The 57,671-nt window shown below is 33.5% G+C and carries 51 protein-coding genes (1 of these 51 running past the window's edge); 37 read left to right on the top strand and 14 right to left on the bottom strand.

Annotation, left to right across the window (positions count from 1 at the left end; all coding sequences use genetic code 11):
* From GQ47_RS18050 to GQ47_RS18140, 19 genes are all read left to right on the top strand, one after another.
* A partial coding sequence (locus GQ47_RS18050; RefSeq protein WP_035651470.1) for a T9SS type B sorting domain-containing protein occupies positions 1–2,856 on the top strand: 2,856 nt, incomplete at its 5' end.
* 51 nt (positions 2,857–2,907) lie between these two features.
* Positions 2,908–3,822 (top strand): PorP/SprF family type IX secretion system membrane protein, encoded by a 915-nt coding sequence (locus GQ47_RS18055; protein ID WP_035651474.1) that lies wholly within the window; start codon positions 2,908–2,910, stop codon positions 3,820–3,822.
* A gap of 13 nt (positions 3,823–3,835) precedes the next feature.
* Entirely contained in the window at positions 3,836–5,839 is a 2,004-nt protein-coding gene (locus GQ47_RS18060) for an OmpA family protein (protein WP_035651475.1), read from the top strand.
* 258 nt (positions 5,840–6,097) lie between these two features.
* Positions 6,098–6,523, top strand: a complete 426-nt coding sequence (locus tag GQ47_RS18065; protein WP_026730719.1) for a CBS domain-containing protein — start codon at positions 6,098–6,100, stop codon at positions 6,521–6,523.
* A gap of 159 nt (positions 6,524–6,682) precedes the next feature.
* Complete coding sequence (locus GQ47_RS18070; protein WP_035651478.1) at positions 6,683–8,974, top strand: NADP-dependent malic enzyme; 2,292 nt, start codon at positions 6,683–6,685, stop codon at positions 8,972–8,974.
* A 61-nt stretch (positions 8,975–9,035) separates the two neighbouring features.
* On the top strand, positions 9,036–9,617 hold the full coding sequence (gene ruvA / locus GQ47_RS18075) for a Holliday junction branch migration protein RuvA (RefSeq protein WP_035651481.1): 582 nt from the start codon (positions 9,036–9,038) through the stop codon (positions 9,615–9,617).
* Positions 9,618–9,640: 23 nt separating this feature from the next.
* A complete protein-coding gene (sprA, locus tag GQ47_RS18080; protein WP_035651483.1) occupies positions 9,641–16,888 on the top strand; it encodes a T9SS outer membrane translocon Sov/SprA in 7,248 nt (2,415 codons plus the stop codon).
* Positions 16,889–16,973: 85 nt separating this feature from the next.
* Entirely contained in the window at positions 16,974–17,354 is a 381-nt protein-coding gene (gene gcvH / locus GQ47_RS18085; RefSeq protein WP_035651485.1) for a glycine cleavage system protein GcvH, read from the top strand.
* Positions 17,347–17,739: a VanZ family protein gene (locus tag GQ47_RS18090; protein WP_035652048.1), complete on the top strand. Its 393-nt coding sequence runs from the start codon at positions 17,347–17,349 to the stop codon at positions 17,737–17,739. The genes gcvH and GQ47_RS18090 overlap by 8 nt, the downstream gene beginning before the upstream one ends.
* A gap of 109 nt (positions 17,740–17,848) precedes the next feature.
* The gene (deoC, locus tag GQ47_RS18095) at positions 17,849–18,592 is read left to right on the top strand and encodes a deoxyribose-phosphate aldolase (protein ID WP_035651487.1); all 744 of its coding nucleotides are present in this window, start codon (positions 17,849–17,851) and stop codon (positions 18,590–18,592) included.
* Positions 18,593–18,613: 21 nt separating this feature from the next.
* Entirely contained in the window at positions 18,614–20,737 is a 2,124-nt protein-coding gene (locus GQ47_RS18100; protein WP_035652049.1) for an energy transducer TonB, read from the top strand.
* A gap of 157 nt (positions 20,738–20,894) precedes the next feature.
* On the top strand, positions 20,895–21,797 hold the full coding sequence (cyoE, locus tag GQ47_RS18105) for a heme o synthase (RefSeq protein ID WP_035651489.1): 903 nt from the start codon (positions 20,895–20,897) through the stop codon (positions 21,795–21,797).
* Positions 21,798–21,799: 2 nt separating this feature from the next.
* Positions 21,800–22,387 (top strand): cytochrome c oxidase subunit 3, encoded by a 588-nt coding sequence (locus GQ47_RS18110; RefSeq protein ID WP_035651491.1) that lies wholly within the window; start codon positions 21,800–21,802, stop codon positions 22,385–22,387.
* Positions 22,388–22,429: 42 nt separating this feature from the next.
* Positions 22,430–23,425, top strand: a complete 996-nt coding sequence (locus GQ47_RS18115) for a cytochrome c oxidase subunit 3 (RefSeq protein WP_035651492.1) — start codon at positions 22,430–22,432, stop codon at positions 23,423–23,425.
* Between the two features lie 19 nt (positions 23,426–23,444).
* Positions 23,445–23,801 (top strand): cytochrome C oxidase subunit IV family protein, encoded by a 357-nt coding sequence (locus GQ47_RS18120; RefSeq protein WP_035651494.1) that lies wholly within the window; start codon positions 23,445–23,447, stop codon positions 23,799–23,801.
* A 79-nt stretch (positions 23,802–23,880) separates the two neighbouring features.
* Entirely contained in the window at positions 23,881–24,522 is a 642-nt protein-coding gene (locus GQ47_RS18125) for a hypothetical protein (protein WP_035651497.1), read from the top strand.
* Between the two features lie 11 nt (positions 24,523–24,533).
* Positions 24,534–25,223, top strand: coding sequence for an SCO family protein (locus tag GQ47_RS18130; RefSeq protein ID WP_035651499.1), 690 nt, complete (start codon positions 24,534–24,536; stop codon positions 25,221–25,223).
* A gap of 1 nt (position 25,224) precedes the next feature.
* Positions 25,225–25,767, top strand: coding sequence for a DUF420 domain-containing protein (locus GQ47_RS18135; RefSeq protein ID WP_035651502.1), 543 nt, complete (start codon positions 25,225–25,227; stop codon positions 25,765–25,767).
* On the top strand, positions 25,757–26,026 hold the full coding sequence (locus GQ47_RS18140; RefSeq protein WP_035651505.1) for a hypothetical protein: 270 nt from the start codon (positions 25,757–25,759) through the stop codon (positions 26,024–26,026). The genes GQ47_RS18135 and GQ47_RS18140 overlap by 11 nt, the downstream gene beginning before the upstream one ends.
* Before the next feature lie 18 nt (positions 26,027–26,044).
* On the opposite strand, the gene GQ47_RS18145 is transcribed toward GQ47_RS18140, so the two are convergent.
* On the bottom strand, positions 26,045–27,451 hold the full coding sequence (locus tag GQ47_RS18145; protein WP_035651508.1) for a DUF4403 family protein: 1,407 nt from the start codon (positions 27,449–27,451) through the stop codon (positions 26,045–26,047).
* A 178-nt stretch (positions 27,452–27,629) separates the two neighbouring features.
* Between GQ47_RS18145 and GQ47_RS18150 the strand changes: the two genes are divergently transcribed.
* From GQ47_RS18150 to tsaB, 8 genes are all read left to right on the top strand, one after another.
* Positions 27,630–28,331, top strand: coding sequence for an ABC transporter ATP-binding protein (locus GQ47_RS18150; protein ID WP_035651510.1), 702 nt, complete (start codon positions 27,630–27,632; stop codon positions 28,329–28,331).
* On the top strand, positions 28,324–29,568 hold the full coding sequence (locus GQ47_RS18155) for an ABC transporter permease (protein WP_035651512.1): 1,245 nt from the start codon (positions 28,324–28,326) through the stop codon (positions 29,566–29,568). Before GQ47_RS18150 ends, GQ47_RS18155 begins: the two co-directional genes overlap by 8 nt.
* A gap of 2 nt (positions 29,569–29,570) precedes the next feature.
* A complete protein-coding gene (locus GQ47_RS18160; protein WP_035651517.1) occupies positions 29,571–30,836 on the top strand; it encodes an ABC transporter permease in 1,266 nt (421 codons plus the stop codon).
* Positions 30,837–30,875: 39 nt separating this feature from the next.
* The gene (locus tag GQ47_RS18165; protein WP_035651520.1) at positions 30,876–31,997 is read left to right on the top strand and encodes an efflux RND transporter periplasmic adaptor subunit; all 1,122 of its coding nucleotides are present in this window, start codon (positions 30,876–30,878) and stop codon (positions 31,995–31,997) included.
* Between the two features lie 79 nt (positions 31,998–32,076).
* A complete protein-coding gene (locus tag GQ47_RS18170) occupies positions 32,077–33,459 on the top strand; it encodes a TolC family protein (RefSeq protein ID WP_035652051.1) in 1,383 nt (460 codons plus the stop codon).
* A 7-nt stretch (positions 33,460–33,466) separates the two neighbouring features.
* Positions 33,467–34,759, top strand: coding sequence for an efflux RND transporter periplasmic adaptor subunit (locus GQ47_RS18175; protein WP_035651523.1), 1,293 nt, complete (start codon positions 33,467–33,469; stop codon positions 34,757–34,759).
* 12 nt (positions 34,760–34,771) lie between these two features.
* Positions 34,772–35,023 carry a hypothetical protein gene (locus tag GQ47_RS23470; protein WP_152561054.1) on the top strand — a complete coding sequence of 84 codons (252 nt, stop codon included), beginning with the start codon at positions 34,772–34,774 and terminating at the stop codon, positions 35,021–35,023.
* Between the two features lie 29 nt (positions 35,024–35,052).
* Positions 35,053–35,727 carry a tRNA (adenosine(37)-N6)-threonylcarbamoyltransferase complex dimerization subunit type 1 TsaB gene (gene tsaB, locus GQ47_RS18180; RefSeq protein WP_035651525.1) on the top strand — a complete coding sequence of 225 codons (675 nt, stop codon included), beginning with the start codon at positions 35,053–35,055 and terminating at the stop codon, positions 35,725–35,727.
* A gap of 6 nt (positions 35,728–35,733) precedes the next feature.
* Here the strand turns inward: tsaB and GQ47_RS18185 are convergent, their stop codons facing one another.
* Together GQ47_RS18185 and GQ47_RS18190 are read right to left on the bottom strand one after the other, a co-directional pair.
* Complete coding sequence (locus GQ47_RS18185; protein WP_035651528.1) at positions 35,734–36,540, bottom strand: mechanosensitive ion channel family protein; 807 nt, start codon at positions 36,538–36,540, stop codon at positions 35,734–35,736.
* 99 nt (positions 36,541–36,639) lie between these two features.
* Positions 36,640–37,023, bottom strand: a complete 384-nt coding sequence (locus tag GQ47_RS18190) for a hypothetical protein (RefSeq protein ID WP_035651530.1) — start codon at positions 37,021–37,023, stop codon at positions 36,640–36,642.
* 220 nt (positions 37,024–37,243) lie between these two features.
* Between GQ47_RS18190 and GQ47_RS18195 the strand changes: the two genes are divergently transcribed.
* The 6 genes from GQ47_RS18195 to GQ47_RS18220 all read left to right on the top strand — a co-directional run bounded on the left by GQ47_RS18195 (position 37,244) and on the right by GQ47_RS18220 (position 42,363).
* Positions 37,244–39,052, top strand: a complete 1,809-nt coding sequence (locus tag GQ47_RS18195; protein ID WP_035651533.1) for a type VI secretion system Vgr family protein — start codon at positions 37,244–37,246, stop codon at positions 39,050–39,052.
* Between the two features lie 3 nt (positions 39,053–39,055).
* On the top strand, positions 39,056–39,949 hold the full coding sequence (locus tag GQ47_RS18200) for an RNA-dependent RNA polymerase family protein (protein ID WP_035651536.1): 894 nt from the start codon (positions 39,056–39,058) through the stop codon (positions 39,947–39,949).
* A gap of 16 nt (positions 39,950–39,965) precedes the next feature.
* Positions 39,966–40,442, top strand: coding sequence for a hypothetical protein (locus GQ47_RS18205; protein ID WP_035651541.1), 477 nt, complete (start codon positions 39,966–39,968; stop codon positions 40,440–40,442).
* A gap of 75 nt (positions 40,443–40,517) precedes the next feature.
* On the top strand, positions 40,518–40,796 hold the full coding sequence (locus tag GQ47_RS18210; protein ID WP_035651543.1) for a hypothetical protein: 279 nt from the start codon (positions 40,518–40,520) through the stop codon (positions 40,794–40,796).
* Between the two features lie 74 nt (positions 40,797–40,870).
* Positions 40,871–41,890, top strand: coding sequence for a DUF2931 family protein (locus GQ47_RS18215; RefSeq protein WP_238568011.1), 1,020 nt, complete (start codon positions 40,871–40,873; stop codon positions 41,888–41,890).
* A 56-nt stretch (positions 41,891–41,946) separates the two neighbouring features.
* The gene (locus GQ47_RS18220; RefSeq protein ID WP_035651547.1) at positions 41,947–42,363 is read left to right on the top strand and encodes a hypothetical protein; all 417 of its coding nucleotides are present in this window, start codon (positions 41,947–41,949) and stop codon (positions 42,361–42,363) included.
* Positions 42,364–42,456: 93 nt separating this feature from the next.
* On the opposite strand, the gene GQ47_RS18225 is transcribed toward GQ47_RS18220, so the two are convergent.
* Positions 42,457–43,356: a NifU family protein gene (locus tag GQ47_RS18225; RefSeq protein WP_035651548.1), complete on the bottom strand. Its 900-nt coding sequence runs from the start codon at positions 43,354–43,356 to the stop codon at positions 42,457–42,459.
* Positions 43,357–43,499: 143 nt separating this feature from the next.
* Here GQ47_RS18225 and GQ47_RS18230 point away from each other — a divergent pair, with 143 nt between their 5' ends.
* Both GQ47_RS18230 and GQ47_RS18235 read left to right on the top strand, forming a co-directional pair.
* Positions 43,500–44,489 carry a PorP/SprF family type IX secretion system membrane protein gene (locus GQ47_RS18230; RefSeq protein ID WP_035651549.1) on the top strand — a complete coding sequence of 330 codons (990 nt, stop codon included), beginning with the start codon at positions 43,500–43,502 and terminating at the stop codon, positions 44,487–44,489.
* Between the two features lie 6 nt (positions 44,490–44,495).
* Positions 44,496–45,014, top strand: coding sequence for a gamma carbonic anhydrase family protein (locus GQ47_RS18235; RefSeq protein ID WP_035651550.1), 519 nt, complete (start codon positions 44,496–44,498; stop codon positions 45,012–45,014).
* Positions 45,015–45,119: 105 nt separating this feature from the next.
* Here GQ47_RS18235 and GQ47_RS18240 read toward each other — a convergent pair whose 3' ends face one another.
* From GQ47_RS18240 to GQ47_RS18260, 5 genes are all read right to left on the bottom strand, one after another.
* The gene (locus GQ47_RS18240) at positions 45,120–45,836 is read right to left on the bottom strand and encodes a LytR/AlgR family response regulator transcription factor (RefSeq protein ID WP_035651556.1); all 717 of its coding nucleotides are present in this window, start codon (positions 45,834–45,836) and stop codon (positions 45,120–45,122) included.
* A gap of 143 nt (positions 45,837–45,979) precedes the next feature.
* The gene (locus GQ47_RS18245) at positions 45,980–47,086 is read right to left on the bottom strand and encodes a sensor histidine kinase (protein ID WP_035651559.1); all 1,107 of its coding nucleotides are present in this window, start codon (positions 47,084–47,086) and stop codon (positions 45,980–45,982) included.
* Complete coding sequence (locus GQ47_RS18250; protein WP_035651561.1) at positions 47,087–47,419, bottom strand: DUF4907 domain-containing protein; 333 nt, start codon at positions 47,417–47,419, stop codon at positions 47,087–47,089.
* Entirely contained in the window at positions 47,409–48,416 is a 1,008-nt protein-coding gene (locus GQ47_RS18255) for a Kelch repeat-containing protein (protein WP_035651564.1), read from the bottom strand. The genes GQ47_RS18250 and GQ47_RS18255 overlap by 11 nt, the downstream gene beginning before the upstream one ends.
* A gap of 16 nt (positions 48,417–48,432) precedes the next feature.
* Positions 48,433–49,215 carry a DUF6268 family outer membrane beta-barrel protein gene (locus GQ47_RS18260; RefSeq protein WP_238568012.1) on the bottom strand — a complete coding sequence of 261 codons (783 nt, stop codon included), beginning with the start codon at positions 49,213–49,215 and terminating at the stop codon, positions 48,433–48,435.
* Positions 49,216–49,496: 281 nt separating this feature from the next.
* On the opposite strand from GQ47_RS18260, the gene GQ47_RS18265 reads away from it, so the two are divergent.
* Together GQ47_RS18265 and GQ47_RS18270 are read left to right on the top strand one after the other, a co-directional pair.
* A complete protein-coding gene (locus GQ47_RS18265; RefSeq protein ID WP_035651569.1) occupies positions 49,497–50,828 on the top strand; it encodes a DUF4270 family protein in 1,332 nt (443 codons plus the stop codon).
* Entirely contained in the window at positions 50,829–52,064 is a 1,236-nt protein-coding gene (locus GQ47_RS18270; RefSeq protein ID WP_035651572.1) for a PorV/PorQ family protein, read from the top strand.
* A gap of 2 nt (positions 52,065–52,066) precedes the next feature.
* On the opposite strand, the gene murI is transcribed toward GQ47_RS18270, so the two are convergent.
* The 5 genes from murI to GQ47_RS18295 all read right to left on the bottom strand — a co-directional run.
* Complete coding sequence (gene murI, locus GQ47_RS18275; RefSeq protein WP_035651574.1) at positions 52,067–52,843, bottom strand: glutamate racemase; 777 nt, start codon at positions 52,841–52,843, stop codon at positions 52,067–52,069.
* Between the two features lie 150 nt (positions 52,844–52,993).
* A complete protein-coding gene (locus GQ47_RS18280) occupies positions 52,994–53,497 on the bottom strand; it encodes an OmpH/Skp family outer membrane protein (RefSeq protein ID WP_193745234.1) in 504 nt (167 codons plus the stop codon).
* Between the two features lie 14 nt (positions 53,498–53,511).
* The gene (locus GQ47_RS18285; RefSeq protein ID WP_035651576.1) at positions 53,512–54,537 is read right to left on the bottom strand and encodes an OmpH/Skp family outer membrane protein; all 1,026 of its coding nucleotides are present in this window, start codon (positions 54,535–54,537) and stop codon (positions 53,512–53,514) included.
* 41 nt (positions 54,538–54,578) lie between these two features.
* Positions 54,579–57,332 (bottom strand): BamA/OMP85 family outer membrane protein, encoded by a 2,754-nt coding sequence (locus tag GQ47_RS18290; RefSeq protein WP_035651578.1) that lies wholly within the window; start codon positions 57,330–57,332, stop codon positions 54,579–54,581.
* On the bottom strand, positions 57,265–57,671 hold the 3' portion of the coding sequence (locus GQ47_RS18295) for an isoprenyl transferase (RefSeq protein ID WP_035652056.1). The gene runs 334 nt beyond the window's last position; only the last 407 of its 741 coding nucleotides appear in the window; its start codon lies off the right edge, out of view; its stop codon occupies positions 57,265–57,267. Before GQ47_RS18295 ends, GQ47_RS18290 begins: the two co-directional genes overlap by 68 nt.

Below are 57,671 nucleotides of genomic sequence, written 5' to 3' on the forward strand. Positions count from 1 at the left end.
GCTGTGACGGAAACCACGACAGCGATCAACAGCAACAACGGAGGCACGACAATATCTTTGACAGCCAATGATACGCTGAACGGAACACCGGTTACGGTTGGGACAGGCGCAGGGAAGGTAACCTTCACACTGGTAAGCACGCTTCCGACAGGATTAACGCTGAATGCAGACAAAACCATCACAGTGGCTCCGGGCACCGCATCGGGAAGCTACGAAGTGGAATATACGATCTGCGACAACGACCATGCGCTTAACTGCGACACGGTTAAGAGTTATGTTCAGGTGACGGGCGATGTTTTGGTTGCCAATGCGGACAATCCTGCATCTGTAACAGAATCAAGCCAGGCACAGACGATTATTACAGTAATCAGCAACGATACCAGAAACGGACAGCCATTGACGGCATCCGAAGTAAAAATAACAACGACAGTTGCGGACCCTTCAGGCTACCTGACATTGGATCCGACGACAGGAGTTGCAACCCTTGGTGCTAATGCTCCTGCGGGAAGTTACAGCTTGACGTATTCGATCTGCGACAAGACCAATGCATCGAACTGCTCGACGGCGAGTGTAACCCTGACAGTAAATGCTCCGATAGTAATACCTGTAATCGATGCTGTGACGGAAACCACAACAGCGATCAACAGCAACAACGGAGGCACGACAATATCCTTGACTGCCAATGATACGCTGAACGGAACACCGGTAACGGTCGGGACAGGTGCAGGGAAGGTAACCTTCACACTGGTAAGCACGCTTCCAACAGGATTAACAATAAATGCAGACAAAACCATCACAGTGGCTCCTGGCACAGCATCGGGAACCTACGAAGTGGAATACACGATCTGCGACAACGACCATGCGCTTAACTGCGATACGGTCAAGAGTTATATCCAGGTAACGGGAGACTCATTGGTATTGAAAGATGACTTAGCAGGTCCAATTGCAGGAGTTAATCACCCAGTGACAGTTGTAAATGTTTTAGAAAATGACACTAAAAACGGATTGCCAATTACGGCTTCTGATGTAAACCTTTCAGTAACGATTGCTGATCCAGCTGGATATTTAACATTGAATCCTGATGGAACAATTATATTAAAAGAAAATGCACCGGCAGGAACTTATGGACTAACGTATCAGGTTTGTGAATTGAACACAACAAATTGCAAAACAGCCGATGTTAAAGTAACAGTTGTTCTTCCAACAATGACTGTAACTACGAATAGTTATTGCTCTAATAATGTTCCTTATGTATCATACAATGTAACGCCAGATAATTTTACAACCAATAATTTATTGACTGTAAAATGGATTGATAGTGATAATAATGTTGTAGCAACACAAACTAATTTGCCATTGAGCGGAAGCATTTTATGGCCGGGAGCAATTGTAGACAGCAACGGAATTGGAGTTGACTGGCCAGGATGGTTATTTGCAAATGGTCAGTGGACAGAAGGTGCTGATGGATTTGAAAAAACAAGAACTGGTGTTACAATGGAGTTTTCATTAAATCCTACTGTAAGTATGATAGTGAGTTATCCGCCAGCAACACCACAATGTAATGCAAGACCAACTTTTGAAATCAAAGCAAACAATGATGCTGCTGGACCAATTGATGCAAAAAAAGGTATCAGCACAGCATTGAATATATTTAGTAATGACCGTTTAAATGGAACAGCAGTAAACCAAACAGCAGTTGTTTTAAGCACAGTGGTTGCAAACCCTAATTTGATTTTAAATGCAGATGGTTCTGTTGATGTTAAAACGGGAACACCATCGGGAACTTATCAATTGACTTACCAAATTTGTGAAGCTTCAAACTCATCAAATTGCAGTCAGGCGGTTGTAAATGTTACAGTTGTCAACTCAGAAGATCCTGCACCTGCAGCACAGATTATTACAAAAGACGATTTGCAGGTAAATGTTGATGGAATTAATGGACAGCTTGAGTTTATAAATGTACTAGACAATGATTTAGTGAATGGCTTGCCAATTGATCCGGCAAATGTTGTGATATCTAATACACCAAAAAGTCCATATTTTGAATTTAATGCAGACGGAACCGTAAATGTGAAACCAAACACACCAGGTGGAAGTTATGCTTTAGTTTATCAAGTATGTGAAAAAGCAAATTCATCTAATTGCAGTTCATCGACCTTGAATGTTTTTGTTGAAGTGCCAAACATTGCGATTATCAAAACAGCGGTATTTAATGATGAAAATGGAAATGGATTTGCAAATGCAGGTGAAACAATCACTTATAAATTTAAAGTAACTAACACAGGAAATGTTCCATTGACAAATGTTAGCGTTTCAGATCCTCTGCCAGGTGTAGTTGTTTCTGGACAAACAATTAATCTTGGAGTTGGCGAATCAAATGACAATAATTTCACAGCGAAATATAAAATTACTCAAAGTGATATTATTTCAGGTACAGTAAGTAATCAGGCAATAGCTTTTGGAAAAAGTGCAAGAGGAGTTGAAGTTGAAGACAAATCTGATGATGAAAGCAATTCAGGAGATCGTCCTACAGTATTAAGCTTAGATGGATGTAAAATAAAAGTACTAAATGCTTTTTCTCCAAATGGAGATTCAAAAAATGCAAGATTCTATATTCAAGGGATAGAGTGTTATCCTGATAATACAGTTGAAATTTACAACCGATGGGGCGTTTTGGTATTTGATATTGATCATTACAATAATGAAGATCGAGTTTTTGTGGGAGTTTCAGCAGGACGCGCGACGATCAAAGAATCAGATGGATTGCCAGTAGGAACCTATTTCTATATTTTAAAATATAAAGATAGTGATTCAAATCAGCATGAGCAGTCAGGTTACTTGTATCTAAATAAATAAAAAATGATAAGCGGCTTGACCTTTAGCCAAGCCGTTTTAAAAGCTTACTAAATGAAAAAATTAATTTTAATTTTCATGTTTTTTTCAGTCGTGTGTTCGGCTCAGCAAGATGCGCAGTTCACACAATATATGTACAATACAATCTCGGTGAATCCTGCTTATGCTGGTTCTAGAGGTGTATTGAATGTATTTGGATTGTATCGTACACAATGGATCGGGCTTGATGGTGCTCCAGAGACAAGCACATTTTCATTAAACACACCTTTAAGCAATAATAGCAAATTAGGATTAGGTGTCTCTTTGGTCAACGATAAAATTGGGCCAACTGTTGAAAATACTTTATCGGCTGATTTGTCTTATAGTATTCCTACTTCTGAATCATTTAAACTTTCTTTTGGAATAAAAGCTACGGCCAATATGTTTAATCTTGATGTCAGCAAATTAAGTTTTGAAAATCAAGGAGATGAACAATTTCAGGATTTAGACAATAAATTTTCGCCAAATATTGGAGCAGGAGTTTATTGGCATTCTGATAGAGCATATTTAGGATTCTCTGTTCCAAATTTCATTGAGACAAATCGTTATGATGATAACAACACAGCTATTTTCAAAGAAAAAATAAATTATTATTTCATAGCAGGTTACGTATTCAATTTGGATAAATTAGAATATATCCGATTTAAACCTGCTTTATTAACTAAAATGGCTCAAGGAGCACCGTTGCAAGTTGATGTTTCGGGTAATTTCATGTTTTATGATAAATTCGTTGTTGGACTTGCTTATCGCTGGAGTGCATCAGTAAGTGCAATGGCAGGTTTTCAAGTATCAAAAGGTATGTATGTTGGATACGGATACGATCATGAAACTACCAATTTAAGACGATACAACTCTGGATCTCATGAGATTTTCCTTCGTTTCGAGTTTTTCAATAGTTATAAAAAAATGACATCTCCAAGATTTTTCTAATTTGATACCGATCATGAGAATTAAAATAGTAAGCTTTTCTGTTTTGTTTGTATTTCTTTTTTTCAAAGTAAATGCACAGACAACAAAAATAAGTTCCGCAGATAAAAAGTATGATGATTATGCCTTCGTAGATGCTATAAAAGCATATGAAAGTTTGATAGAAAAAGGAACAAAAGATGAAAAAATAGTACAAAGACTAGGTAATTCCTATTATTTTATAGGTGAATTACAGTCGGCTTTGCAATGGTACAATGAGTTGTTTATTATGAATGAAGAACAAGAACCAGAATATTTGTACCGATATGCACAATGTTTAAAAGCATCAGGAAATTATCGAAAAGCCGATGAAGTTTTAGAAAAATTCAATCAAAAAGCAAATTCACAACAAAGAGCTTCTTTGATTCGAAATGACAAAAACTATTTGGAACAAATCAAATTAAATTCGGGGCGTTATGAAATTGCAGATGCCGGAATTAATTCACCTTATTCTGATTATGGAAGTTTTATTTTGGATAAAAAAATTGTCTTCACTTCAGCGAGAGATACAGGCGGAATTGCAAAAACTAGTTTTAAATGGACAAACAAATCTTTTTCGAAATTATATATAGCTGATTTAATGCCAGACGGAAGCGTCAGCAAGCCGGAATTATTTCGTAAAAAACAGAAATCAAAATTTAATGAATCGACGCCAGTTTTCACAAAAGATGGCCGAACAATGTATTTTACCAGAAATAATTTCACCGACGGAAAAAGAGGCCAAAATGACAAGCAAGTAACGCTTTTAAAACTTTATAAAGCGGAATTTATTAATGATGAATGGGTGAATGAAAAAGAACTTCCGTTCAATAGCGATCAATATAGTACGGCACATCCTGCATTAAGCATGGACGAAAAAACATTATATTTTGCGTCAGATATGCCAGGAACTTTAGGACAGTCAGATTTGTTTAAAGTGGCAATAAATGCAGATGGGACTTTTGGTCAGCCTCAAAATTTAGGTCCAATAATTAATACCGAAGGAAGAGAAACTTTTCCTTTTATTTCAAATGAAAATGAACTTTATTTTGCTTCAGATGGACGCCCGGGGCTTGGAGGACTTGACATTTTCGTTACAAAAATAAACCCTGACAGCACAATTGAAGATGATGTGCAAAATGTAGGAGAACCAGTAAACGGCAAACAAGATGATTTCGGATTTACAATTGACAGTAAAAACAGAACCGGATATTTTTCTTCTAATAGAGATAATGGCCACGGTTTAGACGATGTTTATCGTTTTGCAGAAACCAAAAGATTGGTTTGCGAACAAGATTTAATGGGAACAGTTTCTGATGCTGAAACGAATGAGGTTTTATCGAATGTAAGTTTAAATTTATTCGATGAAAATTTTAATCCTCTTTCGACAATCGTAACAGATGATAAAGGGAATTATATTTTTCCAAAAATAAAATGTGGTAAAAAATATTCTATCCGAGCATCAAAAACTGATTATGGAATAAAAGACATTTCGACAGTGCTTAAAAAAGAAAATGGTAAAACAACTTTGGATTTTACAATGCAAAAATTGTTCAAACCTTTAGCAACTAAAGCAATCGAAATCAAAAAGACAATCGTAAAACCAGTTAAACTCGGACCAATAAAAATCGGAACAGATTTAGCCAAATTACTTCATATTCCAATGAACTTTTTTGATTTAGGAAAAGCAACAATCAAAAAAACATCGGAACCTGATTTAAATAAAGTTGTTGATGTTTTAAATCAGTATCCAAATATAAAATTAGATATTCGTTCGCATACAGACAGTCGTTCATCTGCAGAAAGCAATCAAATTTTATCAGATAAAAGAGCACAATCAACAAAAGATTGGTTAATAAGTAAAGGAATTGATGAAAGTCGATTGACAGCAAAAGGTTATGGTGAAACTCAATTGGTAAACAAATGTGCTGATGGCGTAAAATGTACAGAAAAAGAGCATCAGCAAAATAGACGAAGTGAATTTATCATCGTTGGTTTGTAAAAAAGAAACAATCAAAAAAGGGGCTCTTTTCTAATTATGAAAAGAGCTCTTTTTTTATGGAACCATAGAAAGCGTTAAAAAAACAAATTTTTCACAAAAAACTTCTTCAATTGATTTCATTCTTTATTGAATAATTTTGAAAAACTGAAATGTGTTGTATTTTATTTAAAATGAATGAATTAGCTTTTTAAAAAATAAATTTTAATAACAAGTTTTGTCATTTTTTATTTAACTTTATAAATCTAAATTTTTTCAGATATGACTGTAAATCAAATACTAAACGCAAAAGGAAGAAATGTTTATTCCGTACTTTCAACTACAACAGTTTATGAAGCATTGAAAGTAATGGGCGAAAAAAACATAGGGGCAATTCTTGTAATTGATGGAACTGACCTAAAAGGAATATTATCTGAAAGGGATTATGCTCGAAAAATTGTTTTGAAGGATAAATCGTCAAAAGAGACTTTTGTTCATGAAATTATGGAAAGCAATGTTATTACAGTAAATCTTTCAAATAATATTGAAGATTGCATGGAGCTGATGAGCACAAAAAGATTCAGACATTTGCCAGTTTTAGAAGATGGAACTGTAGTTGGAATTATCTCAATCAGCGATGTTGTAAAAGCAATTATCGAAATTCAAAAAGATACCATAAATCACTTGAATTCTTATATTTCGCAATAAAAAAAAGCCAAAATATATACTTGTAAAAATAGTCCTGATTTTGAAGGACTATTTTTTTTTGATGCCGTAAATTGTTATTTTAACAAAAGAAAGCACTAAAAACGCCCCATTTTAAACTAAGACTTATATCTTTGTAAGCTAGAATAAAAGCTAAAAATAATGAACAAAGAGAGTAAAAGAAGAGAAGCGCTGCTGTATCACTCAGAGCCGACTCCAGGAAAAATTCAGGTAGTTCCAACAAAAAAATACGCAACCCAGAGAGACTTATCGCTGGCTTATTCGCCAGGTGTTGCAGAGCCATGTTTAGATATTGCAGCAAACGTTGAAGACGTTTATAAATACACAGCAAAAGGAAATTTAGTAGCTGTAATTTCAAATGGTACAGCAGTTTTAGGACTTGGGGATATTGGTCCTGAAGCATCAAAACCTGTAATGGAAGGAAAAGGTTTATTATTTAAAATATTCTCTGATATTGATGTTTTTGATATCGAAGTTGATACAAAAAATGTAGAAGAGTTTATCCAGACTGTAAAAAATATCGCTCCAACTTTTGGAGGTATCAATCTTGAAGATATTAAAGCACCGGAATCTTTTGAAATTGAAAGAAGACTAATTGAAGAATTAGATATTCCGGTAATGCACGATGACCAGCACGGAACTGCAATTATTTCTGCAGCAGCTTTAATCAATGCATTAGAATTGGCTGGGAAAAAAGCCGAAGACGTTAAAGTTGTAGTTTCAGGAGCAGGTTCGGCTGCAATTGCTTGTACAGATTTATACGTATTATTAGGTGTAAAAGTTGAAAACGTTTTGATGTATAATAGTAAAGGACTTTTAACAAAAGACAATCCTTCACTATCTGATTTACAATTGAAATATGCTTTTGACGGCGCTAAAATTGAATTAGCAGAAGCTGTAAAAGGTGCTGATGTTTTTATCGGACTTTCTTCTGGAAATATTATGTCGCCAGAAATGTTATTGACAATGGCTGAAAATCCAATTGTTTTTGCAATGGCAAATCCAAATCCGGAAATCGATTATAATCTGGCTGTAGAAACTCGTAAAGATGTTATTATGGCTACAGGACGTTCTGATTTTCCTAATCAGGTTAATAACGTTCTTGGTTTTCCATACATTTTTAGAGGAGCACTTGACGTAAGAGCTACGAAAATTAACGAAGCGATGAAAATGGCGGCTGTAAAAGCTTTAGCTATTTTGGCAAAAGAGCCAGTTCCTGAACAGGTTAATGTTGCTTACGGCGCTACAAAATTAGGTTTTGGTCAAGAATATATCATTCCTAAACCTTTTGACCCTCGTTTGATTACAGTTGTAGCTCCTGCAGTTGCAAGAGCAGCGATGGAATCTGGAGTGGCAAAACATCCTATTACAGACTGGGCAGCTTATGAAGATGTGCTTCGCGAACGTATGGGTAATGACAACAAAATGGTGCGCTTAATTACTAATCGCGCTAAATTAAATCCAAAACGAATTGTTTTTGCTGAAGCGGATCACTTAAATGTTTTAAAAGCAGCTCAGATTGTTTATGAAGACGGAATCGGTTTCCCAATTTTATTAGGAAACAGAGAAATTATATTAGAATTGAAAGCTGAATTAGGTTTTGATGCTGATCTTGAAATCATCGATCCTAAAACAAACGAAGAAGAAGAAAGACGTAACAGATTTGCAAATTCATACTGGGAAACAAGAGAGCGCAGAGGCGTTTCGTTGCTTGATGCTCAGAAATTCATGCGCGAAAGAAACTATTTTGCAGCCATGATGGTAAATGAAGGCGAAGCTGATGCGGTTGTAACTGGTCATTCAAGAAGTTATCCAAGTGTTGTAAAACCAATGCTTCAATTAATTGAAAAAGCACCGGGAGCTTCACTTGTTGCAACTGCAAATATGATGCTTACAGCACGTGGCCCAATGTTTTTGTCTGATACTGCAATTAATATTAATCCATCTGCTCAAGATTTAGTTAATATTGCGTTGATGACTGCAAAAACTGCAAAAATGTTTGGTATTGAGCCAGTTATTGCAATGGTTTCTTATTCAAACTTTGGTTCATCAACACATCAAAATGCATCAAAAGTGAGAGAAGCGGTTGCTTATCTGCATAAAAATCATCCTGAATTGATTGTAGATGGAGAAATTCAGGCAGATTTCGCTTTAAATTCAGAAATGCTTAAAGAAAAATTCCCATTCTCTAAATTAGCAGGAAAAAAAGTAAATACATTGGTTTTCCCTAACTTAGAGTCGGCAAACATCACTTATAAGCTATTGAAAGAATTGAATAAAGCAGGTTCAATTGGCCCAATTATGATGGGACTTAACAAACCTGTACATATTTTCCAGTTAGGAGCAAGCGTTGAAGAAATGGTCAACATGGCTGCAATTGCAGTTATCGATGCTCAGGAAAAAGAAATTAAAAAAAATAAATTAGCACAATAGTCCAATATAGAAAAGAGAAAAATCTTATTTTTATGTATATTTGGTACTATAAATTATATTTATGATAGCACATTTGCAAGGGAAATTAGTTGAAAAGAATCCCACAGAAGTTGTAATTGATTGTGGTGGAGTGGGATACCATGTAAATATCTCTTTGCATACCTTTTCGTTAATTCCTAATGCTGATTTTATAAAATTGTATACGCATCTTCAAATTAAAGAAGATGCGCATACTTTATTTGGTTTTGTTGAAAAGTCAGAACGCGAAATATTCAGAATGTTATTATCTGTTTCTGGTATTGGAGCTAATATTGCAAGAACAATGTTGTCTTCGATTGAGCCAAAACAAATTATTAATGCGATTGCATCTGGAGACGTAGCAGTTATCCAGTCAATTAAGGGAATTGGAAGCAAAACAGCTCAAAGAGTTATACTTGATTTAAAAGAAAAAGTGTTAAAATTGTATGATTTGGATGAAGTTTCAGTAGTTCAAAACAATACAAACAGAGATGAAGCGTTATCTGCTTTGGAAGTTTTAGGATTTGTTCGAAAAGCTTCTGAAAAAGTAGTCGAAAAGATCGTAAAAGAAGATCCGGAAGCTACCGCAGAAACCATCATAAAAAGAGCATTAAAAAGCTTGTAACTCAACTAACATAAACCAATTGTATGCGTAAAATTTGTATTTTTTTACTGGTTTTATTTTGCGGTAATGTTTTGCAATCGCAAGTAAATCCGGCAGTTCAAGATACAACTAAAACTCAGTTTTCCAAAGGAAAGTTAGAGTTGAAAGATCCTCCAAGCATACTTTCGGCCTATAAATATGATCCAATATCAGATCGATATATTTATACTAATTCAGTTGATGGTTTTCCAGTAAACTATCCTATTATTTTAACTCCCAAAGAATATGAAGATTTAGTTCTGAAAGAGTCTCGTCGAGATTATTTCAGAAAAAAAGCTGATGCTATAGATGGAAAAAAAGCAGGAAGTGAGGCTGCAAAAAAGAATTTGTTACCAAGATATTATGTTAACTCAAGCTTTTTCGAAAGTATTTTCGGAAGCAATACAATTGACGTAAAACCCACAGGTTCTGTTGAAATGGACTTGGGAATACGATATACAAAGCAAGACAATCCATCATTTTCACCCCGAAACAGATCCAGCCTCACATTTGATTTTGATCAAAGAATCAGTATGAGTTTGATGGGAAAAGTAGGAACACGATTAGAAGTAAATGCTAATTATGATACTCAGTCCACATTTGCTTTTCAAAACTTATTTAAATTGGCTTACACCCCTTCTGAAGATGATATTATTCAGAAAGTCGAAGTAGGTAATGTCAGCATGCCTTTAAACAGTACTTTAATTCGTGGTGCACAGAGTTTATTTGGTGTAAAAACACAATTACAGTTTGGAAAAACAACGGTAACGGGTGTTTTCTCCGAGCAAAAATCACAAACAAAGAGTGTTGTAGCCGAAGGAGGTGGTACAGTGCAAAATTTTGATTTGTATGCATTAGATTATGATAATGACCGTCACTTTTTCTTATCTCAGTTCTTTAGAGACAGGTATGATGCTTCGTTAAAAAGTTATCCTGTTATTAATAGCCGTGTTCAGGTCACAAGAATAGAGGTTTGGGTAACCAATAAGCAAAATAGGGTAAGCACAACAAGTAATAACCTTCGTAATGTTATTGCGCTTCAGGATTTAGGTGAAGGACCTCTTAGCGATGTTCCTGATAACGAAGTTGTTGTTATCAGTTCAACTGCAGGATTTTTTAATAAGCCTGTTGATTCACCTGCTGATAATGAGAATAATGCCTACGATCCTGCAGCAATTGGTCAAGCGGGATCATTTTTAAATTCGAATATTAGAGAAATCGTTACGGCAAAATCTGGATTCAATAATACAAATGTAAGCGAAGGAACTGATTACTCAATATTAGAGAATGCCCGCAAATTAACAGCAAACGAATTTACTTTCAATCCGCAGTTAGGATATATATCATTGCAGCAACGTTTGGCAAATGATGAGATTCTGGCTGTAGCTTATGAATATACAGAAGGAGGTAAGGTTTATCAAGTTGGAGAATTTGGAAGTGACGGTGTTGATGCTACAGTTGTCACTGGAAATAATAATTCTAATCAGGCGATTATTACGCAAAGTTTGATTTTGAAGATGCTTAAAAGCAATTTGACAAATGTGCAGAATCCAGTTTGGAATCTGATGATGAAAAACGTTTATCAAATTCCACAGGCATATCAAATCAAACAAGATGATTTTAGAATGAATATCTTGTATACTGATCCTTCTCCGATTAACTATATTACTCCAGTAACGGGATCTACTTTTCCGCCAAATCCGGCACCTGATAATAAAGTAGATCAGACTCCTTTGTTGAATGTTTTTAATTTGGACAAGCTGAATTATAACAATGATCCACAAACAGGAGGAGATGGTTTCTTTGATTATTTACCAGGTATTACTGTTGATGTTCAAAATGGGCGAATTATTTTTACAACAAAAGAGCCTTTTGGAGAATTGATATTTAGTAAACTGCAAAGTAATACAGGTGAGAATTACAATGATCCAAGTACATATAATGCAAACCAGCAGAAATACGTTTTTAGAAGCATGTATCGCAATACGCAATCTGGTGCATTGCAGGATAGTGACAAGAATAAATTTTTGCTTAGAGGAAAATATAAATCTTCAGGAAGTAACGGAATCCCAATTGGAGCCTTTAACGTGCCTCAAGGTTCTGTTGTTGTAATGGCAGCGGGGCGAAGACTTGTTGAAGGTATTGATTATAGTGTTGATTATCAGTTAGGACGAGTTCAGATTTTAGATCCATCGCTTCAGGCTTCAAATACACCAATTGAAGTTTCATTAGAGAATAATTCTATTTTTGGACAGCAAACCCGAAGATTTATTGGATTCAATGTTGAACATAAAATTTCAGACAAATTTGTTGTCGGCGGTACATATTTAAAAATGACGGAAAAACCGTTTACTCAAAAATCAAGTTACGGTCAGGAATCAGTAAACAATACAATTTTTGGATTCAATGGTAATTATGCAACAGAAGTTCCATTCCTTACCAGATTAGTGAATAAGCTTCCAAATATGGATACTGATGTTCCGTCAAATCTTTCGATACGAGGTGAAGTTGCCTTTTTAAAACCAGATGCTCCAAAAGCAAGTGATTTTGAAGGCGAAGCAACAATTTATATTGATGATTTTGAAGGTTCTCAGTCAACAATTGATATGAGATCTGCCTATGCGTGGAGTTTAGCGTCAACTCCATTTGTAAATTCGATTAATGATAATACGTTTAACGCTAATTCAAATACGCTTGATTACGGATTTAAACGAGCAAAATTGGCTTGGTATACAATCGATCCAATTTTTTACTCCTCAAAACCATCTGGTATTTCAAATGATGATTTGTCATTAAATTCTACAAGAAGAATTTATAGTAAAGAGTTATATCCAAATACAGATATTGCCCAAGGTCAGATTCAGGTGGTTAATACACTTGATTTAACTTATTTTCCGTCTGACAGAGGACCTTATAATAATAACCCAAATTTTAGTTCAAGTGCAGCTTCGTCTAATTTTGGAGGAATTATGCGTGCGCTGAATTCAACTAATTTTGAACAAGGAAATGTTGAATATATTCAGTTTTGGGTATTGGATCCTTATGTTGGAAACGGTGAAGCTCCGGCAAACAATACAGGTAAAATCTATTTCAACTTAGGTGAAGTTTCTGAAGATGTTTTAAAAGACGGAAGAAAACAATATGAAAATGGTTTAGGTCCGGATCAGGTAATGGTAAATCCGCAACCTATTTGGGGTGATGTTCCAGCTTCTCAATCGTTGATTTATGCATTTGATACTAACCCAGATAATCGTAAAAATCAAGACGTTGGTTTAGATGGTTTGCCAGATGCTAAAGAAGCCGCGATTTATAATAATTATGCAGGGGAACAAGATCCCGCAGCTGATAACTACACTTATTATCTGAATACAGACGGAGGAGTTATCAATCGTTACAAAAAATATAATGGTACAGAAGGCAACTCTGCAGTTAGTATTAATGATCCTAATCGTGGGTCAACAACATTGCCAGATGTAGAGGACATTAATCGTGACAACACCATGAGTACGATTAATGCTTATTATGAATACAGTATTGATTTGAAACCAGGAATGCAGGTTGGGTCAAATTATATTACGGATATCCGCGAAGTAAGTAATGTCGAATTGCCAAACGGAGGAACTACAAATGCAAGATGGATTCAGTTTAAGATTCCGGTATCAAAACCAGAAAATACAATCGGAAACATTTCTGATTTTAGATCGATTCGTTTCATGCGTATGTTTATGACTGGTTTTAATGATCAAATGACAGTACGTTTTGGAGCTTTGGATTTAGTTAGAGGTGAATGGAGAAAATATACTGGTACACTTGATGCAAATGATCCAAATCCAGATGATGACGGAGTTCAGTTTGATGTTGCCGCAGTTAATATTCAGGAAAACGGAACAAAATGTCCAGTAAATTATGTTATTCCGCCAGGTGTTCAGCGAGAACAATTGTATAACAACAATACGATAATCAATCAAAATGAGCAGGCTTTGGCAGTTCGAATTGGAGGGGCAGGATTACAATATTTGGATTCTAGAGCTGCTTTCAAGAATGTAAGTGTTGATATGCGTCAATACAAAAAAATGAAAATGTTCTTGCACGCTGAATCTCTTCCTAATGAAGCTACTTTAAGAGACGATGAAATGGTTGGTTTTATTCGTTTTGGTAATGACTTTACTCAAAACTATTATCAAGTTGAAATTCCGTTAAAAGTTACACAAACAGGAGGGTCTTGTACGATAAGCCCGGATTTGGTTTGGATGGAAGAGAATAATATCGATTTGGCGTTAGATTTATTGACCAGAATGAAAATTAAGGCAATGCCATTGGATATTAATTCTCCTAAAAGAGATATTAATGGGGTTTATTATCCTGATGATGATCCGGATTTAATTCCAGACGGAGGTGATGGTGACAGCAAATTAAGATTAGGTATTAAAGGAAATCCGAACTTTGGTTTGGTTCGAAATTTAATGGTCGGAGTTAAGAGCAGGGCCGATCATAAAGATATAAAAGGAGAGGTTTGGTTCAATGAGCTTCGTATGTCAGATTTGGATAATAAAGGCGGTATGGCAGCATTGTTAAATGTTGATACCAATATGGCTGATTTTGCAACCATTTCTGCAACTGGAAGAAAAAGTACGATTGGATTTGGATCGCTGGAACAAGGTGCAAACGAGAGAGATCGTGAAGATATTCAGCAATATAATATTGTGACCAATTTGAATTTAGGAAAATTATTACCACATAAATGGGGAATCAATTTACCTTTTAATTATGCAATTGGTGAAGAAGTTATTACGCCAGAATATGATCCTTTTAATCAGGATATTAAATTAGATCAGTTGCTTAACGAAACTACTGATCAGGCAGAAAAAGATAATATCAGAACTCGTGCTATAGATTACACAAAACGTAAAAGTATCAACTTTATAGGTGTAAGAAAAGATAGGGCTCCAGAACAAAAACCGCATGTTTATGATGTTGAAAATTTCACTTTTTCACAATCATATAATGAGGTGGCACGCCATGATTATGAAGTTGAAGATTATAGAGATCAACAATCAAATTCGGCTGTAAATTATGCTTATACTTTTCAGCCAAAAGAAGTTGTACCTTTCAAGCAGACCAAATTCATGAAAAAAAGTGATTATTGGAAAATGTTGAGTGATTTCAATTTTAATTATTTGCCTTCGAATATTACGTTTAACACAAATATTTTAAGACAAAGCAATCGTCAACAATATAGACAGGTTGAGGTTGAAGGTATAGGACTTGATCCGCTTTACAGAAGAAATTTTGCTTTTAATTACCAATATGGATTTGGTTTTAATCTGACTAAATCATTAAAATTAAATTATACAGCGGCATCAAATAATATTGTGAAGAATTATTTGAATGAAGATAAAACACCAAAAGAAGATTTTAATATTTGGGATGATTATTTAGACATTGGTACACCAAATCAGCATTTACAGCAATTAGTATTGAATTATGAAATTCCGCTGTATAAAATTCCTGTTCTGAGTTTTGTAAAAGCGAGTTATTCCTATACAGCTGATTACAGTTGGCAACGTGCTTCTACAGCTATGTCTGAATTTACTGCTGATGACGGAGTTACATATAATTTAGGGAATACAATTCAGAATGCCAACTCAAATACATTTACGACAACCCTAAACATGAATTTATTATATAAATATTTAGGATTGACGCCAGGTGCAAAAACAGCTGCAAAACCTAAACCGGCCGGACCTCCAAAACCTGGAGAGAAAGTAGTGAATACTGCAAAACCAGTAGAGAAAAACAGTCCGTTTTATGATGGTCTAATTGGAGTTTTAACAAGTGTAAAAAACATTCAGATTAATTATACTAAAAATAGCGGAACAGTTTTACCAGGATATACGCCAAGTGTTGGTTTCTTTGGTACAGCAAAACCATCATTAGGTTTTATTTTTGGAAGTCAGGATGACGTTCGATATGAATCAGCAAAAAATGGATGGTTAACAAACTATGATAATTTCAACCAAAATTTCACACAGGTAGAAAATAAGATTTTAAAAATAACTGCGAACATGGATTTATTGCCAGATCTAAAAATTGATTTAGCGATGGATCGTGCTTATTCTGAAAATTCATCAGAACAATATAGTGTTAGAGATTCAATAGGACAATTGTTTTATAAGCCGTTATCGCCTTATACGTATGGAATGTTTTCGATCTCAACGGTGCTGATTAAAACATCTTTTGCAACAAGTAATGAAAATGAATCTGCAGCATTCGATGATTTTAGAAATAATCGTTTAGTAATCGCAAATCGTTTGGCAGAAGATCATTATGGTTCGGGTACAACGATTCCAAGATATGATGCAGGAGCACTTCCTCCTGAAAATCCTAATGCACCTATAGAAGATCTTTCAAATCCAAATAACAGTCAGAGAAAGTTAATTCAGTCAAATGACGGTTATCCGATAGGTTATGGTAAAAGTAATCAGGCGGTATTGCTTCCTTCTTTTTTAGCGGCATATACAGGAAAAGATGCGTCGAACGCTTCGACTAGTATTTTTAGAAGTTTTCCTATTCCAAACTGGTCGATTAAATATAATGGGTTGATGCGCTTTAAGTATTTTAAAGATCACTTTAGACGTTTTTCATTGCAGCATAATTACCGTGCATCCTATACCATAAATCAATTTAGGTCTAATTTTGATTATTATGAAAATCCAAACGGGCAAGATATAAACTCGAATTTCTATAATCAAACTATAATGTCAAATGTCAATTTAGTTGAACAGTTTAGTCCGCTGATTCGTGTTGATTTTGAGTTAAAAAGTTCTTTCCGTTTGCTGACTGAAATAAAACGAGACAGAGCATTGTCTATGAGTTTCGATAATAATTTACTGACCGAAGTAAGAGGTGTGGAGTATGTTGTAGGAATGGGGTATCGATTTAAAGATGTTATTTTTTCATCTCGTTTAGCGGATAATCCAACAGGAATTATAAAAAGTGATATTAATATAAAAGCTGATTTTTCATATCGAAATAATCAAACATTGGTGCGTTATTTAGATTATGACAATAACCAGTTGGCAGCAGGACAAAATATTTGGGCATTAAAATTAACAGCAGATTATGCATTCAGTAAAAATCTGACAGCTATATTTTATTATGACCATTCATTCTCGAAAGCAGTTATTTCGACTTCTTTCCCGCTTACAAATATTAGATCAGGATTTACGCTCAGATATAATTTCGGAAATTAAATTTAGAATTCTAAACTAGATTTTATTAGAAGATTATTACATTTGTGACTTAATTATTAAATTATCAATTTTCAAACATACTATTATGAGCATACCAGCAAATTTAAAGTACACAAAAGATCATGAATGGGTTAGCATCGAAGGCGATGTTGCGACTGTAGGAATTACTCATTTTGCACAAAAAGAGTTAGGGGATATTGTGTATGTTGAGGTAGAAACTTTAGATCAGACATTAGATAAAGACGAAGTTTTTGGAACAGTTGAAGCTGTTAAAACAGTTTCAGATTTATTTTTGCCTTTGACAGGTGAAATTATTGCTTTCAATGATAGTTTAGAAAGTGCTCCAGAAACTGTGAACTCTGATCCTTACGGAGCAGGATGGATGATCAAAATAAAAATTGCTGACGCTTCAGAAATTGATTCGTTATTGTCTGATGCAGCTTACAAACAACTTATCGGTGCCTAAACAACTTCTTTTAATTTGGGCGATTATTTGTTCAGGTATCATTACTTATTTTTGTTTGACGAATTCAAGTAATATACCGGCAATAGATTTTCCGAGTATAGATAAAATCGTTCATTTTTGCTTTCATTTCGGATTTACAATTTCGTGGATTTTGTTCTTCAAAAAAGAATTGAAAGGTCAGCATGCAAACGATTATAAAGCATATTTGATTTCATTTATATTTTCAGTTTTCTTTGGAATTACAATCGAGATTCTTCAAGGTGTTTTAACAACTACAAGAACTCCAGATGTAACTGATGTCCTTGCAAATACGATCGGAGCAACTGCCGGAGTATTTTCTGCTATAGGATTTAGGAAACTGATTGATAAAATAATAGGAATATAATTACCCACTTCGGTGGGTTTTTTATTATCATAAAATGAACCCTTATAAATAATGCTTTTTTTTCAATTTAAAATGTATTTTTGTGCCGATCTGACGTAATAGGAAAATCATGAACATTAAGCAATATCTTGATTCAACGTATCTTAAAACTGCTTTACAAGCTGGGCTTTCGGAAGCAGAAAATAATATTGTTGTAAAAAATGCAATTGAAGAAGCAATTGCAGAAGGTTTTAAGTTAATTATGATTCGGCCGGAACATGTCAGCTTGGCTAAAAAAATGATTTTGAAAGCTAATTCGTCTTTGCTTGTTGGTACTGTTATTGATTTTCCGGAAGGCAAATCAGATTTGGGAACCAAAATTAAAGAAGCAAATGAAGCAATTGAAAACGGAGCAGATGATTTGGATTTTGTCTGTAATTATGAAGCTTTCAAAAATGGCGAAATTGCATTAGTTAAAAATGAAATTTTAATAGGTACGCAAATTGGATTGGCACACAATAAAACCGTAAAATGGATTATTGAAACAGCAGCTTTGACTGATAAAGAAATTATCCAGCTTTCGGCTTTGATAAAAAATGTTGTGATTTCTAATTTTAAAGAGGAAAATTACGCATCAGTATTTGTGAAATCATCTACAGGTTTTTTTAAAACGGAAAATGATTTGCCTAATGGAGCGACTGTTCCAGTGATAATTATAATGTTAGAAAATGCATCGCCATTGTCAGTTAAGGCTGCGGGCGGTGTTCGATCATATGAAGACGCAATAGAAATGATTCGTTTAGGAGTTAAGCGAATCGGAACTTCGGCAGCAAAAGCAATTGCTGGCGGAGAGAATACCACAAATCAATATTAAATGAAAACCAAAACCTACGTAATGAATAAAAGCGCCCTGACTTTTATTTTAATGCTAACTTCTTTAATTGCTTTTGCACAAGAAAATAATGCTTCCTCAGTTAAATCTGGATTTACAAGTGAACAATTTCCTGTTTTTCAGAATTGCGAAAATTTGATCGATAAAAAATTGGAAAACTGCTTTTACAAAGAAGTTCAGGATTTTGTTTTTCAAAATTTTGAAGTTCCGGAAAATTTAAAGCAAAATAATTATAAAGGAGAAGTTAAGGTACTCTTTGAAGTAGATGCGACTGGTGTTTTTAAGGTGATTTATGTAAATACGGCAAATGAAGATTTGTCTAATGAAGCGAAACGTGTTTTTGGTAAGTTTCCAACAATTAAGCCGTCAACTTATAATGGAAAACCGACTTATTCAAAATATACCATCACAATAAATATTCCGTTAAAAAGTGCGGATCAATTGGCAGCAGAAGCCGCGGCAGCTGCACAGATTTTAAAACCAACCGAGAAACCTATGACGGAATTGGATAGTATTGTTTATAAAAAATACGATAATCCAGAATTCGAAAGCCATTTAAATATTCCATTTTCTCATAGTTATTACGCACAATTTGATGGTGCAATGAATCAAGTTGGAAGTAATAGTCATACTTCTTCAAAACCTTATACCTATGCGGAGGTTTCAAAATATTATAATTTGAAAGCTGTAAATGAGTCACTTCAAAAAAAGACTTCAACATGGCTTGGAAGAAAATGGTGGAATGAAAATTTGGTACAGATTCAGGGAGAAGATTACTGGCTGGCTTTAAATCCGATTGTAGATTTACAGATGGGAAAAGCTTCAGATCTTGATGCTTCTTATACCTATGTTAATACACGTGCTTTAAATTTTAGAGGAGGTTTAGGGAAACAAATAAATTTTACTACAACAATTTTTGAAAGCCAAGGCCGATTCGCTGGATATTTTAATGATTATGCTGAATCATTGAAACCGTCTGGAGGAAATCCGGCCATTATTCCTGGAGTTGGAATTGCAAAACGTTTTAAAACTGATGCATACGATTTTCCTTTGGCAGAAGCAAATATTACCTATACACCATATAAATTTTTCGATCTTCAGTTAGGTTACGGAAGAAACTTCATTGGTGACGGTTATCGTTCATTAATTGAGAGTGATGGGGCAAGTCCATATCCGTATTTTAAAATTAATACTACTTTCTGGAAAATTAAATATACGAATACTTATATGTGGCTGAAAGATGTTCGACCAGAAGTTACAGTTGATAAAACATACGCTACAAAGTTTATGGCAAATCACTATTTAAGCTGGAATGTTTCAAACAGACTGAATTTAGGTTTCTTTGAGTCTGTTGTTTGGACAGATACCAATAATAGAGGATTTGATGTGAATTTTGTGAATCCAATTATTTTTTATCGTACAGTTGAATTTACTTCTTCTTCAAGAAGTGGAAATGCGATGTTGGGTATTACTGGAAAATATAAATGGAATAACAGTATAAATTTATATTCTCAGTTTTTAATCGATGAATTTTCAGTTTCTGATGTAAAGGCGGGCGATAAAAGCTGGAAAAATAAATTTGGTTTTCAAATTGGAGGAAAATATTATAATGCATTCAATGTAAAAGATCTTTTGTTTCAAGTCGAGTATAATCATGTTCGTCCTTATGTGTATTCACATAGTGCCGTAATTACAAATTATGGACACAATAATCAAAGTCTTGGTCATCAATGGGGCGGAAATTTCAATGAATTAGTTGTAATTGGACGTTATCATAAAGGGCGTATTTTTGGCGATGCTAAATTTACTGTTGGAAAAAGAGGTCTTGATTTTAATACAACTAAAGACTCGTACAATTATGGTGGCGACATTTATAAAAGTTATGATGTAAAACGTCCATATGATAAAGGAGTAGAAGTAGGTCAGGGAAATAAAACAAATGTTTTTATTGCTGACGTTCAAGGAGGTTATTTGATAAACCCAATGACAAACCTGAAATTGTTTGGAAGTTTTATTTACAGAAACTTTGATCCGACTCAAGATACAGTTACAACTTTTAAGCAAAGTACGACTTGGTTTAGTATCGGATTACGTTCAGATATTTTTAATTGGTATTTCGATTACTAGGATTTTTATAAGATTTTTCGAAATAATTGTGTTAAAGATTTGCAAGTCCTTATTTTGTAAAGGTTTTATTGAAAAAAATCTAAATTTATAGTTCTGTATTCTACAATCTAATTTGTACATTTGCACCACTCAAAAAAAATATACAAACAATAGAGGTTTGAACGCTACTAAAAATACAATTTCACTAAAATCAATATTTCTGGATTTCAAAGAGATTACAAAGGCTGGTTTGGCTATCAGTGTTTTGTTTTCTTCAATAGCTGGATATTTGTTAGGTGTAAATGCTGAACATCCTTTTAAATGGAGTGTTTTGCTTGTTTTGTCAATTGGCGGTTACTGTATGGTTGGTGCTTCAAATGCATTTAATCAGGTAATTGAAAAAGACATAGACGCTTTAATGGACAGAACAAAAAACCGTCCTGTTCCTTCTGGACGTATGTCTCCAAAAATGGCTTTGTTTGTAGCAAGTTTGTTGACTATTATCGGAATCAGCTTGCTTTATACCATTAATGCCAAGTCAGCAATGTTTGCGGCAATCTCAATATTTTTATACACAAGTATTTATACACCATTAAAAACAGTTACTTCATTATCTGTGTTTGTTGGTGCTTTTCCTGGAGCAATACCATTTATGTTAGGATGGGTTGCTGCTACAGGTGAATTCGGAATTGAGGCAGGAACTTTGTTTTTAATTCAGTTTTTCTGGCAATTCCCTCATTTTTGGGCAATCGGCTGGTTTTTATATGAAGATTATGAAAAAGCAGGAATCTTTATGCTTCCGACAGGAAAGAAAGATAAAGGAACCGCTTTACAGGTTATTCTGTATACAATTTGGTTGATTATAGCTTCATTGCTTCCAGTTTTGGGGTATACAGGGCAATTGTTTATTTCTCCAATTGCAGCAGTTTTAGTGTTTTTATTAGGATTGTGGATGCTTTTTTATGCAGTAAAATTGTATCAGTTGAGAACGGCAAAGTCTGCAAGAACTTTAATGCTGGTGAGTGTTTCATACATTTCACTATTGCAGATTGTATTTATAGTAGATAAATTTTTAAGATAGTTATGGAAATGACAATTAAAGCAAGTGATGAACAATTAAGAAAATCAAAATCGGCAAAACTGATTTTGTTATTCGCCATGGTTAGTATGACCATGATGTTTGCAGGACTTACAAGTGCATTTGTGGTTAGTAAATCAAGAGCTGACTGGTTGAAGGATTTTCAATTGCCAACAGCATTTTATTATAGTACAGCAGTAATTATTGGCTGTAGCGTTACATTTTATTTAGCAAAAAAAGCTATTCAAAAAGATAATAGAAGCGCTGTTACACGATTGCTTTTAGGAACTTTAGCTTTAGGGATTTTGTTTATAGTATTGCAATTTCAGGGATTTGGACAAATCGTTGAAAAAGGGTATTATTTTACAGGACAAGGTAGCTCAATTACTACAACTTTTCTTTATGTTGTTACTGTAACACACCTATTGCACTTAGCAGGCGGATTAATTTCACTTTTAATTATAATTTATAATCATTTTAAACAAAAATACAATTCGACTCAAACTCTTGGTATAGAACTAGGTGCGATGTATTGGCACTTTTTGGATTTATTATGGGTATATTTATTTTTATTTTTATATTTCTTTAAATAAGAAAAAAACGTAAATTTGGGAACTTTTTAACGAATATCTTTTATGGAAGCGACAGTTACTACTGCAAATAACAACGAAAAAACTTGGGGAGGCGGAGAGGATATCCAGCCATTAGGAGCAAGTTATGGTAAAATGATGATGTGGTTTTTTATCGTATCAGATGCCTTGACATTCTCTGGATTTCTTGCTGCTTATGGTTTTTCTAGATTTAAATTTATTGAAACTTGGCCATTGGCTGATGAAGTGTTTACTCACTTCCCATTTATGCATGGCGTTTCGGCTCCTATGTATTATGTAGCCTTAATGACTTTTATTTTGATTTTCTCATCTGTAACAATGGTTTTGGCTGTTGATGCAGGTCATCAATTAAAAAAGACAAAAGTTGCTATTTATATGTTCTTAACTATTATTGGAGGTTTAATTTTCGTTGGTTCTCAGGCTTGGGAATGGAAAAACTTCATTAAAGGAGAATATGGTGCAGTTGAGACAGCAGGTGGAAGTTTATTGCAGTTTGTTGATGCAAAAGGAGAAAGAGTTGCTCTTGAAGAGTTTGCTGTAAAATTGCCAGAACAAAGAGAAGCTTTAACAAGAAGCCATTCAACTTGGTTTATGGAAGATGCTGAAACGCAGGCTACATACACAGTTGCTGAAGTACAAGCTGGATTTAAAGCACATCCTGAATTGTTGATTAGAACAGAACAAATTATTGAAAATAACGGGAAAAAGAGTAAAAAAGTTCTGACTAGAGCAGAAGCTGAAACTCGTTTAGCAACTGCAAAATATGTAGTAGAAGGTGCAAACCTTACTAGAAACGAATACGGAAGTAAATTGTTTGCTGATTTCTTCTTCTTCATCACTGGATTCCACGGATTCCACGTATTTTCTGGAGTTATCATTAATATCATTATTTTCTTTAATGTATTATTAGGGACTTACGAGAAAAGAAGAAGCTACGAAATGGTAGAGAAAGTTGGATTATACTGGCACTTTGTCGATTTAGTTTGGGTATTCGTATTTACAGTTTTCTACTTAGTTTAATTTTTTAAGATTTATTATTATGGCACACGGTCACGAATACGTATCAAATACAAGAAGAATCTGGTTTGTTTTTATATTGCTATCAGTAGTAACTACTGTAGAGGTTATTCTTGGTATCTACAAACCTGCAGTTTTAGAAGGTAATCATTTTGTAGGTTTGAATTTATTGAACTGGATATTTTATATCCTTACAATATTCAAAGCATATTATATTGTATGGGCATTTATGCACATGGAAGGTGAAAAAAGCAGCCTTAGATGGTCTGTTGTATCGCCAGTTATTTTCCTAGTTTTATATTTATTGTTTATTCTTTTGACAGAAGGACATTATATTTATGGGGTTTTTAAAGATTCTACTATTAAATGGAATTTTTAACATGATATTAATTCGAAAAGAAGCTCCGATTAACGGAGCTTTTTTTATTTTTGTACCTCAATATTTTCCCGCATAAACAATGAAAAAAAATATAGTTCTCTTTGTACTTTTTGTTCTGCCTATTGTAGCTTATTTGTTTTTTGCTTCTGGTGTAAATAGTTTTACAACTCTTCCTGTAATAACACCTAAAGTAGCTGACTTTGGAAATTGGAATTCATTAAACGGGAAGAAAATCTCTCTTAATAAAAAAATTACGGTACTTGGTTTTGGAGGTACAAATATTTTAGAAAACCGAGGTAATTATTTTAATCTAAATGAAAAAATCTACAAACGTTATAACGGTTTTGAAGACCTTCAGTTTGTAATTTTGTGTCCGCTTGGAACTGAAAAAGAAGCTCAAAAAATAGTTGATGCTTTATCTCCTTTTACAGATGTTAAAAATTGGAATTTTGTATTTGCTTCAAATGAAGAAATTCAAAAGTTTTATGATGGACTTCATCTAAAAGAAAAACTAAATAAGAACCTTGAAACTCCAAATGTTTATATTGTTGATAAAGAAAGAAATCTTAGAGGAAGAAAAGATAAAAAGGAATACAAAGAGGGATACAATACTTTTCATCCTTCTGAGCTAAGCAATGAAATGCTGGATGATTTTAAAATCATTTTATACGAATATCGTGCGGCTCTTAAAAAGAATCACAATGCCACTAAACAACTTTAATTTTTACCTACATGTTTAAAAATAAATCATACATCGGGATTTCGTTTATCGTTTTGATTTTCGGAATTTATGCAGTGCCAAAAATTGTTGACAGAATTCAAAACGGCGAAGTTGTAAAAGGGAATCGTTTGGATAACGTTGGTTTGAAAGGTGCAAAAGATACAGCTAAATTATTAACCATTGGACCAGCTCCAAAATTTGAATTGACAAATCAAGATGGTGCAAAAGTTTCAAATCAAACCTACAAAGGAAAGGTTTATGTTTTGGAATTTTTCTTTACTACTTGCCCTTCAATTTGTCCAAAGATGAATTTAAGTATGCTGGAAATTGAGAAAACATTCTTTGGAAATCCTAATTTCGGAATTGTTTCAATTACGATTGATCCTGCTCATGATACTCCGGCAGTTTTAAAAGATCATGCAAAATTATTAGGTGTGAAATCTTCAAATTGGAATTTCTTGACTGGAGACAGAGCAACAATAATGGATTTGTCTAACAAAGGTTTCAATTTGTATGCAGGAGAAAATGATAAGGTGAATGGAGGTTTTGAGCACTCAGGTTTATTTGCTTTAATTGATAAAGATGGGAAAATCCGTTGCAGAAAAGATGAGTTTGGAAACCCAATTTTGTATTACGATGGTTTAGACAAAAAAGGAGTTAGAGAAATTCAGGAAGATATTAAAGTATTATTAGAAGAATAAAATGGAAGATAATTCAATAGAAAAAAAATATAATAAATTTATAATTGCGGTTTCAATTATAATACCGGTTGTAGTTGCAATTTTATTTGGTGTAAAATTAAAAGATTTTGGATATAATGTTGAACCATTATCTATGTTACCTCCGGTTTATGCAACGATAAATGGTATAACAGCGGTTGTGCTTGTTGCGGCTGTAATGGCTATTAAAAACGGGAAACGTTTATTGCATGAGCGCCTAATGACTTTTGCTATTGCTTTGTCTGTTGCTTTTTTGGTAATGTATGTCGCGTATCATATGACGGCAGATTCTACTAAATATGGCGGAGAAGGCGTTTTGCGTTACGTTTATTTCTTTATTTTGATTACTCATATTTTATTGTCGATTGCTATTATTCCTCTTGTATTAATTACATATGTTCGAGGATTAGCACAGCGTTTCGATAAGCATAAAAAAATAGCTAAAATAACTTTTCCGCTTTGGTTATATGTTGCGGTTACAGGGGTTGTAGTTTACTTAATGATTTCTCCTTACTATGTATACTAATAAAAAAAATAGGTTTCAAGTTTCAAGTTTCAGGTTTCAAACTTTGTTTTTTGGGATTTGTTTCTTCTTAATTGGAATTTCGGCGAATGCTCAATGTGCAATGTGCCGTGCTGCACTTGCAGGAGATTCTAACGTAAAAAAAGCTGAGGCTGTAAATGACGGAATTGTGTATTTAATGGTAATTCCGTATTTGCTAGTAGGTATAATTGGTGTTCTGATTTATAGAATGTATCAATCTAAAAAGAAAAAAGCAGTCTAATTTAGACTGCTTTTTTTATTATTTTAGTCCATTAACGGAAACATTAACTGTTCCATTTATTTTGATAAAAGCGATAATCGCCTGATTTGTCAATTGAATTTTATCAAACTGAATATCTTCCATTTTTCCATTTACAAAAACTCCTGGCATTGGCGAATAGTTTTTAAGATACGAAGCCATGCTTTTTTTACCTTCCTCCAAATTTGGCTGGATTGAGTAACGGCAACTTGCTTCCATTTTTCTTAAAATATAACCTTGTCCCAGCCAGCTTGCGGTTCTCATTAATTTGCTTTTGGTATCTAAAACATAATCCAGTTTGTCAAAATAAATTTCTTTTGTCTGCGGATTATATTGAGGAAATCCATTAAGATATAATGTTCCGTTTATTGAGCCTAAAACATCCAACGCGATAACCATCTTCCCATCTTTATGCCAAATAGAAACATTTTTTACAGTTATTTTTTTGCTTCCTGATCCAAATTCTTGATCTGCAAAATTTTTCGTCATTATTTTTGAAGCATCCGCATAAGTTGAAATTGCTGCAATATTAGCACTAACTTGATTAGGGATTTTAACGACTGGTTTCAAAACAATTTTATTGGCATTGAATTTTGATTCGGGTTGTTTGCCAACAATGGTTTCCATATTGCATTTCATCCCCATGTCTAGTAAAAAGGAATCGTTTTTGAGTTTTGCGTTCGTTGAATAAACTTCAATTGGAGCGATTCTTAACCAGCTTTCATACGTGTCGCTCATTTGAAATGGCGTACAAATTTTTTCTAGCGCAGTTAAAACATTCGGTTTAAAATCCATCGATTTTTCAATTGATTCGTCGATTTTCTTTTCGATTTTTGATTTGAAAATAGAAATTGCTGGATTTATCAAATAAGTAATCGGCATACTTTTTCCGAAAACCATCATAGTTGGACTTTCGTTCCAATCTAATGATTTGAATTCTGTTTTGGTGTTTAATTTCCAATTGGTCAGCGCAACATCACTCGATAATGTGATAACCCCGTTTAAATTAAATTCACGCGTGTCGTATAGTTCGACGCCTAGTTTTTTAGTGCCAATTCTGTATTTGACAGTTGCTTTTAATGGCAGAATTGTTTTGATTTTTTTATCAGGATTTGAAGGGTCGTTCTGAATTTTTATCGGTGCCTGCTTCCAAACTTTCATCTCAATATCGTCATCCTCGATATTATTGTCTTCATAAATCAATCCGTTTAGAAGCGTGTTGGTTTGATTTTCAATATCAGCTAGTTTTACCGTTATCGGCAAATTGATAAAAGATGGATTTGCATCATATACCAAAGGACTTGCATCGTCTGGCTCAGGTTTTAGAGTTTCTAATTTTTGAGATGTAGAACAGCTGGCAAGGAATGCAGTTGCTGTAAATAGAGCGAAAATTGAAGTAAACTTCATCGTTACAATTTTTTTTGAGTGATACAAAATTAAGAAAACAATTAAATAATTGTGAAAAAGTGTAACAATTACAAAAGTGCGCCGTCTTATTTAAATATTAAAATGAAATTATTAACGTTTTGTTATCATAATTTACTTATAAAAAATATTATTATTGTTTTAAAAAATTAACAATACCATGATTGAAATCAAAGATTTGCATAAATCCTATAAAATGGGAAGTTCAGAACTGCATGTGTTAAAAGGTATTAATTTTAATATTGAAGAAGGTGAGCTTGTAGCTATCATGGGATCTTCAGGATCTGGTAAATCTACGCTTCTTAATATATTAGGAATTTTAGACGAGGCCGATTCTGGAAGTTATACTTTAGATAAAACTCCAATTAAAAAACTGAACGAAACTATAGCTTCTAAATATCGTAATAAATTTTTAGGGTTTGTTTTTCAGTCTTTTAACTTGATTAATTATAAAAGTGCACTTGATAATGTGGCTATGCCGTTGTATTATCAAGGGATAAAAAGAAAAGAGCGTTATGACATTGCTATGAAATATTTGGAGAAAGTTGGTTTGGGTTCCCATTCGCACCACTTGCCAAATGAGCTTTCAGGAGGTCAAAAACAGCGTGTTGCAATTGCAAGAGCATTAGCTTCAAATCCAAAAGTTTTGCTTGCGGATGAGCCTACAGGAGCTTTGGATACTAAAACTTCTTATGAAGTAATGGAACTTATTCAAGGAATTAACGATGAAGGTAAAACTATTTTGATCGTTACACACGAACCCGATATTGCCGCTATGTGCAAGAGAAATGTGGTCCTGAAAGACGGATTAATTATCGATGATAAAAAAGTAGAACAAGTTAGAGCTTCATCTTATGTTTAATATTGAGCGTTGGCAAGAAATATTTGAAGCAATCTCCAAAAACCGGCTGCGTACATTTTTGACCGGAGTTTCAGTGGCGTCTGGAATTTTTATTTTGGTGATTTTGCTTGGAGCGGGAAAAGGTCTTCAAAATGGTATTGAAAAACAATTTGAACGCGATGCCGCTGGAATTATAGAAGTTTGGTCAGGTACAACTACAAAGGAGTACAAAGGACTTAACCCGGGAAGACAAGTCCAGTTTAGAAATAGTGATTATAATCAATCCGTTCAAAAATTTGAAGATAAACTGGATTTAAGGGCCTCAACACAAAATTATTGGGGAGCACAGTTTGCTTACGGCAAAGAAAATGGAAATTATCAATACAGAGGTGTTGATCCTGATTATGGTCAGGTTGAAAATCTTGTGATTGTTCAAGGGCGTTATGTTAATAGTAAAGACTTACAAAACAATGAAAAGGTAGCTACTATTGGGATGAAAATAAAAACCGATTTGTTTAAAGATCAGGATGCGCTTGGAAAAGAAATACAAATCAACAATATCAATTTTAAAGTAATAGGTGTTTTTACAGATCCGGGAGGAGAAAGAGAAGAAGCAAGAGCTTATTTGCCTTTGACTACAGTACAAAGGGCTTTTGGAGCTGGTGACAAAATCAGTAATATGTTTTTTACATTGAAAAAGACAAATGATTATGATGAAGCGCTGGCACAATCTGAAAAATTTACTCAGGATTTGAAAGATTTACTTAAAAGTAAAAATATGGTTGCGCCAGATGATGATAGCGGAATTGGTGCATATAACTCAGTAAAAGATGCAAAGCAATTTTATGATTTGAATTTATATATCAGATTATTTTTTTGGTGGGTTGGTATTTGTACGATTATAGCGGGAGTTGTTGGTGTAAGTAACATTATGCTGATTATCGTAAAAGAAAGAACTAAAGAAATTGGAATTCGAAAAGCGCTTGGCGCATCGCCATTTTCTATTATTACAATGATACTTCATGAATCCATCTTTATTACCACAATTGCTGGTTTTGTTGGATTGTTGATGAGTTTGTTATTGTTAGAATTGGTCGGGCCAATGGTACAGAGCGAATATTTCAGAAACCCTGAAGTAGATTTCAGTGTAGCATTGACAACACTTGTTTTGCTTGTATTCGCGGGCGCAATGGCTGGGTTTTTTCCGGCATACAGAGCAGCCAAAATCAAACCTATTGTAGCACTTAGAGACGAATAATTATGTTTAAAAAAGATAATTGGGACGAAATTTTACAGGCCTTGACTGCAAATCCTTTCAGAACTATTCTGACTGCATTTGGAGTTTTTTGGGGAATCTTCATTTTGGTGATTTTGCTTGCAGCTGGAAATGGACTGGAAAATGGAATTAAAAAAGGTTTTGACGGAATTGCAACAAACACCATGTTTATGTGGAGCCAAACGACGTCTAAAGCTTATAAAGGTTTGCCTAAAACACGCCGATATGATTTTAGAAACAGCGACGTTGCGGCGTTAAGAGCTGCGTTGCCAGATTTATTATATGTTTCGCCAAGAAATCAATTAGGTGATTTTAATGGAACAAATAACGTGGTTCGAGGCACAAAAACATCTTCATTCACCATTTACGGAGATTATCCTGAGCTGATCAAACAACAGCCAATGGACATTATTAAAGGCCGTTTTGTAAATCAGCAGGATATTGAAGGCAAAAGAAAAGTGGCTGTAATTGGTAAAGGAGTTATCAGTGAACTTTATGGAAAAGAAGAAGAAGCCATTGGTACGTACATTAAAATCAATGGAATAAATTTTATGGTTGTTGGGGTTTATAAATCAAAACAACAAGGCGGAAATGCAGAGCAGGAGCAAAAAAATATTTTTATTCCGTTTACGACTTTTCAGCAGGCATTTAATTATGGAGATAAAGTTGGTTGGATGGCAATTACGGCAAAAGATGAAACTTCGATTACCGATTTAAAGCCAAAAATCCTTGAAATAATTAAAGCTTTGCATTCGATAAATCCTGCAGACGATAGAGCAGTAGGTAATTTTGATTTATACGAGCAGTTTAATAAAGTGCAGAGTTTATTTAATATCCTGAAAATCATTGCTTATTTTGTTGGAACACTGGTTCTGATTTCTGGAGTAATCGGGATTTCCAATATTATGCTTATTGTAGTTAAAGAGCGTACAAAAGAAATAGGAATTCGAAGAGCTTTAGGAGCAACCCCTGCAGCAATTCGCGGACAAATTTTATCAGAATCTATCTTTTTGACTATTATTTCAGGAATGCTTGGAATAGCCGTCGCCACCGGAATCATTGCTATTTTAAACATGATTTTAGATTCAATGCCGGCCGACAGCAATACGATGTTCGCTAGTCCGAGTGTAGATTTAGGAGTTGTATTTGTTGCCTTATTAATATTAGTGGGTTCAGGTTTACTGGCTGGATTTATTCCTGCACAAACCGCAATTAATGTAAAGCCAGTTGACGCTTTACGAACAGAATAAATTATCAATCAAAATATAATCGATTAAACCAAAAACAAAATGAAAAAAGGAGTAACCGTAACCATTTTAATCTTTATTGCAATAGTTTTCTTTGGTGCACTTTATTATTTGTATGCTAAAAATCAAGAGTCGCCAATAGTTTTTCAAACAGAAAAGGCAGAGATTAAAACGATCGTAAAAAACACAATCGCAACTGGTAATATTCAGCCTGATGAAGAGGTCCTAATCAAACCAAATATCTCAGGAATTATTGAAGAAGTTTACATTAAAGCCGGAGAAAAAATCAAAGCCGGTGATATGATTGCGAAAATTAGAGTTGTTGCCAATGTGTCGAATGTCAGCAGTACTCAAAATCAAGTGCAAACTGCTAAAATTGCATTAGATAATCAAGAAAAAATCTATAAGAGACAAAAAACACTTTTTGAAAAAGAAGTAATTTCTGCAAATGATTTTGATGCAGCGCAATTGGCTTACAAGCAAGCTAAACAAAATTATTTAGCTGCAACGCAAAGCTTAGATATTGTAAAAACAGGAACAACAACATCTTTAGGGAATTATGCAAATACGTTGATCCGTTCAACTGTTAACGGAATGGTATTACAGGTGCCTGTAAAAGTTGGAAATCAAGTTATTGAAAGTAATAATTTTAACGAAGGAACTACAATTGCCAGTGTTGCTGATGTTGGAAGAATGATTTTTATTGGAAAAATTGACGAATCTGAAGTTGGTAAAATAAAAGAAAAAATGCCTATTGAGATTACAGTTGGTGCAATTGAAAATAAAAAATTTGATGCGGTTTTGACAGATATTGCGCCAAAAGGTGTTGTAGAAAATGGTGCTATTCAGTTTGAAATTAAAGCCAAATTAGAAAATAAAGGTGATACTTTCATCAGAGCAGGATTAAGTGCAAATGCATCAATTATATTAGAGAAAGCAGACAAAGTTTTGGCTATTAAAGAATCACTTGTGCAGTTTGACAAAAAAACTCAAAAACCTTATGTAGAAGTTGAAACGGCGCCACAAAAATTTCAAAGAAGAGATTTAGTTTTAGGTGTTAGTGATGGAATTTATGTTCAGATCAAAAGCGGTGTTAAAGATTCTGATAAAATCAAAATCTGGAATCAAGGTTTGATCAATGAAGGCGACAAAGAGAAAAAATAATTTGATTATTTAAAGGAGTTTTTGGGTTTTTAAAATGTTAAATTTGCGTGGCTTGTTTGCTATGCTTCATTCAAAATATATGAAAATAAATAAAATAAATAGTTTAGTTTTTGCCATGCTTTTCGGATTTGGTTTATCAGGCCAAGCGCAGACAAAACAATGGACATTAGAGGAATGTGTACGATATGCATTGGACAATAATATCACAATTAAAGTTTCGGAATTAGACGTTCAAAATGCTGAAATAAATAAAAAGGATGCTTTTGGAAGATATCTTCCGTCAGTAAACGGAAATGCATCGCATTCATGGAATATTGGTTTGAACCAGGATGTGACTACAGGAGTTTTGCGTAATCAAACAACTCAATATTCATCTGTAGGTTTAAATGCTGGAGTTGATATTTACAAAGGTCTGCAAAACCAAAACACATACAGACGAACAAAACTTGCTATTATTGCATCACAGTATCAATTATTGAAAATGCAGGAAGACATTTCATTGAATGTAGCGAATGCTTTTCTTCAGATTTTGGGTTATAAAGAAGATTTAAAGATCAAAACAGAACAGCTTTCTATCGATGAAAAACGTCTAAAGCGTTCTGAAGAAATGGTTAATGCAGGAACAATTCCGCGTGGTGATTTATATGATTTAAAAGCTACTATCGCAACAGATAAACAAAATATTGCAGTTTCTGAGAATAATTTATTAATTTCAAAATTAAGTCTTGCTCAACTTTTACAGCTTAAAGAATTTGCCGATTTTGACGTTGTAGATGATACAAATGCAAAAGATGAAAATAATATCATGGCACAAAACCCTATTGATATTTATAATAAAGCAAAAGAAACTAGAACTGAGTTAAAACTGGCACAAACCAATCTTGAAATTGCCGAAAAAAATGTAGCAATTGCTAAAGGAGCTTATCAGCCAACTCTTACTGGTTTTTATGGCTTTAACACAAGAGCAAGTTATAGTGATCAAGTAAAATTTGACGATCAAAATCAGCCTTATACTACAGGGCCAGATCCAATATTTCAACAGTTTAGCGACAATAAAGGACATAATTTTGGTTTGCAATTGAATGTTCCAATTTTCAACGGATTCTCAGTTAGAAATAATGTTGAGCGAAATAAAGTAAGTTTAGAGAAATCTAAAATAGATTTAGAACAAAAAAGTTTAGATTTGCAACGTAACGTGTATACTGCGTTTACAAATGCAAAAGCTGCGTTAAATACGTACGAGGCTGCAACGATAACTTTAGAGGCAAGACAGCAGGCTTACAATTATGCTAAAGAAAAGTATGATGTAGGATTGATGAATTCATTTGATTTTACGCAGGCTCAAACGTTGTTGACAAATGCGCAGTCTGATGTTATCAGAACGAAATACGATTATTTATTTAAAATAAAAATTCTTGAATTCTATTTTGGAATTCCAATTGTTCCAATTCCTGCAAAATAATTTACTTATGTCAAAAAAAACAATTTATTTCTTAGTTGGGGGTGCAATTATTATAATTGGTACTTTAATAGTTCTGTCGAAAAAGGGAGTTATAGGAAATAAGGATGAAGGAAAAGAAGTAGAAATCTCAAAAGTTGAATCTTCAACAATTGTTGAAACCGTATCTGCAACTGGAAAAATTCAACCAGAAATTGAAGTTAAAATCGCTTCAATGGTTTCGGGTGAAATTATAGCACTAAATGTAAAAGAAGGTCAGGTTGTTAAAAAAGGAGATTTATTGGTAAAGATAAATCCTGATTTGTACACCTCAGGTTTAGAGCGCTCTGTTGCAAATTTGGCAGGAACTAAAGCAGGTTTAACACAATCTGACGCCAGCTTTAGAGAGGCTAAAGCAAATTATGAACGTAACAAAACCTTGTACGATAAAGGTGTAATTTCAAAATCAGACTGGGACAAAGCCGTATCTGCTTATGAAGTGGCAAAAGCAACAAAACAAAGTTCATATTATAATGTTCAAAGTGCTACGGCATCTGTTACTGAAGCTCGAGACAATTTAGGGCGTACTACTATTTATTCTCCTGCAGATGGTACCATTTCGGTATTAAATGTTGAATTAGGAGAGCGTGTTTTAGGAACACAGCAAATGGCTGGAACAGAGCTTTTGCGCGTTGCCAATTTGAATAATATGGAAGTTGAAGTTGATGTCAACGAAAATGATATTGTAAAAATTAAAATTGGAGACGAAGCAAATGTTGAAGTAGATGCTTATTTGAAAAAGAAATTCAAAGGTATAGTAACTAGTATTTCAAATTCGGCAAGTACGGCTTTGACTTCAGATCAGGTTACTAACTTTAAGGTTAAAGTTCGAATTTTAAAAGATTCTTATAAAGAGTTATTAGAAGGGAAACCAGCAGCTTATTCACCTTTTAGACCTGGAATGACGGCTACGGTTGACATCATTACAACAACTAAAACGAATGTTTTGGCAGTGCCAATTAGTTCAGTCGTTGTAAAATCGGATACTACAGCTGTAAAAGATTTTAAAGTTGAAGATCCAAATGAAGATAAAAAAGCAGCGCCAAAAAGCGATAAAAAATACGAATGTGTTTTTGTAAAAGTAGGCGATAAAGCTAAAATCAGAATCATTAAAACCGGAATTCAGGATGATACTAATATTGAAGTAATGTCTGGATTAAAACCGGGTGATGTTGTTATTACAGGACCTTATACAACGGTTTCTAAAGATTTAAATTCTGGCGATAAAGTAAAGCTTAAAAAAGCTGATGCACCTAAGAAATAAATTCGGCCAGTTATGATTTCATTATGTGGTAGTCCGCCAGCAGGTTTTCTTGAGTCAATAGAGCTTGGATTGGTTTTAATAATTGTGTTTCTTTGCTTTACTCATTATGTGGCATATAAAACAGAATATTATAATGAAGAATTTGTCTATTTTTCATCTGGAAAAAAGTTTATGATATATATGGGCTTTTTGGCTCTTAATTTTTGTATGCTTCCTATATTGATTTTAATAGCATTTTTTCTTTTTGCAACTGTTTTCAAATAAAATATTACTCAAATTTTAAAATAAATACATTGTCTTTCATTCTTAACATCGAAACAGCGACCAAAAATTGTTCAGTATCAATTGCAAAAAATGGAGAAACCATCTTATGTAAAGAAATAGCTGAAGAAGGGTATTCGCATGCCGAAAAACTTCATGTTTTTATTGAAGAGATAATTGCTGAATCAAAAATCTCGGTTCAGGATTTAGCAGCGATTGCTGTAAGTCAGGGACCGGGTTCTTATACAGGATTACGAATTGGAGTTTCTGCAGCAAAAGGATTGTGTTATGCTTTAAATATCCCGTTGATAGCTGTTGATACGCTGGAAACATTAGCTTCAAAAGCTTCTGTTTCAGAAGGGAAAATTATTCCGATGCTTGATGCCAGAAGAATGGAAGTGTATAGTGAAATTTTCACGGCTGATTTAAAAGCAGAAAGAGCTATTCAGGCAGAAATTATTACCGAAGATTCTTTTGCAGAATATAATGAGACGCTTTATTTTGTTGGTGATTGTGCTGATAAATGTAAAACAGTTTTGACGAAAGAAAACTTTATCTTTTTAGAAGAAATCAAATATCCTTCGGCACGCGAAATGAGTAAAATCAGTTATGATAAATATCAAAAAAGCGACACTGTTGATGTCGCCTATTTTGAACCTTATTATTTAAAAGATTTTATGATGACATTGCCATCAAAAAAACAATAATCAATTTTATTTTTGAATTGTATACGGCTGAACAGAAATTCCTGCCTGGTCTAAAGCAGTTTTACAATTTTCTAATGTTTCAGAAAAAACAGCACTATAATTGGTGTTTTTTGCCCAAGGACGCACTGCAAAATCAACTGAACTTGCTGATAAGTTTTTTACAAATACCTCTGGTGCTGGTGTTTTAAGTACTTTTGGGTTTTTATTCAAAACATCTAAAAGAATATCTTTTGCTTTTTTGATATCTGAATCGTAAGCGATTGAAAAAGTCAAATCTGCTCTTCTTTCTCCTTGCATAGAATAATTGATGATTGTTCCATTTGATAAAGCACCATTTGGAACAAAAACAGTCTGATTATTTCCAGTGAGCATTTTAGTTACAAAAATCTGAATTTCTAATACTGTTGCAATTACGCCTTGTGCTTCGATCGTATCTCCCACTTTAAAAGGTTTGAAAACAATAATCAGCATTCCACCGGCAAAATTAGAAAGTGAACCTTGAAGTGATAAACCAACTGCAAGTCCCATTGCTCCTAAAATAGCAACAAAAGAAGAAGTGTCAATTCCGATTTTTGAAATAAATGTTACAAATAATAAAATTCGGAGCGCCCACAATAAAATATCGGCAAGAAATTTAGTCAAGGTAGGGTCTAAATTTCGCTTTACCATTATCTTTCGAATCAATCTGTTTATTAATCGAATGGCGTATAAACCAACAAATAAAATCAGGAATGCTGAGAATAATTTTGGGGAATAATCTACTAATAAATTGACTAATCTTGTGGTGTAACTTGCTAACTGTTCTGGGCTCATAATTGTATTTTAAGAATAAAAAAAACCTTCTCAAAAGAGAAGGCGAAATATTTTTGCAAATATAAAGAATATTTGTTTTTATAAGAAAAGAATGCAGTTTTATTCCTTGTCAGCCTCCTCAATTGCTGGCTCGCTTGCGTCAACAACAGTTTCAGAAGCGATTGTTCTCGTATCGTCAACAACATCAGCAGTTTTCTCTTTTACGGTTTCAATAACATCGCTAATAGCGTCTGATGCTTTTTCAGCATATTCGCTTACAACTTCTTTAGCCTGATGTGCATATTCTGAAGCAGATTCGATTATCGGTTCTGATGCCTCTTTTGCCTTTGCAATGGTTTCTTCTGCAAAAGTTTCAGCTTTTTCAATGTATGGAGCAGCAGCTTCTTTAGCTTGCTCAAAAGTTGTTTCGGCATTATTTGCCAATTCGGTTACAGATTCTTTGGTTGAGCCAAATAAATTTTTGAAAAAAGATGATAATCCCATAGTTTTATATTGATTGGTTAAGAATACAATATTAAACTTTTTTGCAGAATAAAAATGTTCTTTTGTTGATAATTTATTGAATATGAATTGTCTATAATGATAGTGTTATTTCTTTTAGTTGTGCACTTTTTAAATATCACTTAAAGTGGGTATTGTAGAAGCAAAATAAAATTTTTAAATTAACAGAAAATTCTTACTTTTTAAATTTAATATTTATATTATGGCGCATTTTTCAGACCAAGTTCACATTACTATCGGAGGTTTTACCCAAAATATTATTTATTATGACTTGAAACTGTCGCAGAAAATGGTAGAGCATCATTATTTTTCTTTTGTTTGGCAGTATACAGGCAAAGCAGTTATAAAACCCGAAGACCAGGCAAAAGCAATAAGGGACTTCATCGGCAATGAAGTCATTTTTACTTTCAAAAGCCTTACAGGAATCAAACTGATGAGCAAAGGTATCATTACCGGATTGACTTCGGTTGACCAGAATGGTAGCGCCGTAGGACTTCACGTAAGCGGAGAAAGTCACAGCATAGTATTAGACGACAATCCAAAATCGAGAACTTATCTGGAAAGAGGAATGGATGATATTGTTTTGGATATTTTGTCTGAAGGTCCGACAGAATTCTATCAGAGAGATGCAATCAAATCTACCTATATGAAGGAATTCAATTATATGGTCCAGTATAATGAAACCAGTTTCAATTTTCTTAAAAGATTGGCTCAGCGTTATGGCCAGTGGTTTTATTTTGACGGAATGCGCATGCAATTCGGACAGATCAAAACTTCAAAAATAAAACTCATCAACGGAGCTTCCTTACACAGTTTCAAGATTCAGGCCAATATGAGGGTGCACAAGATTTCGCTGGCAGGCTATGATTACAACAAAGCTTCCAGCATCAAGAATTCATCACTGCGAACTTCTGCAGGAAGCAAGGACAGTTTCGCATCGAATATAGGATTCAATCAAGGTACTGTTGCCCAGCCTGATCTGAGCATCGGCGCTTATACCAACAATGCACAACACAAGGAAGAAATAGAAGAAATGGTCACACTGCAGACCGCAGGAAGCGATGCTAACAGTATTTACTACAGCGGAATATCTTATTTTCCAATTGGACTCGGACAGACATTTAAGATTGTAAACGGCACAACTGAACACCATCTTGTCTGTATAGAAGCCATACATCATTCTCAGGTGCACGGAAATTACACCTGTGAATTCAAAGCTATTCCGGATGATGTTTCTGCACCACATTATACAGACACAAAAGTTTTTGCAAAAGCCGGAACCCAGCCAGCAAAAATAAAAGACAACAACGATCCTGAAGGCCTCGGGCGTGTAAGGGTTGAATTCTTTTGGGGAAATGGAGGTAGGTCAAGCCAATGGATCAGAATGATTCAGCCACATACAGGAAAAGGAAAAGGATTTTATTTTATTCCTGAAATTGGTGAGGAAGTATTGGTTGGTTTTGAAGGTGGAAATGCACAGTGTCCTTATGTTATGGGAGCACATTATAATGGACAGGAAAAGTCAGATTTTTATGACCCAAAAAACAGCATCAAAGGATGGAAACTTCTTTTTGGACAGTTGTTCAAATTTATAGAAAAAGTGGGTATATGGCTTTCTGATCCAAGTGGAAATGAATTGCATATGAATGAACAAACTAAAAGTACAACTTTGACTGTTCCAGAAACGGCAACTATAAGAGCCAAAAACATCATTTTTGAAGCAACTGAAAGTATCACATTTACAGCGGGAACAAATATTTCTGAGAGTGCAGTTTTGAATAAAAGTACACATATTGGAGGTGCAGTTAATACAAAAATCGGCGGAGATCAAACACTACATGTAATTGGTGACTACGACGAAAATATCGAAGGAAATTTGAAATCACATACAGAAAAAGAAAGAAATGAAACTGGTTTAGAAGGAATTCAATATAATAGTGAAAAAGACATCAATAAACATGCAAAAAATAGCTTACAAAATAATAGTGGTGAAAACACTACACACAACTAAACTATGAGAAGAAGATTTGTAAAAGGAACCATAACAAAAACTACTGGAGGAAATCATAGTATTTATTCTAATGGTAATATTGTTACTAATGCCGGCGGTTTCATACGTGAAATAGCTGATGGAGAGATTATTTACGGTGAGCCTGAGCATGCGCCGCCTAAAACATTGTTTGAAAAGATGTTGGTTGAAGGAGATTTTTTTGACATGTCAGGAAATTATCTCGGTTCTACAGCAAATAGCAGAAAACATATTTATATTGTAGGAAGAGACGCTTTTCAAAATCCATACTCAATTAATAACTTCCCTGAAGGATTTTACACCAAATTTGTTTCTTTTAATGGTATTGGGAATATTATAAATTTAAAAGTTGGAGGCAAATATTCAAAACAAATAATTGAACTTCCAAAAGAAGAAAGGATTAAAGTCGCACAGAAAATCTTTAATCATTACTATACAGATGCAGGCTATGACTTGAATGAATTAAAATACAAAACTATTACCGAAGTACCCGACGAAATACCTGGAGGAGCATTTGCTTTAACTCGATTTGGAGGCGTAACTCCACACTCTGAAAAATTAAAAGAAGGTGAAAAAGATATAAGTATTACATATCCTCATTTAGGGATTCACATTATCACAGGTTGGGATGTTATTAACTTATTTGCTCATGAAAGAGGACAACATATGGAAGACCTAATTAAATACAACAAAAAATTTTATATTACTTTTCCAGGGCCATATGAAATTGAACGTCGAGCATATATGTATCAATTAAAGCATAAAACTTGGATAAAAACTAGTCCTGAATTCAAAGGACATATTTGGTCAGTAATATCAAGTTACGTTCACCCATCTGAATATGGCCCCTATTTAAAAGATAATTATAAAATAGTTTAATTTAAAATCTCCAAAAATGAAACAATTTCAAATTAAACACCTCTTATATTTATTAATTTTTCTTTTCATATCGTGTAATCTAAAAGAAAAAAAAGAAAATTATTGCCTAAAAAAAGCAGAATATTTCCCACTATCAAAAATGCTAGTGCCTGAATCAGCAATTAAATTATATATTCAGGATAAAGACAGTGTATTACAAAAAAGAGTAAACTTAGAGACAGCAAAAAAAATTCTTTTTTATTCTATAAAAGAAAAGGACAGAAACCTGTTTCATTTAGTATCACCACAAATTAAATCATTTCAAATAAAAAATGGCATTATTACGATCTCAGTTTTAACAGCATATTTTCGTCCAAATATTTATATTGATGGAGTAAGAAAAAAAAACAAATGGACTAATGAACAAATTAAAAAAGTGATTGAAAATGAGATAGGAATAATCTTCGATAAAGATACAATTCTTGTTAAAAATTGCAATTGTAAGTGTATGTAACCAAATTAAACTAAGTCTTTTTGGGCTTAATATAATATAAGAAAAGCAAAAGAGGCTTGTGTAGATGCCGAAGAGTTGCACAAAATAAAAAATCGAATTGATGAATATGCCTTTGAAAACAAGCCTAAATTAAAATACTATACAAAAACTGAAATTGAGGCAAAACGGAAAAAAGAATGGAAAAACAATCAGGAAATAGAGGCTTTCAATGCTTTGATAGGAGAACATAAAATGCTTGTTAAATTACGGAACCAATATTTGCATTGTTCAGCCAGTATGGATGGAATTGGGATGGAGCCTACGCAGGACAGCCAAAATAATATAATCTGGAAGCGGAAAATAATAAAGGGATAATCATGAAAAAAAAATATTACTTAATCACAGCTTTGCTAATATTGAATATCACTTTAACATCATGTCAAAATAGTATGAAAGAAAAACAATATTTCTGGGATGCTTCAGTCTGCACTCCAAAAAACTATCCGGCTGAAATTTTTTCAGGTCATTTAATTTTGGGAGATAATCCTAAAAGCGGTTATGTATATATGCCGTTTGATAATATAATTAATAGTTATAATTTAGGTGATAATGATGGTTCTTCATCAGGCCAAGCAGAAGGAATTTCGCCTAAAACGTTAGATATTACTTGGCTGTCTTATACAGAAAACAAAAGTTATTCAGGTATTTTTAAATTAGATTCAGATAAAATAGAATCTTTAATGATAAATGGTTGCGAAAGACCCTATTGGGATAAAGAAACAAAGAAAATAGGGATCATAAAAGATTTTGATTTTTCACTTAATGCAGGTTTATTTCCCGGAGGAATGGTTGTATTATATGTCTGGAGTCCTACCAAAATGATAATAGTAGGAAGGTATCAGGCACATGAAGATGATAATGTTAATTGGGAAATGGCACATCCATCAATGAAAGGCAAAGCTGGTATTAAGGATTATGTAGACTATATGAATGAAGATCTGCCACAAGAAATATTGGACCAGATTAAAAACGGTACAATTCCATTTGGATATTGGGACACGCTTTTTAAAGAATACAGCCTGACGCCACAGGTTAAAGCAGAAGATAAAGTGGAGACTATCAAAATAAATTATATAAACGGCGAGTTTGAGTCCATTTTCCTGAGCTTGAATGGAAATTTAATGCCAATAAAAAAACGGGCAGTACCAAGAAAAATCAATATTGTATGGCACGATGTAAACGACAGGCGTATGGAAAGTGATATTTTCTTTGATGAGAAAAATTCGAAAGCCATTTTTGAGAAGATAAAAGCTGGTGAATCTATCAAATTTATAATAGATATAGATCGAAATACAAAACCTAGAGAAACTAAGGGAATTTCCATAAAATTAAAAACTGCTTCTGAGGAAATTGATATGAAAGAAGCTATTGTTTCGCAGGAATCATTTACGAAATCAACTCCGTATTAATTGTTTTCTGAGAAAAAAGTCAGATAAAATATTGTTCAAAAAATAAAATTTAAATTATGTATTTAGAAAAAATAATACACGATACTAGAATTATTCTCCCTGCTAACAAAGAAGGGCTTTATTATTTTATTGAGAATATGACTACTGGAGCCTATTTTTTTCTTGCAAATATTCCACAGGCAGAGGGAGAATATACCATAAGATACAAAGACTCTTATGGTAATCTCATGATAAATAATAAAGACTTAAAAATTACATTTAACAATGATGAGGTAATTCAATTTAGTAAATATAGAAGTCAAGTTTATTTTAATAATGATATGTCAATAACAGCTTTGCCAATGAAAGATATTCAAGAAATTGCTAATAATACATTTTATACTGAAGAACAATATGAAGCTGTAGATTTTGTAAAACTTCACATATACGACTACAATACGGCCGAGTTTTTACTTAGGCACTACTATTATTAAAATGTTGTGCTAAAAAAGAAATCCCTACAGATAAATTATTTGTAGGGATTTTAAAATATAAAATATTTGAAACTTTGCAGCGCTAAAATTTAATTAAGCATTCAAAGCTTCAACTGTAATTGCTTCATCATTCAGCATGCTTTTCAACATGTTTTCGATACCGCTTTTTAAAGTAAAAGTTGATGATGGACAACCGCTACAAGCACCTTGTAAAATCACTTTTACCGTCTTGTTATCTTCGTTATAAGAATCAAAAGCAATGTTTCCACCATCAGCCGCAACTGCTGGTTTCACATATTCTTCCAAAATATTGATGATTTGTTGTGATGTCACATCTAATTTGTCAAATGCTTCATCTTTTGATGCTTCATTTTTAGCTTTAGTTTCAATCAAACTTTCATCTAAAACAGTTCCTCCGTTTTCAATAAATTGTTTGATAAAAGTTCTTAATTCTAATGTAATTTCATCCCAGTTATTGATTTCATATTTTGTTACCGAAATGTAATTTTCATCAATAAAAACTTCTTTTACATAAGGAAATTTAAATAATTCCTGTGCCAATGGAGAAGAAGCAGTTTGATCAATGTTTTTGTATTCAACTGCATTTCTGGTCAACATTCTGCTAACAACAAATTTTAAAGCGGACGGATTTGGAGTTGTTTCTCCATAAACCGTAATAGGTTGTTTTTTAGGAGTGTTTTCGTCAATTGTAATGATTACACCACCTTTATCAACAAAGGCTTCAATTTGTTCTGCTACAGCGTCTTTTACATCGTCCCAATCTACAATACTGAATCGTTCAATTGCAATAAAATTTCCTGAAATATATACTGTTTTTACAAACGGAAGATAAAATAATTGCTGTGCAAGAGGTGAAGATTTCGCTTCATCAATGTTTTTGAACTCAAAATTTTGATTTTGAGTAATAAAATCATCAAACTCGAACTTAAGAATGGTAGGGTTTTGTGTTTCTTTTATAGTGATTTTTGTCATGGTCATATATTTTTTGCAAATTTAGTAAAGTTATTTTCTACTAATACCTATATTTGGTTTTTTAATAAAATAATTAAGACTCTTTACAAATAAATCGTATTAAAATAGAAGAGTCGGAAATTTACTTAAACAAATTTGCCTTTATGGAATTTAGAATCAAGGTTTTATTTATTTTTTTGGTTACCTCATTTTACTCGTATTCACAAGAAGGAATTCCTGTTTATTCTGATTATTTATCCGATAACCTTTATTTGATTCATCCATCAATGGCTGGTGCAGCAAATTGTGCCAAAGTTAGATTAACAGCAAGAAAACAATGGTTTGGAGAAGACGACGCACCATCGCTAGGAACTTTAAGTTTTAATGGCAGAATAGGAGAACGTTCTGGAGCCGGAATTATTGTTTTTAATGATAAAAACGGATACCATTCTCAAAAAGGATTGAAACTTACGTATGCTCACCATATTATGTTTTCGAGAGATGAACTTGATTTGAATCAGCTTTCATTTGGTATCAGCGGAGGCGTTATTCAGAGTCAGTTAGATGAAACTAAATTTGGCGGAACTTTTGACCCGATTGTTTTTGGTTCAATTCAAAAAGATTCTTATTTCAATGTTGATGTTGGAGCGTCTTATAATTATTTGAACTTTTACGCACACGCTACAGTTCAGGGATTGTTAGAAACAAGAAGAGAATTGTATACAGATTATGAGAGTGATAATTTGAGAAAGTTTTTGTTTAGTACCGGATATGTTTTTGGCAAAAATGATAATTATACTTGGGAACCTTCTGTATTGCTTCAGGTTTTTGACAAGACAAAAGAAAAAACAATTGACTTGAACTTTAAAGGCTATAAAAACATGGATTTTGGAAGTTTATGGGCTGCACTTTCATACAGAAGAAGTTTTGATGGTGCACAATACAGCACTGGAAGCGGTGTGAAGGCTCAAAAGTTGCAATATTTTACGCCGATAATTGGAATCAATTTTAACAATTTTATGTTTGCTTATACGTACTCACAAGTTATGGGTGATGTGAAATTTGATACTGGTGCTTATCACCAAATTACTTTAGGAATCAATTTATTTTGTAAAAAAGAACGTTACGATTGTAATTGTCCTGCTATTAATTAATTTACTATGTTGATCAAATCTGTAAACGGAAAATCTCCTTTGATTCCAGAGGATTGTTATGTTGCTGAAAATGCTACAATTGTTGGTGATGTTTCTTTTGGACATTCTTGCAGTGTTTGGTTCAATGCTGTTATTCGTGGTGACGTACACTTTATTAAAATTGGTAATAAAGTAAATATTCAGGACGGAGCGATTATTCATTGTACTTATCAAAAACATCCAACAATTATTGGAAACAATGTTTCAATTGGACATAATGCAATTGTTCACGGTTGTACTGTAAAAGATAATGTTTTAATCGGAATGGGAGCAATCGTTATGGATAACTGTGTAATCGAAAGTAATTCAATTATTGCTGCAGGAGCAGTTATAACTCAAAATACTGTTGTCGAATCAGGAAGTATTTACGCTGGCGTACCGGCGAAAAAGGTGAAAGATATCAATCAATCTGATTTTGCTGGAGAAATCGAACGCATTTCAAATAATTATGTAATGTATTCAGGTTGGTTTAAAAACGAAGAATAAAATTTTTAAAATAATAAAATAAAAAAATCCCAAATTCCAATTGTAATGTCAAAATTGGAATTTGGGTCCCGATAGCTATCGGGATTATTTTGAAATTTAATTGTTTTACAAATTGATTTTTTCGAAAAAAGCAGTCTTATAGCTTTCACTGATTGGAATTCGTTTATCGCTAATCAAAACTTTATTTTTTTGTATCGATTTGACATGTTTTATATTAATGATATAAGATCTGTGAATTCGCGAAAATCCTTTGCTGGAAAGCAAATTTTCGAGTTTTATTAAACTGATTAAAGTCAGCGTGAATTTATTGTCTGTAGTGTAAATTTTTACGTAATCTTTTAGCCCTTCGATAAATAGGATGTCTGCAAAATTCATTTTCACATTTTCATATTCCGCTCTTACAAACATAAAATCCTGTTCTAATTCGGGTACAGTCGTATTTTCAGAAATGGCCTGAATTGCTGTTGCGGGATTTATAATCTGCTGCGCTCTTACAACCGATTTTAAAAAACGATGAAACGGAATAGGTTTTACTAAATAATCCACAGCACCAAGATTAAAACCTTCGACAGCATAATCAGAATAGGCCGTTGTAAAAATAACCAAAGGTTTTTTTTCAATTGTATTTAAAAAATCAATTCCAGAGAAGTGAGGCATTTGAATGTCGAGGAAAATTAAATCAATATTGTTTTGATTGATAAAAGATACAGCATCAATAGCATTATTGAAAGTATTTACCAATTCAAGATAGTCTACTTTTTTGACAAAATCTTCTAATAATTCGACTGCTAAAGGTTCATCGTCAATAATTACACATTTCATTTGCTGGAAATTAGATTTTTAAAAATTTTGTTTTGGTGCTCAAAAGTACTTTGAAATCAATCAATTAAGTTTTAAAATTTTCATAAAATAAGCGTTTATTTTATAATTATCTCTTAACGTTTAAGCACAATCACAATCTCATTTTAACTAATGGCGGTCTGGATTTCATCTAAATTTAAATGAAGATGAACTCTATAATATTGATTGTCTTGTGTAATAGCAAGCTGATGTGCATTTGGATAAAGAAGATCAAGTCGGTTTTGAATGTTTACCAATCCAATTCCTGAGTTTTCGGGATCTTTTACATAGTTTTCGATTGTGTTTTCTATCCAGAAATCAAGGCTGTTTTCATGAATAAAAATTTTGATTTTGACATGAGCTGCACCTTTATAATCGGTTCCATATTTAAAGGCATTTTCGACAAACGAAATTAAGAGCAAAGGTTCGATGAACTTGTTTTTTGTATCACCATGAACATTTATGACAATATCCTCAATGTTATTAAGCCTCAATTTTTGCAATTCAATATAATTCTGAATATAGTTGATTTCTTTTTCTAAAGCCACCGTTTTATTGTCAGTTTCATACAACATATATCGCATGAGTTCAGACAATGTCACGATGGCATCAGGGACCAAATCAGATTTCTTGTGTGCTAATGAATAAATACTGTTTAAGGAATTGAATAAAAAATGCGGATTAGTTTGTTTTCGCAAATAAATCAATTCAGTACTTGTTCTATGTGTTTCGGCAATTAATTTGTTTTGCTGATTATTGTAAAATTCAGTCAGCGTTCTAATAATTGCGCTTATCGTAAGTATTAAAATATAGAAAAAAGAAGGAGCAACTTTAAAAAAGAAAGGCTGTCTTATTTGAGTTCTAAAATGTGCGCCTTTTGGAAAAAATTGTGGATCGGGCATCATTCTTGGCGGACGCATGTTCTCTGGTCTAAGATGTCTGAATTCCGGAATAAAATAATTTGTTCGGATAATCATAAACAAGATGATTAGCGAGAGAGCAAAAACAAAGTAGAGCCAATATTTTTTTTCTAAAAGCAAAACCGGAACCAAGTAAAAATAGTTCAGATAAAACAATATAATTCCCGTAACCCATTGTGCATAAAAATCATTATTGATTCGGAAAGGACTTTCGTAAAATTGAATTAAAGAAGTCAATATAAAGAAAATCCATATGATACAATGAAATAGAATTTTGTTTGAATTTGTATTTTTAATGGCGTCAATCTTCATTTAGAATTTTATTTTTAATAAAATTAAATCATTTTTCGTTACAGTAGGTGACATATTCTGGTCTAGTTTGCTAACCACTAATTCTGCTGTTTTTAAAGCTTCGTCTTCTGTTGAAAAGCTTTTTGTATCGCTAATTACCGGAATAATAGATTGTTTTATTAAAATTTTATTTTTGTTTGAAATAGTATATCCCCAGCCTGTTTTGGTAGGGAAAGAATCAATTTTAAATGCTTCTTTTTTTGCACATGCTGTGAATTGTAAAGCAAATAAAATAAACAATAAATTCTTCTGGATTTTACTCCAGAAGAATTGTTTTTTGGTATTAATTGTCATCGTCGCTTTGTTCGTCAAGTGGTTTAAATTCCCAGGCATCATCAAAATAAGTGGAACCTGTTCGGCCTAACATATAAAACCCACGGTTATTAATAGCAAAACCAACAGCATCGGTTCTGGTTGCGCCTTCCATAGAAGTTCTTTCCGTCCAAAGGTCAGTTGAAGGATTATATTCCCACACCGTTTTTATACCATCGCCGCCCACAATATATCCTAAACTATTCATAGAAAAACTTGATGCATTTGAACGTGTCACGGCATATTCATCATTGTAGGAGTAATCATCATCAGTATCTTTGTCAATATCGCGCTTTCTTGTCCAAACGTCTGTGGCTGGGTCAAATTCCCAAAAATCTTCCTGATAAACACCATTATTGATTCCTGTTCCTAAATAAGCCTTGTCGCCAATTACGAAAACAGTTGCATTACGTCTTTTATTTCCGCTAAAACCATTTACCAATGTCCAGGCGTTTGTCTGGTCATTATATTGATAGAAATCTTTCAGATAATTTCCATCATAACCAGTTCCAAAGTAAGCTTTTCCGCCCACTTGAAATCCAAGCGCACCATAACGGCCAGTTCCGGCAAAATCTGCTTTTTGACTCCAGCTGTTGCTTGTTGGGTCATATTGAAAAAAATCTTTTAATTTATTAGTTCCATCATAACCAAGACCAACATATCCTTTTTCATTTAGGGTAAAACTCGAAGCAGAACTTCTTCCTACACCTGTAAAATCAGCTTTTTGCTCCCAGTAATCTCCATTAGAGTTATAAGCCCATAAATCTTTTAAATACACATCGCCAGTATAACCAGTTGCTACATATGCATAATCGCCAATAACAAAACTTGTGGCGCTAGATCTTGCCGGGCCATCAAATGCCGACTTTTTAATCCAGTTTCCAATCAAATCATCATCGTTATCATCATTACTGCAGCCTACAAAAACGAGAGCCGAAAATAGAGTCGCGAATAATATTCCTTTTTTCAAATTATTCATAATGTATTAAATTTATTTATTGTTTGTATTTGATGCCAATGCCAAAAATGTATCCATTTCCTGTATTAAAATTATATACGGTATGGTTTTTAGAATCAGTAAGATTGTATTTTTTGTTAAAATCATAGCCTGCTTTAAAATCCAAAAACCAATTTGAATCTACGTTTCTTTCATATTCAAAAGCTGATGTCATTTGTGATAAACTCATTTTTGAAGCAGCATAATCTAAAGCTGGTTTTTGATCTAGATGATAAAAACTTCCATTGAAACTGTTTGTTAAACTGAATGTATTTCGGATATTATTTGAATATGAAATCTTTGAATCCGGAAAACCAACCGAAACTATGCTTTTGTCGCTTATCGTATAGTTTATTGTCGCTATAGGAATAAATTTCGCAGCTCCAAAAATGGCTGATCGTGCGCCACCAATAGTAATATTTGTTCTGGAATTCACTTGCTGGCTAACTTCAAAACTACCTAGCAGAGTAAAATCAGACCAATCTAAATTTTCCTGAAAACTGAACATTGGCGCAAGCGAAAATTTCAATTTTGTTTTATCTGAAGCCTTAAGTATATAGCCCGTTTTGTTTTGAAATTGATTAAACCGATCTAGATTTTCAAATTCCAAAAACTCATAATTTACATTTAGCTTAGAATATTCAGATGTATTAGTGAACTGATTTTTATCGCGTATTTTTTTATTGAATACTACCGAAATATTGCTTTCATTAAAATCAATTTTATCAGTAGGTTCTGTTTTTAAATTCGCATCTGCCAAAAAAGTTCCTTGAGCCTTCATACTAAAAAATGAAATTGTAAAAACCGAACATATTAAAAACCTTATTCTCATTACTTAATTATTGGCTCAAAAGTAGATGGCTGATGCTTTAAAAAAAAAGAATATATATGTATGGCGTTTTTTGATAGACTAAATCCCTTTTTTAGAGGTTGAATCGGAGATTGGTTTGTGTTGCTGTATCATAGATGCTTTTTTGCTGTTTGTAGTCCAAAAAACAGTGGTTGTATATGTTATAGTGTGGTGCAGATTACAGCCTTCTATATTTGCCGAAAAATTTTATTATGCACAAGTTTATATTGATGTTCTTTTTTGCTATCACGATACTTTCATGTGGAACTGATACTGATGCAGGTGAATTTGTTGTTGGATCAGATTATTTAGCGGTCAACAACAAAGTGATTTTAATTGATACTGTTACAGTGGATATGGCAACAATAAATTTTGATTCATTGATCACCTCAAACAAAAGCAGAATTTTAGTTGGAAATTATGATGATCCTGTTTTTGGGAAAGTAAAATCAAACAGTTATTTCCAATTGGCTGGAGATTCTTATTCTTTAAATTCTGGAGGTGGTTCAGATACAGAAAATGTCAATTATGTTTTCGATTCGATTGCCATGATTTTAAAATATGATAATTACTATTATGGAGATACTACAAAAGTCCAGACGTTGGATATTCATAGAGTGATGCAAACAGTAAAACCAAATTCTGAAGATGCGAATTTTTATAATAATTCCTCACTGACCTATAACAGTGAAAGTATCGGAAGTATTTCATACAAGCCAAGACCAATCGAAAAAGATTCTATTACAATAAAAATGAGTGATGCATTTGGTTCGGCGCTTTTTCAAAAACTTAAAAAAAGAGAAATTACAGATTTTGATAGTTTTTCAGAATATCTCAGAGGACTTGTTATTGTTCCCTCAACTTCAAACTCATCGAGTATGATTGGTTTTCATGTGGGAACTAGCAAAGTACGATTGTATTATTCAAAATATCAGGCCGATACCGAGGAAATATCTTATGTCGTAGATTTTACAATTACAGATCCGGAAAGACAGTTTAATGCTATTTCGTCAGATAAAACGGGAACTTTGCTCCAGAATTTGCCAATTTCCAGCAGTAAATTATCCAGTTCGCTCACTGATCGGCAAGGCTTCATTCAGTCGGGGACAGGTGTGGCCTGCAGAATCGATTTTCCAAACATAAAACAGCTGAAGAGCATTTCAGATAATGGTGCGATTGTCAATGCAGAACTTATTTTAAAGCCGGTCAATAATACGTATTCTTCTAAATATCCTCTGGCAGATTCTTTGTCTGTATTTGTAGCAGATAATCTAAACCGAATAAGTGCTTCGTTAGTAAATTCTGCCGGAACAACTGTTTATGGTGTTTTGAACAAAAAGAGTGATGAGTTCAATGAAGATGTAGGATATTCAATTCCGGTTGGTAATTTTTTGCAGCGGGAAATGCTGAAAAAATCTGATGCAAGATCGTCTTTGATTTTAGCTCTTCCCGGAATTTATAAAACCGTAAATCGAATAGTCTTAGGTGATCAAAAGCATTTGAATAACAAAATTCAATTGAAAATTTATTATATATCATATTAAATGAAAAGTAAAATAATTTATTTATGTGGCGCTATTTTATTGTCGCTGACTTCATTTTCTCAAAGTATTTCAAGTTCGCCATATTCTCTTTATGGCGTTGGAAGCGTTTATGAGTCTGATTTTGGAATTCTTCCTTCAATTGGGTCATCAGGAATGGCTTTGCCTTCAGATACTTTTATCAATAACTTAAATCCTGCATCGTTAGGTTTTACTTCATTAAATCATTTTATGTTTGATATTGGAGGAAGAGCTATTGCAACAACTTATCAAAGCAGTTCTCGCTCAGAAAAAAGAAATAATTTTCAGTTTTCACACCTGGCTTTTGCTTTTCCTGTAACTAAAAATTCAGGATTTAGTTTAGCATTACGTCCATATTCAAGTGGTGCTTTTAAAATTTCAAATCTAAAATTGTCTATAGAAAATAGTCAGGAATATTACTATTTAACAGCAGTTGGATCTGGTGGATTAAATAATTTTGATTTTTCATACGGATATAGATTTGGGAAGAAACTTTCTGTTGGCTTGTCTGGCTCAGTATTATTTGGAAGTACGGCCGATGAACGAAATTTCCTGATTCAAAATACACTCACAACAGTCACCAAAAAGACGAGTTATAACGGCCTTCGAGCAACACTTGGAGCGCAGTACAAAATTGATTCGACCTTTACAATTGCTCCAGTAATTAAATTGCCAGCTCAAGTCAAAGCGTCAAAAGTACAGAGTGTTGAAGTTGTTGCAGATGAGGTTATTACAACTGTCCAGTCTAATGTAGCTTCAGATGTTGATGATTATTATATGCCCCTGGAAATAGGAGTGGGGTTTAGTAAACGCTTTAAGAATAATTTGAATATGACTTTAGACTATGAAAAAAGCTTTTGGAACGGAACCAATCAATCTGAGCTATACGGGAATTTTGTAAATCAGGATCGGTTTGCCCTTGGATTTACATATCGTGCCAAAAAAGATTTTCGGAAATACTGGGATAGGGTGCAATACGCAATGGGAGCCAATTTTGATAATGGTTATCTTGAAGTGGATGGAAAGCGCGTAAATAATGCCGCATTTTCAATTGGACTTTTTCTTCCGATAGAAAATACATTAACCACCTTGAATATCTCCTATTCATATGGACAAAAAGGAAGAATAGCGGATGATTTAATAAAAGAAAATTACCATAAATTATCGCTCAATTTATCGTTAGACGGAATTTGGTTCGTCAAGCGAAAAATAGAATAACGTTAAAAATCCTTGTGAATTACAGGATATTTATAGTCTAAAATTGATTCTAACACTGCCGGATTTGAATTGACATAAAATTCAGGTTCCCTTTGTTTAAGTTCAGAAAAACCAACTTTTTCACGCAAAATATTTTGAGTCTGACGGGCCACCGCTTCTCCAGAATCTATGATTTGGATGTGGTCCGGCAGAATTTTTTTTATCTGAGGAATCAAATAAGGATAATGACTGCAGCCTAAAACAAGATAATCAATATTGGCATCGATCATTGGTTGTAAATAAGATTCTAACAGCTGAGTCATTTCAGGTGAGTTTAAATTTCCATCTTCTATAAGCTGAACTAAGCCATGACCAACTTGTTCGATTATAGTAGTGTGCTGAAACATTTCGGCTGTTTTGTTAAACAGTTCGCTGTTTAAAGTTCCTTTGGTAGCTAAAATTCCAATAACCTGAGTTTTAGAATTATTTGCTGCTGGTTTAATAGCAGGCTCAATTCCTATAAATGGAATATCATAATCTGCACGAAGTTCTCTAATTGCATTTGTGGTTGCAGTATTACAGGCAACAACAATTAATTTACAGCCCATTTCAATTAACAAATCTGTATTCTTTTTACTGAGCGCTACAATTTCCTCCTTGGTTTTTTGACCGTAAGGTGCATTTTTGCTGTCTGCTAAATAAATGGTTTTCTCGTTTGGAAGGAGATTGTGAATTTCATTCCAGATTGAAGTTCCTCCAATTCCAGAATCAAAAACGCCTATAGGATTATTGTTTGTCATAATACAAATTTAATATTTTTTGAAATAAATTGGTATTTGAATTTAGTTGAAATCCACGAATTATTTTCTTTTTTAATTTTAATTTATTGTAAAAAAAAACTGCTCAAACTTTTAGCGTTGAGCAGTTTTTGATAAGAAGAAATCCGTTTATTAGAATCCTAAATCTTTTTTAACATCAGCAGTAATGTTTGGACCATCAGCTAAGATAAGAGTAGAACCATCTAAAACATATTGGAAACCTTTAGCTTTTCCAACTTTTTGGATAGAAGCTTTCACTTTTTCCATAATTGGTTTCATGATATCATTATCTTTTTGTTGTAGTTCTTTTTGTGCATTGTCTCTGTAATCAACAATTCTTTTTTGCATATCCTGAACTTCTTTAGCACGCTCTGTGTTAACAGCTTCAGTTGCTGTAGTAGATTCAGTTTCGTACTTTTTGATTTTAGTTTGATATTCCTCAACCATTTTTTTGTATTCTGCGTCGTATGTACCACTTAATTTTTGTAGTTGATTTTGAGCATCTAGCATAGCAGGCATTTTCGACATAATCTCGCTAACATCAACATGGGCAACCTTAGCCTGTGCATTCATTGTGTTACTTGCGCCTAAAATTAAAACGGCAGCAATTAGTAAAGTTTTGATTTGTTTCATCATTTTTAAAATATTAATTAATTATTGGTCGTATTAGGTTTTTGTGTTTCGGCTTCTTTTGCTTTTTTAGCCGCTTCTCTCTCTTCTAATATTTTCTTTCTTCTTTCTTCTAATTCTTTTTTACGTTGTTCATACAACTTTTGTCTTTCAGCAGCTTTGTCTACAGCTGGCTCAGTTGCTGCTGGTGAAGTTTCAGTTCCTGTTGCAGGTTTCGCTGTTGCATCAGTTTTACTAGTTTCAGTTGTTTTTCCTGCTTCTGTTGCTTTAGCAGGTTCAGAAACCGTGCCATTTTTTTTAGCTTCTCTTTCTGCCTGAATTGCTTTTCTTCTGTCGTCGTATTCTTTTTTCTTCGCTTCCTGCTCTAATCTTCTATCTTCAATTAGTTTTTCTCTGGCAGCTCTCTTTTCGTCAAGTGCTTTTTGGCGATCAGCCATTGCTGGATTTTCGTCAATTTCATTTTCACGAGTTTCTTTGATTTCCTGATCTTTCAATTGTTTTTTAGTCAATTGCTCTCTTTTATCAGTTCTATTTAAAACTCGGATAACCTGATCGCTAATATCAAATTTTTTATTACTGAAAAGCATTGTCAAATCAGAAGATTTATCAAAAATAAAATCATAATTTTTAGCTTCTGCAATATCCTGCACTGCAGTAAAAACTTGATCCTGGATTGGTTTGGCTAATGCCATCTTTTGATGAATTAGATTCCCGTCAGAGCCAAATTGCTTCTGCTGATAATCCATCATCTCCGTTTCCATGAATTTTATTTCTGTTTCTCTTTCATCAATAAGCTCTTTCGTTAAAAGCGCTTTTTCAGCTTTTAAGTTTTCTTTGAGTTTATTTATTTCTATTTTTTTGGATTCAATCTCTTGTTTCCACTTTTGAGCCTTTAGCTCCAATTGAGCTGTTGCCTCTTTATAGTCAGAAACGTTTTCAAGAATATACTCCATATCGATGTAGCCAATTCTTGTCGTTCGTGTCTGTGCCTGACTTGTATTTGCTACAATCAAGGCTAAAAATAAAAATAAAAACTGTTTTCTCATAACATAACTTTATTGATGATTTTTAACCAAACGCTAATTGTCTAAAATTGTTGTCCAATAATGAAATGAGTTTCCCATCCATTTGCTTTATTGGTAACAGAATTAGGCAAAGCATCGAAACCGTAACCGAAATCAATCCCTAATAATCCGAATGCCGGCATGAAAACACGTAAACCTACACCTGCAGAACGACTCAAATCAAACGGATTATAATCCTTAAATGTTGGATATGATGAACCTGCCTCTAAGAAAGTCAACGCATAAATTGATGCTGACGATTTTAATGTAATAGGATAACGTAACTCCATAGAGAATTTGTTATAAATTGTTGCTCCAATTTGCTGACCTGCTGCATTTGTTGGAGTCAATGATCCATTTGGATAACCTCTTAGACCTATCGTTTCTCTACCGTCCATTGAATATTGCGCCATTCCGTCTCCACCTAAATAAAAACGCTCAAATGGTACAACACCTCTTGCCTGATCGTAAGCTCCTAAGAAACCAAATTCTGTAAGGGTTCTTAAAACTAATTTACCATAAACTTTAGTATACCAGTCTGCTTTAAATTTAATTTTATAATATTCTAACCAATTGTATTTCTTTTGATCGACTTTAGCAACATCTGTATCAGCGCTTGCATAGTCAGATCCAACACTTACATATCCAGATTGCCCGTTAACAGTTTCTGTTTTTACATAATCACCTGTGTTTAATGGCTGGCCATCTACACCAGATGTTGGTGTTCCTGTATATTGTGTTTTGTATTCTTTTTGGTTTTCTAGATCTCCATATTTAATTCCGTTAAATAAAGAATATGGAGGTGTTACTTTTGCTGAAATACTAAATTCCGAACCATAAATTGGGAAAATAGGATTTGTTCCTTTATTATTTCTTGTAAGACCAATAGTATAAGCAAGATTTCGTGATGCTCCATTACCAAAGGTAAACAATCCAGTATAATAGTTATTTAAGTCATAGTGCTGGTAACTTACAGATTGTGATAATACAAAGAAATCATCAGGTACTTGTAAACGTTTTGCTAAACCAACTTGTACTGTAAAAATATTAAAACTTTTGCTCTTATCAACAGTTCTTGTTGCATAATTGTTATTGAACTGTTTACTGTAAGAAATCGCAGAACTAAATTGTACTGGTTTTTTCCCTCCAAACCAAGGTTCAGAGAATGATAAACTATACGTTTGGAAGTAGGTACTTCCTTGTAAACGAAGTGCTACTTTTTGACCATCTCCCATCGGAAGTGGCTTGTATGATTCTTTGTTAAAAATATTTCTTGCCGAGAAGTTGTTGAACGAAAGACCTAAGGTTCCGATGAAACCACCTCCGCCGTAACCACCCTGAAGCTCAACCTGGCTAGATCCTTTTTCAACAAGTTGATATTCGATATCTACTGTTCCGGCTCCGGCATCAACATTTCTAAATTCTGGTTTGATAGATTCCGGGTCAAAGAAACCTAACTGACCAATTTCACGAATTGTTCTAACTAATTCTTCTTTACTGTATTTGTTTCCTGGCTTAGTTCTTAGCTCACGATAAATTACGTGGTCATTTGTTTTGTCGTTTCCTGTAACGTATATTTTGTTGAAATAAGCAATAGGACCTTCTGTAACTCTAATTTCGAAATCAATAGTATCGTTAACTGTTTTTACCTCTACAGCATTAATATTAGAGAACAGGTAACCATTGTTTTGGTACAAGTTTGTAATGTCTTCTGCGTCTGGTTTTGTTTTATCTGCAATACGTTTTTCAAGTAAAACTCCATTGTAAGTTTCTCCTTTTTTGATTCCTAAATAACGGTGCAAAAGCTGATCAGAATAAACAGTGTTTCCTAAAAATTTAATATTTCCGAAGTAATATTTGTTTCCTTCTTCTACATTAATTTTAATGGCAAGCATATTCTTCTGCTTATTGTAAGTCACAGAATCATAGATAATACGTGCATCACGATATCCTTTTTCTTTATACGCAGCAACTACTTTTTCTAAGTCGGTTTTGTATTTTTCAGGTATGAATTTTGAAGCTTTTAAGACACGTAGAACATTTTTTTGTTTTGTGTCTTTCATTGCAGCTCTTAATTGAGTATCAGTAAGTTGTTGATTTCCGATGAAGTCAATGCTGCTAATTTTTACCTTATCACCCTTGTCAATTCGGACAAGCATATTCACTTGATTTCCGGCAAGAGTGTCAGGTGTGTTTGTAATGATAACTTTTGTGTTATAGTAACCTTCTTTTTTGTATTTATTTTCAATGTAATTTTTGGTCGTCGTAATTAAGTTTTCATTGACAATTTTATTTTTTGTCAAATTATTATCCTTAATAAGTCCTTCGACTTTGCTTTTCTTTACACCAACGATTTTAACTTCGTTTAATTTAGGAAGCTCTACGATATCTAAATCCAGATAAATACTGTCATTTTCTACCTTATTTACATAAAATGCAATTTCATCAAAAAGGCCAAGTTTGCCTAATTTTTTAATAGCGCTACTGATTTCTTCACCAGGAACTGTTATTTCCTGTCCTTTTTGAAGGCCAGAAAAGGTAACAACTGTTTGTTCATTGAAGCTTATTTTACCAACAACAGAAACTTTAGCAAGAATATATTTTTTTCCTTGATCAAAAGGAACTCGATCTTGTGCTTTTATTTGTGAAAAACTACCCAAAAGTAGTAGGGTAAGGACTATTTGTACTCTTTTTTGTAACACTAAAAAATTATTTAATTTGTTCACTGGTTTTTCCAAATCTACGTTCTCTTTTTTGATAACTAATGATAGCCTCATATAAATCTTGATCTTTAAAGTCTGGCCACAAGACATTCGTAAAATACAATTCTGCGTAGGCTATCTGCCACAGCAAAAAGTTACTTATTCTATGTTCTCCACTTGTTCGTATTAATAAATCTACGTCTGGTAAATTTTGCGTGTAAAGATGCTCATTTATAATTGAATCGTCAATAGTGTCTAATGAAATTATATTATTTTTAACTTTATCGCTGATGATTCTCACGGCATTTACCAATTCTTCTCGTGATCCGTAACTTAAAGCCAGTGTAAGAGTAAGACGAGTATTGTTTTTTGTCTTCTCGATAACGTCTAAAAGTTCCTTTTGGGCTGATTTAG

The sequence above is a fragment of the Flavobacterium sp. ASV13 genome (assembly GCF_000745775.1).
Classification (GTDB): Bacteria; Bacteroidota; Bacteroidia; order Flavobacteriales; family Flavobacteriaceae; genus Flavobacterium.

Excerpts from the sequence above, each read along its gene's own strand:
- GQ47_RS18285 (WP_035651576.1), bottom strand. The coding sequence starts at position 54,537 with ATGAGAAAACAGTTTTTATTTTTATTTTTAGCCTTGATTGTAGCAAAT.
- GQ47_RS18145 (WP_035651508.1), bottom strand. The coding sequence starts at position 27,451 with ATGAAGTTTACTTCAATTTTCGCTCTATTTACAGCAACTGCATTCCTT.
- GQ47_RS18120 (WP_035651494.1), top strand. The coding sequence starts at position 23,445 with ATGGCACACGGTCACGAATACGTATCAAATACAAGAAGAATCTGGTTT.
- ruvA (WP_035651481.1), top strand. The coding sequence starts at position 9,036 with ATGATAGCACATTTGCAAGGGAAATTAGTTGAAAAGAATCCCACAGAA.
- GQ47_RS18205 (WP_035651541.1), top strand. The coding sequence starts at position 39,966 with ATGAAACAATTTCAAATTAAACACCTCTTATATTTATTAATTTTTCTT.
- GQ47_RS18250 (WP_035651561.1), bottom strand. The coding sequence starts at position 47,419 with ATGACAATTAATACCAAAAAACAATTCTTCTGGAGTAAAATCCAGAAG.
- GQ47_RS18065 (WP_026730719.1), top strand. The coding sequence starts at position 6,098 with ATGACTGTAAATCAAATACTAAACGCAAAAGGAAGAAATGTTTATTCC.
- GQ47_RS18290 (WP_035651578.1), bottom strand. The coding sequence starts at position 57,332 with ATGAGGCTATCATTAGTTATCAAAAAAGAGAACGTAGATTTGGAAAAA.
- GQ47_RS23470 (WP_152561054.1), top strand. The coding sequence starts at position 34,772 with ATGATTTCATTATGTGGTAGTCCGCCAGCAGGTTTTCTTGAGTCAATA.
- GQ47_RS18215 (WP_238568011.1), top strand. The coding sequence starts at position 40,871 with ATGAAAGAAAAACAATATTTCTGGGATGCTTCAGTCTGCACTCCAAAA.
- GQ47_RS18160 (WP_035651517.1), top strand. The coding sequence starts at position 29,571 with ATGTTTAAAAAAGATAATTGGGACGAAATTTTACAGGCCTTGACTGCA.
- GQ47_RS18235 (WP_035651550.1), top strand. The coding sequence starts at position 44,496 with ATGTTGATCAAATCTGTAAACGGAAAATCTCCTTTGATTCCAGAGGAT.
- GQ47_RS18260 (WP_238568012.1), bottom strand. The coding sequence starts at position 49,215 with ATGAAGGCTCAAGGAACTTTTTTGGCAGATGCGAATTTAAAAACAGAA.
- GQ47_RS18060 (WP_035651475.1), top strand. The coding sequence starts at position 3,836 with ATGAGAATTAAAATAGTAAGCTTTTCTGTTTTGTTTGTATTTCTTTTT.
- GQ47_RS18140 (WP_035651505.1), top strand. The coding sequence starts at position 25,757 with ATGTATACTAATAAAAAAAATAGGTTTCAAGTTTCAAGTTTCAGGTTT.
- GQ47_RS18115 (WP_035651492.1), top strand. The coding sequence starts at position 22,430 with ATGGAAGCGACAGTTACTACTGCAAATAACAACGAAAAAACTTGGGGA.
- GQ47_RS18125 (WP_035651497.1), top strand. The coding sequence starts at position 23,881 with ATGAAAAAAAATATAGTTCTCTTTGTACTTTTTGTTCTGCCTATTGTA.
- GQ47_RS18165 (WP_035651520.1), top strand. The coding sequence starts at position 30,876 with ATGAAAAAAGGAGTAACCGTAACCATTTTAATCTTTATTGCAATAGTT.
- GQ47_RS18195 (WP_035651533.1), top strand. The coding sequence starts at position 37,244 with ATGGCGCATTTTTCAGACCAAGTTCACATTACTATCGGAGGTTTTACC.
- GQ47_RS18110 (WP_035651491.1), top strand. The coding sequence starts at position 21,800 with ATGGAAATGACAATTAAAGCAAGTGATGAACAATTAAGAAAATCAAAA.
- GQ47_RS18230 (WP_035651549.1), top strand. The coding sequence starts at position 43,500 with ATGGAATTTAGAATCAAGGTTTTATTTATTTTTTTGGTTACCTCATTT.
- GQ47_RS18070 (WP_035651478.1), top strand. The coding sequence starts at position 6,683 with ATGAACAAAGAGAGTAAAAGAAGAGAAGCGCTGCTGTATCACTCAGAG.
- GQ47_RS18255 (WP_035651564.1), bottom strand. The coding sequence starts at position 48,416 with ATGAATAATTTGAAAAAAGGAATATTATTCGCGACTCTATTTTCGGCT.
- GQ47_RS18270 (WP_035651572.1), top strand. The coding sequence starts at position 50,829 with ATGAAAAGTAAAATAATTTATTTATGTGGCGCTATTTTATTGTCGCTG.
- GQ47_RS18135 (WP_035651502.1), top strand. The coding sequence starts at position 25,225 with ATGGAAGATAATTCAATAGAAAAAAAATATAATAAATTTATAATTGCG.
- GQ47_RS18100 (WP_035652049.1), top strand. The coding sequence starts at position 18,614 with ATGAATAAAAGCGCCCTGACTTTTATTTTAATGCTAACTTCTTTAATT.
- GQ47_RS18150 (WP_035651510.1), top strand. The coding sequence starts at position 27,630 with ATGATTGAAATCAAAGATTTGCATAAATCCTATAAAATGGGAAGTTCA.
- deoC (WP_035651487.1), top strand. The coding sequence starts at position 17,849 with ATGAACATTAAGCAATATCTTGATTCAACGTATCTTAAAACTGCTTTA.
- GQ47_RS18155 (WP_035651512.1), top strand. The coding sequence starts at position 28,324 with ATGTTTAATATTGAGCGTTGGCAAGAAATATTTGAAGCAATCTCCAAA.
- GQ47_RS18265 (WP_035651569.1), top strand. The coding sequence starts at position 49,497 with ATGCACAAGTTTATATTGATGTTCTTTTTTGCTATCACGATACTTTCA.
- GQ47_RS18220 (WP_035651547.1), top strand. The coding sequence starts at position 41,947 with ATGTATTTAGAAAAAATAATACACGATACTAGAATTATTCTCCCTGCT.
- GQ47_RS18175 (WP_035651523.1), top strand. The coding sequence starts at position 33,467 with ATGTCAAAAAAAACAATTTATTTCTTAGTTGGGGGTGCAATTATTATA.
- GQ47_RS18055 (WP_035651474.1), top strand. The coding sequence starts at position 2,908 with ATGAAAAAATTAATTTTAATTTTCATGTTTTTTTCAGTCGTGTGTTCG.
- GQ47_RS18245 (WP_035651559.1), bottom strand. The coding sequence starts at position 47,086 with ATGAAGATTGACGCCATTAAAAATACAAATTCAAACAAAATTCTATTT.
- GQ47_RS18170 (WP_035652051.1), top strand. The coding sequence starts at position 32,077 with ATGAAAATAAATAAAATAAATAGTTTAGTTTTTGCCATGCTTTTCGGA.
- GQ47_RS18280 (WP_193745234.1), bottom strand. The coding sequence starts at position 53,497 with ATGATGAAACAAATCAAAACTTTACTAATTGCTGCCGTTTTAATTTTA.
- murI (WP_035651574.1), bottom strand. The coding sequence starts at position 52,843 with ATGACAAACAATAATCCTATAGGCGTTTTTGATTCTGGAATTGGAGGA.
- sprA (WP_035651483.1), top strand. The coding sequence starts at position 9,641 with ATGCGTAAAATTTGTATTTTTTTACTGGTTTTATTTTGCGGTAATGTT.
- GQ47_RS18185 (WP_035651528.1), bottom strand. The coding sequence starts at position 36,540 with ATGAGCCCAGAACAGTTAGCAAGTTACACCACAAGATTAGTCAATTTA.
- gcvH (WP_035651485.1), top strand. The coding sequence starts at position 16,974 with ATGAGCATACCAGCAAATTTAAAGTACACAAAAGATCATGAATGGGTT.
- GQ47_RS18130 (WP_035651499.1), top strand. The coding sequence starts at position 24,534 with ATGTTTAAAAATAAATCATACATCGGGATTTCGTTTATCGTTTTGATT.
- GQ47_RS18225 (WP_035651548.1), bottom strand. The coding sequence starts at position 43,356 with ATGACAAAAATCACTATAAAAGAAACACAAAACCCTACCATTCTTAAG.
- GQ47_RS18240 (WP_035651556.1), bottom strand. The coding sequence starts at position 45,836 with ATGAAATGTGTAATTATTGACGATGAACCTTTAGCAGTCGAATTATTA.
- GQ47_RS18190 (WP_035651530.1), bottom strand. The coding sequence starts at position 37,023 with ATGGGATTATCATCTTTTTTCAAAAATTTATTTGGCTCAACCAAAGAA.
- GQ47_RS18200 (WP_035651536.1), top strand. The coding sequence starts at position 39,056 with ATGAGAAGAAGATTTGTAAAAGGAACCATAACAAAAACTACTGGAGGA.